The organism is Pseudoleptotrichia sp. (assembly GCF_057270515.1).
Genome location: NZ_DBHIXS010000010.1, coordinates 1 through 57,671, shown reverse-complemented (window position 1 = coordinate 57,671; position 57,671 = coordinate 1). Strand labels below are relative to the sequence as shown.

Here is a 57,671-nt window from a genome sequence, read left to right as displayed (position 1 = left end):
GGGAGTATCAAATAATTGGAAATATTTAATTATAAAAGATATGACAAAAAAGTGTAACAAAATATATGATGAGTAGATATAAAAAATTTATTAATGAAAAAATATTAATAGTGAGAATATCAATAATTGGAAATATTTAATTATAAAAAATATGACAAAAAAGTGTAACGAAATATATGATGAATAGATATAAAAAAAATTCATCGATGAAAAAATATTAATAGAAAATATTTTGAAAAGAATTTTTAATTTATTGGAAATATAGTAATGAGGAATATTATCAATAAAAAATATTATTTCTAAAAAGAAACAGCAGTAAAGTATAATTGAAAGGAAGGGAAGTTTTGAAACCGGTTTATTTGGACAATGCGGCATCAACGAAAGTAATGCCCGAAGTTATTAAAGGAATGACAGAATCTTATGAAGAAATTTACGCCAATCCGTCTTCAACTCACAGATTAGGGCAAAAAGCCAAAGGAATAATAGAAAGATACAGAAGTATAATAGCAGGCTGTCTTGGAGTTGAAACGAATGAAATAATATTTACATCGGGGGGAGCAGAAGGAAATAACCTTGTTTTAAGAGGGGCATTAAATGCTTACGAATATAAAGGAAAACATATTATAACTTCAAAGATAGAGCATTCTACCATATTGAAAACATGTCAGCAGCTTGAAAGGGAAGGATATGAAGTAACATACATAGATGTGGATGAAAATGGTGTCGTTGATATGGAGCAGCTAAAAAGATCTATAAGAAAAGATACTGTAATAGTATCGATAATGTATGTAAATAATGAAACGGGAGTAAAACAGCCGATAGAAGAAATAGGAAAATTACTCGAAGGGACGAGTATCCTTTTTCATACTGATGCGGTACAGGCGATAGGAAAAGAGATTATATTTCCTAAAAATACGAGGATAAGTGCTTTGACCGCCACTGCACATAAATTTTACGGTCCTAAAGGAGCAGGGTTTGTATTTCTTGATAAAAATTTTCTTGTGGAAAAAGAAATATGGGGAGGTTCTCAGGAGAGAAACAGAAGAGCGGGAACGGAAAATCTTCAGGGGATACTCGGTTTGGGAATTGCACTGGAAGAAACATATAAAATATTGCATGAAGAAAAAGGAAAAGAGGAAAAACTTCATAATTATATGGAGAGCCGACTGAAAAATGAAATAAAGGATATAAAAATAAATGGAGAAAAGGCTCCCCGCATAAAAACGATTACAAATGTCTGTATTAAGGGATGTGATGTGCAGACTTTACTGATTGCACTTGATTTAAGGGGTATATGTGTGAGCGGAGGTTCGGCATGTATGTCAGGGGCTCATGAAAATTCTCATGTGCTAAAAGAAATGGGGTTATCGGAAGAAGAATTGAAAAGTTCTTTCAGAATAAGCATCGGTAAATATACGACAATGGAGGAAATAGACTATTTCATAGATAACTTGAAAGAGATTGTGAAAATAGAAAGAGGAGAGTAATATTTATTATTATACTCTATTTAGTGATTAAGAATAAAATAAATAATCAGCTTAACATTGCTTAAAGTAAAAACAATAGAAATAAATAAATTCGTTATATAGAAAGGGGCGAAAACCCATTAAGAAAAAGTATAAGTTTTTATGTATAAGTGATATTGAAATACTGGGGAATATGGAGCCTGAATTTCTGAAACAGAGATTTAAAACAGTGGATTTTATAATGTCGGCAGGAGATGTTTCCAACAGATATTTAGACTATCTTGTATCAGTGCTGGATAAGGATATAATATGCGTAAACGGAAATCATATCTATCATAAAGACTACCCTATAACATTTGCCAAAGTTATAGACGGAAAATTTCTGAAATATAAGGGTCTCAGGATATTGGGACTGGACGGCTGTAAAGTTTATTCGTTTAAGGAGCATCAATATACCGAAAATCAGATGAAAATAAAAATATTCAGAAATCTATTTCATCTTATAAAGGGTGTGGATATTGTATTAAGTCATGCTTCACCTGAAGGTATTCATGATGTGGATGACGGTGTACATAACGGGTTTAAAGTATTTCATGATGTTATAAAATATTTCAGACCTAAACTTTGGATACATGGACATATACATCTGCCTAATTTTATGAATCATCAGGATACCCAAGTTCATGATACAATGGTTTCCAATACATTTGGATACAGGATATTTACTATTGAAAAATAATATAATTTATAAAGTGTTTTGATGATAATAAAGATGTTCATTGTTGAAAACACATTATTGAAGGAGTATGATATGGATAATTCCATTTACTTGTTTGATGAGGCTGAAGAAGCGTATAAAAAATTTTTGAAATCATCAAAAGGTTTTTTGGGTTTAAAAAAACGAAGTAATCTCAAATCTTTTATAGAAATACAGAAAAAGGAAAACGCTTATAACAGTGTTCATTTAGGTATAAAAGAAGTTCCTTTAGATAAAATCATAGGAAGTGTAGAAAAATATACCGATTTTGATAAAAATTTTGCTCCTAAAAATAATGTGGTCAAACAGCGATGGATAAATATATATGTAGGTTATATCGGGGAAAGTATGTTGCCTCCGGTTATTCTCTATAAAATAAAGGATAACTATTATGTCTATGACGGCAACCACAGAATATCGGTTGCAAAATTTTTAAATTTTGCTTCAATAGAAGCCGAAGTGGAGGAGTTTCTGCCTTCAAAAAATAATACTGATGAAATTATTTACAGGGAAAGTATGATTTTTGAAAAAGAAACAGGTATAGAAAATGTTGTTTTATCTAATCCTTTAAGATACAAACATTTAAAAAATGAAATAGAAAATTATATGAAATTTATTCATAAAAAAAGAAGAATAGAAGTCAATTATAGAAAAGCTGCGGAAGATTGGAATAAAAACATCTTTATTCCTGCTAAAATATTAATTGAAAAAAATGATATACTAAAAAATTTTCCTGATAATAACATTAATGATACAGTATTATTTGTTCTCGACCATAAATATTTTTTAAGCGAGAATAAGGGGAAGAATGTAGGATACCTTTTCAGTATTATTGACTATATAAACTTCATTAAGACAAATGAAAACGGAAATCTTATGAATAAGTTTGAAATTAACGGAAAAGAAGCGGAAAAGGTTTTATCAAGTCTGGAGAAAATCGACAATGAAATTATTCATTCTACTGAAGAAATAAGAATAGATAAGGAACTGTCTAAACTGACCGGAATAAATTTCGGATATAATAAAATTTTGTATAGAGAAACGGGAAAATATAAGAATATTCAGGAATGGCATAAAAAAGAGTATAAAAAAATAACTGACTGTTTTATTGAAAAATTGGATAAACTTCCTGAAAAATATAGCAGCTATAAAGAATATTTTGATGAAAACGAGATATTTAAATTTATATTTGAATATGGAAATCTCAAAAATATATATGAATATGAAAATAAGGAAACAGTAGTTTTAAATTATATTATAGAAGTGTTTCTGCCTGTTATTTCGATTTTGGATAAAGAAAACGATGAAGCTTACAGTAATAAAAAAGATTTTTTAAATAAATATATAAAAATACAGAACGGATATTTCTATTTATTTAAAATTGAGGAAAGACTTTCAGAAGAAGGAAAGACCGTAAAATATGAAAAAATAATATCCGACAGGTCATTAAATACAGTATTTTTTAGAGATGAAAGAGGTTATTACGATATAAAAGGAATTTTACTGAATCAGAAATATAATGAATTTCTGAATAATTTGAAAAGCTCTGAATCATTTTTGGAAATATATGAGAAATATGGTAAAATCGGAGAATATGAAACTTTCACAAAGTTATTTGAAATGCTTGATATTTTAGGAGAAGAAAAATTTATAAAAAAAATAAAGAATGATTTGAAAAAAATGTTTAAATCTGACATAATTCTGACAGATTATAAAACAAAATATGTGATGTATAATTATATATTAAATAAAAAGAAAAGTGCAGCTGAAAAGACTGAAGATGTTTTTTATGATTATAAAAAATATTCATTTATAGATTTTTATGCTGATATATTGTATTTTACAAAAGAAAATATAACGGTTGAAAATGATAGTGAAAACATAGATTTTGATAATGTAGACTTTGATATTGATATTCTTGATATGGAGCTGTATTATCGGGAAAAAGATTGGCAAGAATAATATATACTGATTTTAGAATAAGCATCTTATATTGTCGGTAAAAGAATAATGAATAGAGTAGTATTAAAGAGCAGTATTAATATGTATAAAAAGTGAAAAGAGCAAATTATTGGAAAAAATAAATCTGAAATAGAAAAAACAGGAGGATTAATGAAAATAAAAGCAGTGTTTATGGATTTGGACGGGACATTACTAAGAAATAACCATACAATATCTGAAAAAATAAAGAATAAATTAAAAGAACTGGAAGAAAAAGGGGTCAAAATATTTATTTCTACCGGAAGAAGTTTTAAGTCAGCAGTTCCTTTTGTCAGGGAGTTGGAGATAAAAACTCCTGTTATTACTTATAACGGGGGGAGAATTGCAGAGCCTGTTACTGAAAAAGTAATTTATGAAAAGCCTGTAGACAAGGAAAATGTAGAAAAAGTAATAGAAATATCAAGGGAAAAAGGAATACATCTAAATCTTTACAATGATGATAATTTATATATTGAAAGTAAAGATGACGAGGGGCTGGGTTATGCAAACCGTGTGAGTATTCCTTATTTTGTTGTAAATTTTGATGAATTTAAAGGAAAGACTTCGACAAAATGCCTTTTTGTAGCAGAAAATGAAAAACTTGTCGAGCTGAAAAAAGAGCTGGAGAATGTGCTGACAGATGTAAATATTGTATTTTCCCATGCTACATATCTCGAAGTTCTGAATAAGGAAGTGAATAAAGGGGCAGCAGTAAAAGAAATGCTTCAAAAATACGGGATTTCTCCTGATGAAACAATGGCATTCGGCGACCAGTGGAATGATTTGGAAATGCTTAAGCTGGTAAAACACGGTTATTTAATGGGAAATGCTTCCGATGACTTGAAAAGTAAGTTTTCGGAGGACAGAATAACTTTATCCAATGAGGAAGACGGAATTTATCATATATTGAAAGATATTAACTAAAATTTTTGAATATCAGGCAGTACAATAAGTTATATATACGGGTGATATTATGGAAAATGAAATGATACATTTAAAGCTGCATAGCGAATATTCTCTTCTCGAAGGAGTAGGTAAAATTGATGAATATATAGAAAAAGCTGTATCGGAGAATATAAAGACTTTGGCTATTACCGATACTTCGATGTTTGGGGTAATAGAATTTTACAAAAAATGTATAAAATCAGGGATAAAGCCTATAATTGCTCTTGAAGTCTTTTTGGACGGGATAGTATCGGAGGGGGAATATTCTTTGACATTGATTGCAAAAAATAAGAACGGATATAGAAACCTCTCAAAACTTTCTTCGCTTTCATATAGCAGGTTTAACAGACGAAGAAATAAGATAAAATATGAGGAGTTACTTGAATATTCTTCAGATTTATATATTTTATCAGGGGGAATATATGGCGAAATCATAAGAGGAATAGCCGAGTACAAATATCCTGAAGCAAAAAAAGCAGCAATAAAATTGGCAAAAGATTTTAAAGAAAATTTCTTTTTGGAAGTTCCCGCTGTAAAAAGACTGGAAAATGTTAGAAAAGCTCTTTGGGAAATAATAAAAGAAACAGAAATACCGTACACAATAACTAATGAAATTTATTATCCCAATAAAGGAGAAGCCGTACTTCAGAAAATTATGTCTTCGATAAAAGAGGGAAATAAGATAGAAACCGTTCAGGAAGATATATTTTATGATGATTTGTATCTGAAATCCTTTGAACAAATGAAAGAAAGTTTCAGTAATTTTGAAGATGAATTTTTTAATAACGGGATAAAAAACACTATAAATATTGCGAAAAATTGTAATGTAAATTTTGAATTTGATGTATTTAAATTTCCTGAATACGAATTACCCCAAGGAATAACTGAAAATTTTTATATCAGAAAGCTTGTTTACGAGGGAATAGCTAAAAAATATCTGGGAGAAAATGTTGTAATATCGGCATTGGAACAGGAAAATGAAATAAAAGACAGACTGATACAGAAAAAAATGGAAAATGTTTTTCAGAGGGCGGATTATGAGCTTGAAGTGATAAATAATATGGGATATAACGGATATTTCATAATAGTCTGGGATTTTATAAAATTTGCCAAAGAAGCGGGAGTATATGTCGGTCCCGGGAGAGGTTCCGCTGCGGGAAGTCTGGTTTCTTATGCTCTGAATATAACGGAAATAGACCCTCTGAAATATAATCTGATTTTTGAGAGATTTTTAAATCCTGAAAGGATTTCAATGCCTGACATTGATATAGATTTTGATCAGGAACAGAGGGAAATAGTAATAAACTATGTACTGAATAAATACGGAAATAAACATGTAGCCCATATAATAACATTTGGAACACTTAAGGCAAGGGCTGCCATAAGGGACGTAGGACGTGTGCTGAATATAAGTCTGAAAAAAGTTGACAGTGTTGCTAAACTTATCCCTTTTAATATGGATTTGAACAGGGCGTTGTATTCTATAGAAAGACTGAAAGAGATGTACTACAATGATACTGAAATAAAAACAATGATAGACTATTCTCTGAAAATAGAGGGAAGAGCAAGACACGCTTCGGTACATGCTGCGGGAGTAGTAATTTCCAAAGATGTGCTTGATGAAGAAATTCCAACTTATTCTGACGGGAAAACTCCTATACTTTCGACTCAATATCAGATGAAAGAGCTGGAAGAATTGGGGATTTTAAAAATGGATTTTTTGGGGTTGAAAAATCTGACGATTTTAAGAAAAACCGTAGAAAACATAGAAAAGACAAAGAAAGAGAATATAAAACTCGAAAATATAAACCTTGAAAACAAAAAAGCTTACAGTCTTATGACAAAAGCCAATACTTTGGGGATATTTCAGTGTGAATCGGCGGGGATAAGAAACTTGATGAAAAAAGTCAAAATTGAAAAATTTGATGATATAACGGCGTTACTCGCTTTGTATCGTCCCGGACCTCTTCAAAGTGGAATGGTAGATGATTTTATTGCTGCAAAGAATGCGAAAGCTGAAATAAAATATCCTGATGAGTCTTTAAAGGATATACTTGAGGAAACTTACGGTGTCATACTATATCAGGAGCAAGTAATGAAAATAGCCAGCGAAATGGCAAAATATTCCCTTGGAGAAGCAGACCAGTTGAGACGTGCTATAGGAAAGAAAATTCCTGAAATAATAAAGGAAAACAGGGAAAAATTTGTAAATAAAGCTGTGGAAAATAACGTTTCCCGTAAGAAAGCCGAAAAAATATACGATTTGATAGATAAATTCGGAGGATACGGATTTAATAAGTCCCACTCTGCCGCTTACGCCCTTATAGTTTACTGGACTGCATATTTCAAGGCAAACTATCCTGTAGAATTTTTTGCTGCAATAATGACCACTGAAATGTACAATATAGACAGACTGTCTTTATTTATAAATGAAGCAAAGGAAAGGAATATAGAAATATTTGTACCTGATGTAAATATGTCGGATTATGATTTTAAAGTGGAAGAAAGCGGCATAAGATTTGGACTGGTAGCTATAAAAGGAGTTGGCGGAAACTTTGTCAGGGAAATTATGGAAGAAAGAAAAAACGGTCTTTTTGTTTCCTATGATGATTTTGTCTACAGAATGAAACAGAGAGGGTTGAATAAAAAACAGCTGGAATCTCTTATCCTGTCAGGAAGCCTTGACAGTCTTAACGGAAACAGAAAAGAAAAATTTGACGCTATAAATAAGGTTCTTGACTGGAGCCAAAAAAAATATGAATCCGAAGAGGATTTGCAGATGATACTGTTTGGAGGAAAAAGCAGAAAAATCGGAGATTTTATTATGGAAAAAGATGAGGAGTATCCTCAGAATATACTCCTTAAAAATGAAAAAGAATATTTAGGAATATATGTTTCAAGTCATCCTTTAGACGAGAAAAAGGAGTTGTCCGAAATGATAGAACATATGAAAATTTCCGAGCTGGAGGATCCAAGAAACAAAAATAATTTTGGGAAGTTCAGTAAAATAAGAATAATAGGAATTATAAAAAATCTGAACAAGATTGTAACAAAATCTTCGAGAGAGCCTATGGCAAAATTTGAATTGGAAGATTTTACGGGAGCAATCGAAGCCATATGTTTTCCAAAAAATTTTATAGATATCGGATATAAACTGATAGAAGACACTGTCATCATGGCAGAGGGACATATAAATTATGACGGAAATAAAAAGTCATTTATAATAAATACGGTTAATGAACTTGACGCTTTGGAGGAAAACAAATCTTTGAATTTGTATATCCTGATTGATAATGAAAGTAAGGAAAAAGTTTCCGAACTAAAAAATCTTATAATAAAAAATAAGGGAAATAATCAGGTGTTTTTTGCAATGAATACAGAAAATAATAAAAAAGAAGTTGTAAAAATGAGCAGTAAATATAATGTCAATTTATCAGAAAATTTTATGACGGAACTTATAAAGCTTGTAGGAAGAAAAAAAATAAGAATACGTTAGATTGAAAAAAATACATCTATATGATAAAATTATAGAAAGATTTTGTAAATAAACTCATAGGAGGAGAGATGGAACTCAGAGATATAAAAGAGTTGATGAAGATACTGAAAGAAGAAGAAATGGCTGAAATAAAAGTTAAATATGGTAAAATAAAACTTGTTTTGACAAATTCAGAGACACTTTCAAAAGAAATACCGCAAAGTGAGAAAAAGAAAGTGGAAGTTATTGAAAAAATAGCTGATACACCAAAAGAAGAAGTTATAAAATCAAAAAATGTCGGAGAAATAATACTGGAAAGAATTGAAAAAGGAATGGAAGTACATAAAGGTATGAGACTTGCCAAAATTAGAACTATCGGTATAGATACTGATGTTAAGTCAAGTTTTGACGGCACATTAAAAGAAATACTGATTTCTGACCAGTCCAATGTAGATTTTGGAAAACCTCTATTCGTAATAGAACTGTTGTAGAAATTTTTAAAAAATTGCCTTAGAAAAAGAAATTGAAAATAAAATTATAGAAAATGGATTTAAAAATATAGTTTTTGGGCAAGACAAATTTTGGGAGGAGCAATGTTTAATAAAATATTAATAGCAAACAGAGGAGAAATTGCAGTAAGAATTATAAGAGCGGCAAGGGAGTTAGGAATAAAGACAGTTGCAGTATATTCGGAAGCTGATGTTGACTCGCTGCATGTAAAACTTGCAGATGAAGCCGTATGTATAGGGCCTGCGAGCAGTACGGATTCATATTTGAAAATACCGAATATAATATCTGCGGCTCAAATAACAGGAAGTGAAGCTATTCATCCGGGTTACGGATTTTTAGCTGAAAATGCTTCCTTTGCAAAAATATGTGCACAGAATAATATAGTATTTATAGGACCGAGACCCGAACTTATAAATATGATGGGAGACAAGGCGACAGCGAGAGAAACAGCCATAAAAAATAAAGTACCGATAACAAAAGGTTCCGACGGGATAGTGCCTGATGTGGAAGAAGCTAAGAAAGTTGCCGAATGGATAACTTATCCTGTTATGATAAAAGCTACGGCAGGAGGCGGCGGAAAAGGAATGAGAATTGCTCATGATGAAAAAGAGCTTGTAGAAAATTTTATCGCCGCACAGAATGAAGCCAAAGCTGCTTTTGGAAATCCTGATGTCTATATAGAAAAGTATGTCGAAGAACCGAGACACGTAGAAATACAGGTTATTGGAGATAAATTTGGAAATGTAGTTCACCTTGGAGAAAGAGACTGTTCTATACAGAGAAGACATCAAAAATTAATAGAAGAGGCTCCTTCGGCAGGGATAGATGCAAGAACAAGGGAAAAAATGGGAAAATTTGCAGCCAAACTTGCCAAAGGTATAGGTTATGACAGTGTAGGAACGTTGGAATTTCTTGTGGATAAAAATATGAATTTTTATTTTATGGAAATGAATACAAGAATCCAGGTAGAACATACAATAAGTGAGGAAATAACAGGGGTAGACCTGATAAAAGAACAAATTAAAGTGGCGGCAGGGGAAAAATTGGATTTTACCCAGAAAGATATTGAAATAACAGGACATGCTATAGAATGCAGAATAAATGCCGAGGACTCCGAAAACGGATTTTTACCGTCATCGGGAACTCTTGAAAAATACATTCCTTCGGGCGGAATAGGAGTGAGAATTGACTCACATTCGTATCAGAATTATGAAATTCCCCCTTATTATGACTCTATGATTGCCAAGTTGATAGTTAAAGGCAAAACGAGGGAAGAAGCTATAAGCAGAATGAAAAGGGCTTTAAAGGAATTTATCATTGAGGGAGTAGACACTACAATACCTTTTCATTTGAAAGTCCTTGATAATAAAGACTTTAACAAAGGAACTATATATACGAACTTTATAGAAACGCATTTTAAAGATGTATTGAACAAATAAGTAACATTAATTTATAAATATTAAGATAAAACAGGAGGTAAAAAAATGAATGAATTAGGAAATATAAGTATATCATCTGATGTAGTGGCAACTATCGCTGAATCTGTAATAACAGAAATAGAAGGGATATATAGCTTGGCAGGAAGTGCACCAAAAAATGAAATAACAAAATTTTTTCAAAGTGTTTCTTCCGGAGGAAATAAAGGGATAGATGTAGAAGTGGGAGAAACTGAATGTACTCTGGACTTGTACATTATTGCTAAGTTAGGTTATCAGTTGCCGGCACTGGCAGGAGAGATACAGACAAAAGTAGTAAAGGCGATAACAGAAATGACAGGGCTGAAAGTACAGGAAGTTAATGTCTATATACAAAAAGTAGTTAAAGACAATACTGATGAAAATGTTCCTAAAATACCGGGACCTGTAGAAGCTGTAGAGGAAGAATAATCAGTAAAGGAGTGAATTATGATAGCAATATTAGGATTTTTAGCGAGATTGTCAGTAATAGCCGGACTTTTAGGTGTGGCTTTTGCAAGTATATCTGATTTGATAATGAGAACGGACTATCTGATTACTTTGGATAATATGGTAGATTTAGGAAGCGTAAGGGTAAAAATAGTACTGGCATTGCTGTCCATACTTTATCTGCTTATATTTTTGCTGTCTTATATAAATAAAATGACAAAATATTCCCAAAACAGGAAAGTCAAGACGAAAACAGGAGAAATAGAAGTTACCATAAAAACTATAAATGAAGTGGCAAAAGATTTTTTGAGTTCTCAGGAGATTATAAAAAACTCAAAAGTGAAATCTCATCCAAGCGGCAGGGCAGTAGTGGTAGAAGCTGTTGTAGATACTTATAATGTAGATAATCTAAGTGATAAACTGCTCAAAATACAGGAAAAACTTTCTGAATATGTGTTCAATTCCACGGGGATTACAGTGAAAAAGAGTAAAGTAAAGCTGAAAAAAGTTTTAGGTGAAACGATAGTGGAAAAGAAAATAATAGAAGCACCTAAAGAAACAGAAATAAAAAATGTTAAAAGTAATATTGAAAAAAACGATGTTGAAAATTCTGTTGAGGAAATTAGTCAAGCAGCTGTTTCCGAAGTTTCCGAGATTGAAACTGATGATAAGGGAAAAAGTAATTAATCTAACATAAGTCTGATTTGGAAAGGGTAATTTAATGACACGTAGGGAAATTAGAGAAGAAATATTCAAGCTTCTTTTTGAAAAAGAATTGATTGATAATGATATTGATAAAAGAATTAGTGAAGTAATAGAAGAAAATAAAATAAAAAAAGAAGAAAAAATTGAGTTTTTAAAGTCTTATGTTACTGAAATAACTGAAAAAGAGGATATCCTCGTAGAAAAAATAAAAAATGTATTGGACGGTTGGACTTATGAGAGATTGGGAACTTTGGAAAAAGTATTGTTAAAAATAGCATTTTATGAAATTCTTATAAAAGATATCGGATATGAAATAGCAATAAATGAAGTCTTGGAAATTGCGAAAAAATATTCTTATGATGACACAAAAGAGTTTTTAAACGGGATACTGGCAAAATTAGTTAAAGAGAAAAATGAATGAATAAGAAGATAGATTAAACGAAAGGAAAAATGAGAAAATGAAAAAATATCGCATAGAATGGATTACTTTAGTTGTTGGATTAATATGGTTTTTTGGGGCAGGATATGTATTTATATCTTATCTGGGAGGAACTTTGGGAGATTTTGCAGTTCCGAGAATTGTAGGCTGGATATATGATTTGTTTGGAATTATACCGGGGACTATAGTTCAGTGGATTTTCAGTATAATCCTGATTGTGAGAAGTTTTAGAAAAAATCATTATACGGAAATACAGAATTATGATAATGAAGACGATGACGACGACGAAGAATAATAAAAAAGAATAGCAAAATAAAAGAGGCTGTTTCATAAAGTAAATAAAATTATTAAATCATAAATTTTATATGTTTTACTATTTGTATAAAACCAATAAAAATAACGTATTTTGATTTTTAAAAATATATAATATTTATATTAGTAAAATTATTTTTGACTTATGAAACACCCTCTTTTTAATTACTGTATTTTATTTTATAGTGTATTCTTTAAGAGAAAGTTATTATAAAAGTCAGAAAATTATAATAACTCAGAAAAATGTTTATTTATTTTGTAAGTAATTTTGGATAGAATAATATTATATTTAAAAATTAAGTTTTAAATCATTCAGGATTTTAAAAACTCAACGACATATTTGACAAACTCATCAGGACTGTCGAAATTTACTCCGTGTCCTGCATTTTTTATAATGACGGTTTTTGTGTTTGGTCTTTTCCGTTCGATTTCAAGAGCGTGTTCATAAGATAGAACCCATGAATTTTCTCCATTAAATAGAAGCATAGGGCAAGTGCTTTTTAAGAGAATATTCCAATGGTTGCCACTTAAGTCATTTTGAGATTTATTCATATTATTTTTGTCAAAACGAAATTTCCAGCCTTTTTCATCTTCTACGGCACTTTCAAGAAAATAGTCAGGTTCGTTTATACCTATTTTTCTTAAACTGTTTTCCAAGTCTCTTAGAGTCATAGTATAATCAGGGATTTTTTCAACAAAAGAATTGTCATCATTGATGACGGCTCCTATATCTTCTATAATTATTTTGGTAATATCGGAATGAACAGAAGCCGCATAGTAAGCAATAAGTCCTCCTAATGAATGCCCGATAATGGTTATTTTATTGTTTATTTTTTCGTTTTTAATTAAATTGTCCATAAATGCTGAAAAATCATTTACAAAGTCAATAATTCTGTAATTTCCTTCTTTTGAATGCTCGCTAAAACCGTGTCCTCTAAGGTCGAGGCTAAACACACGGTAATTTTTAGATTCAAGAATATTTGAATAATAACGGGCATTTCCAAAATGACCGTGTATACATATAATAACAGATTTTTCTGTCTGTTCATTATCAAGATATGACAGTTTGAGATTATCAGAAATAAAATATTTTCTTTTCATTATTTTTCTCCTTTAATGTTTGATTATAATATAGTATAATGGATAAAAGTATCAGATTATGAAACTTTTTATATAAATTTTGAAGAATTATTTTGATAATAAAATAACGAAATAATTATAAAAAATATATTTAAAATTCAAATTGTTTTTTAAAAATTCTGAAAAAAGGAAGAAAAATGACGAAATCGGAAAGAATAAATGATATGATGATTTATCTGAATAAGAAAAATTATTTTAATTTAAAAGATATAATGAACAAATACAGCATTTCAAGAAGTACGGCATTAAGAGATATTAATTCTCTTGAAAATATAGGGATGCCTATATATTCTGAAAAAGGGAGAAACGGGAAATACAGTATTTTAAATAATAGAATTTTATCTCCTATCATTTTTACTGTAGATGAGATAAATGCTCTCTATTTTTCCATGCTTACATTAAAGTCCTACCAGACGACACCTTTTCATTTGAGTTTGGAAAAATTGAAAGAAAAATTTGAAAATTGTTTATCCCGAGAACAGCTTAATGATATTCTGATTATGGAGAAAATACTGAAATTTGAAGTGTACGAGCATAATAACAGAAGTCCTTTTTTAAAAGAAATATTGGAGTCAATTATTGAAAATAAGATTTGTAATGTAAATTACAGAAAGAAAAGGACAATCAGGAAATATAGCATACAATTTTTTAGAATTTCTGCCAATTATGGACAGTGGTATACAGAGGGAATTAATCAGAAAACAGGTAAATTTCAAGTTTTCCGATGTGATAAAATAGTTTCTCTAAAGATAACGGAACAATCTACGAAAGAAAATATAATGGATATTCTAAAAAAAATTCCCAATATCTACAAAAATGAGCAGTCAATTGAATTTCGAGTAGAAATATCTCCATTTGGAAAAGATTTGTTTTATAAAGAGAATTATCCGTCTATGAAAATGAACGTTGACGGGGGAAAAATTTTTATAGAAGGTTTTTATAATAAAGGGGAAGAAAAATTTATAGCTGATTATTTTTTGAAATATGGAAAAAATCTGATTTCAGTGGAACCAATCGAACTGAAAAAACTTATAACTGATAGGGGGAGAGAAATATTTGAGTATTTTCATAAATTATAAATTTAAAATCTCCAAAACTGATATTAACTGAAATTATAACTGAAAAAAATGGTAAAAAACAGTAAAAATAAAAAATGCTGTAGCTTTTTTAAGTATAAAAAAATAGTTGAAAGAATGAAGCCTATAGAAAAGATTTTTTAAATATAAAAATAAACATTGCAAAAAAGCAAAAAAAATGATAAATTATATTTATTAAATTAAAATTAACGAAAAAAAGGGGGAAATGTGGCTATAAGTGTACTTAGTTGCAGTTATTTAGGGGTTGAAACATATATTGTAGAAGTTGAAGTGGATATATCCAACGGACTTCCTGTTTTTAATATAGTAGGAATGGGAGATTTGGCAATAACTGAAAGCAGGGAAAGGATTAGAAGCTGTTTTAAAAATATAGGACTTGATTTTCCTGTAAAAAGGGTACTTGTAAACTTATCTCCTGCAAATATAAGAAAAAAAGGAAGCCATTTTGATTTGCCGATGTTTTTGGGAATATTGGCAAATATTGGAGAAATAAAAAATATAGATACTTTAAAAGATTATCTTGTATTGGGAGAAATTTCCCTGAACGGAAATATAAAATCAATAAAAGGTGCCATAAATGCTGCAATCTTGGCAAAAGAGAAAGGAATAAAAGGCGTCATAGTTCCCGCGGAAAATTATAATGAGACATGTTTAATTTCAGGAGTGAAAATTATTCCCGTAACTCGGATAAAAGAAGCAGTGGACTTTATAGATGAAAAGATTGAATATGAAGAATTATTACAAAATATAGAAAATTTACATATTAAAAAGAAAAACAGCAAAAATAATTCAAAAATTGAGGAATTTGAATTTGATGAAAACGATTTAAACGAAAGTATTGATTTTTCAGAAGTTAAAGGTCAGTTTCTGGCAAAAAGAGCTTTGGAAATAGCGGCAGCGGGAGGACATAATATATTTCTTATGGGAGATCCCGGTTCAGGAAAATCAATGCTTGCTAAAAGATTTACTACTATTCTGCCCGAGATGACTGAAAAAGAAATAATAGAAACTACTAAAATATACAGTGTATCGGGAATGCTCTCTTCCGAAAATCCGATTATTACGGAAAGACCGTTTAGAGCTCCTCATCATTCCGCAACTCAGGCGGCATTGGTAGGAGGAGTAGCGAGGGCGGGAGAAATTACACTGGCATTAAATGGAGTATTATTTTTAGATGAGCTGGGGGAATTTAGCAAAGAAAATTTGGAAATGTTGAGACAACCCCTTGAAGACGGAAGTATTACTATATCGAGAGCAAATCTTATAATTACCTATCCGGTGAAAAGTATAATGATAGCAGCATCGAATCCTACGCCGTGCGGATTTTTCCCTGATGATATTTTATGTACGGATACTTTAAGAAATATAAAAAATTATCAGAAAAGATTTTCAGGACCTCTTCTAGACAGGATAGATTTATATGTGGAAATGAGAAGGCTGAAAAAAGAAGAAATATTCAATGATGAAGTATCGGAAACATCTGAAAAAGTAAGGGAAAGAGTAATAAAAGCAAGAAAAATACAGAAAAAGAGATATAATTCGGACTTGCTGAATGCAAAAATGAACAGAAGGCAAATTTCCAGATATTGTAAAATAAATGAAGATACAAAGAAAATATTTGAAAAAACCATTGACGAACTGAAACTTTCTGTAAGAATGTATGATAAAGTACTTAAAGTTTCAAGGACTATAGCTGACCTTGATAATTCGGAAAATATAGAAACTGTACATCTGCTGGAAGCATTGAATTACAGAAAAAAATATTAGAAATATTGAATTGAAGCTTTTAGTTAAAAATGATATAATACAAAACAGCATAATAACAAATAAAAAAATACAAAATATTGAAAGGAGAACAGTTACAAAGTTTAGTAATTGTGTAAATATGAGTTTGTTATCAGATATAGCAGTACCTGTAGCAAAACTGGTAAATGCAAAAAAAGGAAATGAAAAAGCTATGGAAAATCCAAGACGGGACACGGATTTTTTCAATAAAAAATATTTCAGCAAGGAATTTTTAACAGATGAGGAATTTATAGACGGATTTCAGATAATCACAGTGAAAACTGAGAAATCCTTAAATAAGCATATAATTTTCCTTCATGGAGGAGGTTATGTGCTAAGGGCGGTAAGAAGCCATAAAAATATCGTTGAAAGAATGGTAAAAAAGTATAACCTGAAAGTAACTTTTGTGGATTATCCTTTAGCTCCTGAATACACGATAGATAAAGCTCATGATGTTTTAATGAAAGCATATAAATCAGTATCCGAAAAAAATAAGGAAGATGATTTTTATTTTTTTGGGGACTCTGCAGGGGGAGGACTGGCACTGGCTTTTCTTCAGGAAGCGAGAGATAAAAATATAACTCCTTTTTCTAAAAAGACCGTACTGATGTCTCCGTGGCTTGATGTTTCCATGACAAATGAAGAAATAAAAGATTTTGAGGAAAAAGACCCTTTATTACCTGTTCACAGCCTTATTAAAGCAGGGAAGCAGTACGCGGGAAATATAGATGTAAAATCGAGCCTGATTTCTCCCATTTATGGAAATATGGATAATCTTGGTGAAATAATGCTTCTTTTTGGAACAAATGAAGTTCTTTATCCTGACTGTATGAAACTAAGTGATATGATTGATACGGCGGTGGGAACGACAGCAAAATTATATATAGGAGAAAATCTTTGTCACGACTGGATTTTAGCTCCTTTAAAAGAAACGGACGAAGCTCTGGATGCAATAGGAAAATTTTATTTGGAATAAAAATTGAAACATAAATATAATATCGGAGGAAAATATTTTGCCAAAGAAAAATAGTTTGGAAAAAAAATTGAATAAGGAACTTCATAATGAAATAATGGAAATACATAAAAAAATCAGAAAAGAAATGGAAAAGGCTATAAAAGGTTATAAGAAAGCATGGCAAGGCAATGAAAAGGAAGTATTTGCAGAAGTGGCATTTTGTATACTGACGCCCCAGTCCAAGGCTAAAAATGCGTGGCAGGCAATAACGACGTTAGTAAATAACGGTCTGCTGTTTAACGGACAGCCTGAAGAAATAGCCGAATATCTAAATATTGTCAGATTTAAAAATAATAAATCAAGGTATTTAGTGGAACTTAGAAAACTGATGACAGTAGACGGAAAACTCCAGCCAAAAAAAATTCTTTCGGAAAAGGGAGATACCTTGCAGAAGAGGGAATGGATATATAAGAATATAAAAGGAATGGGTTTGAAAGAAGCAAATCATGTATTGAGAAATCTGGGATTTGGAGAAAATATTGCCATACTGGACAGACATATTTTAAGAAATCTTGCATGGCTAAATGTGATTGATGAAATGCCAAAATCCATAACCGAAAAAAAATATTACGAAATAGAAGAAAAAATGAGGGAATATTCAAAATATTCAGGAATTAGAATGGATGAGCTGGATTTGGTGCTGTGGTATAAGGAAGCAGGAGAGGTTTTTAAATAATTATATTCCAATAGTCAAACTGATAATCAAAAGATAATCAAAAATTATGGAAAATTTTTAAAAATAAATTCAAAATAAAAATATGAAGAACTGGTAGAATAAAAAGTAATTAAAACAAAAGTAATTGAGATAAAAGTGATTAAGATAAGAATAATTAAAATAAAAAATATGTCTTATATTAGAATAGATATTTGAAAAAGTTTGCATATACACATAAAAAGTGATATAATACATTTAACAAAAAAATTTATAATTTATAGGAGGAAAATAAATATGAGTAAAGTAGTACATTATGCAGGAGAAAATTTTGAAAATGAAACATTAGTAAAAAGCGGAGTTACTTTAGTAGACTTTTTTGCAACATGGTGCGGACCTTGTCAAATGTTGGGACCGGTATTGGACGAGCTGTCAGATAATGTTGATTATAAAATTGTAAAAGTGGATGTAGATCAGGCAAGCGACCTTGCTGCACAATTTAGAGTGAGAAGTGTGCCTACAATGGTTATTTTCAAAGACGGACAACCTGTTGAAACTCTTGTAGGATTTATGACGCAGGATGAAATTAACAAAAAAGTTGAAGCTCATAAATAAATTTAATAAACGGATAAGGATAACCTGTTTTAATCTTGATTGGAGATTGAAACAGGTTTTTTGTCATAAAATGCAGTAAAATTACTTTTTAAAAAAATTCTTTGAAAAACTGGTTATTTTATGGAAATTATGCTAAAATATTTATTAGTTTAAAAAATAAAATAACAAAAGTGAAAAAATGTATATGGAGGAGAGTCTTGGATATAGTAAAAAGTGTGGCAACAGAACTGAATTTAAAAGTTTCTCAAATAGAAAATACGATAAATCTGTTTGATGAAGGAGCGACAGTTCCGTTTATAGCACGTTATAGAAAAGAAGTTACGGGAAATCTTGATGAAGAGCAGATAAGAGAAGTAATTGAAAAAGTTACTTATTATAGAAACCTTGAAAAAAGAAAAGAAGAAGTTATAAGACTGATAGAAGAGCAGGGCAAACTTACCGAAGAACTGAAAGCAAGTATAATAAACGCTGTTAAATTACAGGAAGTAGAAGATCTGTATTTGCCTTACAAGAAAAAGAAAAAAACAAAAGCCGATATTGCCAAGGACTATGGGCTGGAGCCTTTATCGATATTTGCTTTACTGCCTGATACTACGGCAGATTTACTGAGAGCTGAAGCTGAAAAATACATTACCGAAGAAGTTCATGACGTGGAAGCGGCTATTGAGGGAGTACACCTGATTATTGCCCAGAATATATCAGAAGATGCTAAAATAAGGGAATTTTTAAGGGAAAGAATAGCAAAATACGGAACTCTTACATCAAAAGTTATTGAAAAGAATAAAAATGAAGATACAAAAGGCGTGTATCAGGATTATTATGAATATTCGGAACCTATAGAAAAAGCTGCTTCAAATAGAATTTTGGCATTAAATAGGGGAGAAAAGGAAAAAATCCTGAAAGTTGATATAGATATTGATGAAAGAACTGAAGAATTTATAATGAATTTTATACTGAAATCATTCCCAAATAAAAATATGACAGATTTTTATAAAGAGATTATAAAAGATTCTTTGGACAGACTTGCTTATCCGTCAATAAAAAATGAAGTGAGAAATATATATACTGAAAAAGCCGAAGAAGAGGCGATAAATATATTTTCGGAAAATCTTGAAAAACTGTTGTTACAGCCTCCTTTATCCAAAAAAACACTTATGGGACTTGATCCGGGGTATAGAACAGGCTGTAAAATGGTCATAATAAATAAAGACGGATTTTACGAAACAAATGATGTACTTTATTTAGTTGAGGAGATGCACAATCAGAAGCAGCTTGACGAGGCTAAAAAGAAAATATTGAACTATATTGATAAATACGATGTGGATATAATAGCGATAGGAAACGGTACAGCTTCGAGAGAAACAGAAAGCTTTGTGGCAAAAATAATAAAAGAAGCTAAAAAGCAGGTGTCGTATCTCATAGTAAGCGAAGCGGGAGCTTCGGTATATTCTGCATCAAAACTTGCTATAGAAGAATTTCCTGACCTTGATGTAACGGCAAGGGGGGCGATATCCATAGCAAGAAGAATACAGGACCCTATGGCAGAACTTGTAAAAATAGACCCAAAGTCTATAGGTGTAGGGATGTATCAGCATGATGTGAATCAGAAAAAACTCAATGAAACACTGGAGCAGACAATAGAACATGTGGTAAATAATGTCGGTGTAAATATTAATACAGCTTCGTGGGCATTGTTGAGTTTTGTTTCGGGGATTAAGAAAAATGTCGCTAAAAATCTTGTGGATTATAGACATGAAAATGGAGATTTTAAAGACAGAAAGCAATTGAAAAAGGTAAAAGGTTTAGGCGACAAGGCTTTTGAGCAAATGGCGGGTTTTATAGTAGTACCGGGCAGTGAAAATCCCCTTGACAATACTATAATTCACCCAGAATCTTATCATATTGCTGAAACTATATTAAAAGAAGCAGGCTGTAAAGTTTCAGATTTAAAAGAAAATCTGGATGAAGTCAGACAAAAATTGAAAACAATCAATCTGGAAAAAATTATAAAAGAAAATGACTTCGGACCTCAGACCGCAAAGGATGTATACGGAGCATTGTTAAAAGACAGGAGAGATCCGAGAGATGAGTTTGAGAAGCCTCTATTAAGATCTGATATTCTCAATATGGACGATTTGAAAGAAGGAATGGTCTTGGAGGGAACAGTAAGAAATGTTGCCAAATTCGGAGTTTTTGTAGATATAGGACTAAAAAATGATGCGTTAATCCATATATCACAAATATCCGATAAATTTGTATCAGACCCTACGAAAGAATTATCCGTAGGACAGATAATAAAAGTTAAAATTTTGTCTCTGGATAAAGAAAGAGGAAGAGTAGGACTTACAAGAAAAGGAATATAATAAATAAAATAAATCAATAATATAATAGAAAAACATTATGAAATATTTGATAAGATTAACATAATTAGAGTGTCATTATAAAAATGATTAAGAAAAATAATTATAAATCAATGATTAGAAATTAGATATGTAGAGAAAGAAGGTAAAAAATGAGTTTATTTTTAATAGGACTGGTTCCGATAATATTGTTTTTGGTACTGCTGGCAGGTCTGAAAAAATCAGCAATGTTCAGTGCGTATATGAGTTTGTTTGTAGCAATTGTTCTGACTTTTGTTGTTCCTGCATGGAGAATGCCGGTACAGGGGATATTGGCTTCAGTAATAGAGGGATTTTCAGTGGCATGGATGCCGATTGGATTTGTAGTTATTGCGGCATTGTTTGCTTATGATTTGTCAGTAAAGACAGGAAAAATCGAAACAGTGAAAAAAATGTTGGGGAATATTACTACTGATAAAAGAGCTCAGGCTTTAGTGCTTGCATGGGGATTTGGAGGATTTATAGAGGGGATAGCAGGATACGGAACTGCTGTTGCAATTCCTGCGGCAATAATGGTATCTTTAGGGTTTAATCCTTTAAATGCGGCATTGATATGTCTTATAGCGAACTCTACTCCTACAGCTTTCGGTACAGTAGGATTGCCCGTTACAACAATGGTTTCAAAACTTGGGCTTGATAAAACAGGGAACTATACGCCTTTGTTTACGTCGTTGCTGTTACTGATTTTGACATGTATTATTCCGTTTATTATAGTAAAAATGGCAAATAAAGAAGTGGAAGGCGGTAAAGATTCTGCTTACGGTAGGGGAATTATTCCTATAATAGTAGCTTCAATACTGGGATATCTTATACAGCCTGTAATTGCTTTTACAATGGGAGCGGAATTGCCTACAATCCTGTCAAGTCTGTTTGCAATGATATTGATGATAGTATCTATAAAAATATTTATTAAAAATGAAGAAAATTTTGTAAAAGCACCTGTTACAGCAAAAGAGGCTTTACTTGCATGGCTTCCTTATATTCTTATGATAGTGCTTATAGTCGGCACAAGTCCTGTTGTAGAAAGTATTCATCAGTTACTTGAACCTACAACAACTAAATTTAATTTTGCCTTGGGAAATCAGGATATATGGTTTAGGGACGGAGGAGATCCGAGCGTAACATTTAAATGGCTTCTTGCTCCTGCGGCACCATTGTTTTTAGCTACTGTACTGGCAGGATTTGTTCAGAAAGCTAAAATTAAGGATATGGGAGAGGTATTATGGCATACTACAGTTCATAAAATACCTTCACTAACTGTTATTATGGGGATAGTCGCATTATCGGTAGTTATGAAACACAGTGGAATGATACAGAGTATAGCGGACGGTTTTGTAAGTCTTACAGGAAAAGGTTTTCCTATGATTTCCCCGTTTTTAGGAACAATAGGAACTTTCGTTACAGGAAGTGATTTGTCCTCAAATCTTTTATTTGGTGATTTGCAACACAGTGTGGCAGAGGGGCTGAAACCTGGCAGTGATATACTAAAATCTTTGCTTATAGCTTCCAATACAGCAGGGGCTACAGGAGGAAAAATGATTTCTCCGCAGAATATAGCAATAGCAGCTTCAACTGTAGGACTTGTAGGACAGGAAGGGGATATGCTGAAATTTACTATTAAATATTCAATAGTGTATGCAATAATTTTAGGAATATTGGTATTTATAGGTAGTGTGATGATAGCATAGTTACAGATTGATGAATTAATATCAGATATCAAAAGATAATGTAAGATAAATATATGAATTTAAAATAAGAAAATCAATGAATTTGGAGGAAAAATGTCGGAAGAACAGAATGTCGAAAAGGTGGATTATGCGGGGACGCTCAATTTGCCGAAAACAAGTTTTAAAATGAAAGCAAATCTTGCTCAGAAAGAGCCGTTAACATTAAGAGACTGGAAAAAATCTGAAATTTACAAAAAATCATTGAGAGAAGGAAATGAGTTTTTTGTGTTGCACGACGGACCGCCTTATGCTAATGGAAACATACATATAGGTCATGCCCTGAATAAGGTTTTGAAAGATATAATATTGAAATATAAGAGATTGAGAGGGTATAATGCTCCGTATATTCCCGGTTGGGATACTCACGGACTTCCTATTGAGTGGAAAATAATGGAAGAATACGGAGAAAAAGCGAGAAATATGACTCCTCTTGAAATAAGACAGGAATGTAAAAAATATGCATTGAAATGGGTAGAGAAACAAAAAGAAGAATTTATAAGACTGGGAATATTGGGAAACTGGGAAGACCCCTATATTACTTTAAGACCTGAATATGAAGCTGAACAACTGAAAGTCTTTAAGGAAATATACGAAAATGGATATATTTACAAAGGATTGAAACCTGTATACTGGTCGCCTACCACTGAAACGGCTCTTGCCGAAGCTGAAATCGAATATAAAGATGTAGAATCTCACTCTATCTATGTAAAGTTTGAAGCTTCACAGGATCTACTGGATAAATTAGGCGTAGATGAGGCAAATATCCTAATCTGGACAACAACGCCATGGACATTACCTGCGAACTTGGGAGTGTTCCTGCATCCTGAATTTGATTATGGACTGTATAAAACAGAAAAAGGAAACCTTATTTTAGCAAAAAGCCTTGCAGAAACAGTATTTGCAACACTTGGACTTTCTTATGAGCTAATAAGTGAGTTTAAAGGAACAGACCTTGAAAATACTCATTACAGACATCCTTTTATGGACAGAGAAGGGCTGGTAATGGTAGGAGATTATGTAACAGCAGATGCAGGTACGGGAGCGGTACATACGGCACCGGGACATGGAGTTGATGACTACAATTATTCCCTAAAATATGGAATCGGTATATTATCTCCTGTTGATGACAGAGGTCATATGACAAAAGAAGCCGGTAAATATGAGGGACTGTTTTATGCAAAAGCGAGTAATATAATTGTGGAAGATTTGACAAATAGTGGACATTTATTACATCACAGTAAATTTGTCCATTCCTATCCCCATGACTGGAGAAGTAAAAAGCCTGTAATATTCAGGGCTACAGAACAGTGGTTTATAAGTGTGGACGAAAGCGATGTCAGAAGAAATGCGTTGAAAGCTCTGGAAGATGTGGAGTTTGTACCTGAATGGGGTAAAAACAGGATTAATGCGATGCTTGAAACAAGACCTGACTGGACTATTTCAAGACAGAGAGTTTGGGGAGTGCCTATACCTTTGTTCTATAATGCCGAAACGAATGAAGTCATTTATGAGCCTGAAATAATGGATAAAGTAATCGAACTCGTCAAAAAGGAAGGAACTGACATTTGGTGGAAATATGAAGCTGAAGAAATAATTGGAGAAGAACTTCTTGAAAAATATAATCTGAAAAATACTAAATTGAGAAAAGAAAGAAGTATAATGGATGTCTGGTTTGATTCGGGAGCATCACATAGAGGTGTGCTTATTCCGAGAGGACTTCCAAGACCTGCTGATTTGTATCTTGAAGGAAGTGATCAGCACAGAGGTTGGTTCCAGTCATCACTTCTTACATCAATAGCAAGTACAAAAGACGCTCCTTATAAGAGGGTACTTACACACGGTTTTGTAATGGACGGGCAGGGCAGAAAAATGTCCAAATCTCTTGGAAATACAATACTCCCAAAAGATATAGTTGAAAAATACGGAGCAGATATATTGAGGCTCTGGGTGTCTTCAGTAGATTACAGGGAAGATGTAAGAATTTCTGAAAATATATTGCAGCAGATGTCGGACGCATATCGAAGAATTAGAAATACTGCAAGATTTTTAATGGGAAATCTGAATGATTTCGACTATGAAAATAAAAAAGTAAATTACAATGATATGTATGAAATAGATAAATGGGCATTGCATAAATTAGAAGAACTGAAAGAAAAAACTACACAATATTATGATAAATATGAGTTTTACAGCTTATTTCAGGAAATCAGCTATTTCTGTTCGATAGATATGTCATCATTTTATTTGGATATAGTGAAAGACAGACTGTACTGCGAAGAAAAGGATTCCCTTGAAAGAAGAAGTACCCAAACTGTACTGGCTGAAACTTTGAAAGTATTAGTAAGAATAATTTCTCCTGTTCTTTCATTTACAGCAGATGAGATTTGGGAGAGAATACCTGAAGCTCTGAAAGATGAGGAAAGTGTACATTTATCAAGCTGGATAGATTTAATTCCTGAATATAAAAACGATGAACTTGCAAAAAAATGGAGTAAAATTCAACATTTGAGAAAAGAAGTAAACAAAAAACTTGAAGCTGAAAGACAGAACGGTCTGATAGGACATTCCCTTGATGCGAGAGTTCTTTTAAAAGTTGATAATGCCGACTTTGATTTTCTGAAAGACTATACTGAAGATGAAGTATCTGATTTATTCATTGTTTCTCAGACAAAATTTGTAAATGATGAGCTTGAACAAAGTGAAATTTCGGGAATTTCCATAGGAGTAATAAAAGCATTAGGAAAAAAATGTGAAAGATGTTGGAAGTATCATGAAGAAGTAGGAAATGACCCTGAACATCCGGATGTTTGTCCAAGATGTGCTAAAGTTCTTGCTTCAGAAAAAAAATAGGAAGAAAAAGGGAAAAAATATGCTTTATATATTGATAATTATAATTCTTGGTTTAGTAGACCAGTTCACAAAATATGAAATAGTAAAATTATCTCAAGGACAGGTAGGCTACTCAATTCCCGTTCTAAAAAATTTTTTTCATATAACTTACGTGGAAAATCATGGAGGAATTTTTGGACTGTTTCAGGGAAAAATAAATGTTTTTACTGTTTTAAGTATAATTTTGATAGGATACATAGTGTTTTCCGAATTTAAGAATTTTAAGAATTATACCAAGTGGACGAAAATAGGAGTTTCCGTAATAGCGGCAGGAGCAGTGGGAAATATGGCTGACAGGATATTCAGAGGATTTGTCGTAGATATGATAGATTTTAGAGGTATCTGGAGTTTTGTATTCAATGTTGCCGATATGTACGTACATATAGGAATATATATTATTGTGATTGATTATTTTTTCAGAAAATATCGGCCAAAAAAAGGGTTACAAAAAATTAAATAAATTGGAAAGGAGATGTATTAATATGACTTTTCAGGAAATAATATTGACACTTCAGAAATTTTGGGGAGAAAAAGGTTGTGTAATCGGTAATCCCTATGATGTGGAAACAGGAGCGGGAACTTTCAATCCTGATACGTTTTTAATGTCTTTAGGTCCCGAACCTTGGAACATAGCTTATGTAGAACCTTCACGAAGACCGAAAGACGGAAGATATGGAGAAAATCCTAACAGAGTTTATCAACATCATCAGTTTCAGGTAATAATGAAACCTTCCCCTGAGAATATACAGGAACTTTATCTTGAAAGTATGATGGCTTTAGGGATAGACCCTAAGAAACATGATATAAGATTTGTTGAGGATAACTGGGAGAGTCCCACACTCGGAGCGTGGGGACTTGGTTGGGAAGTATGGCTTGACGGAATGGAAATAACGCAGTTTACTTATTTTCAGCAGGTTGGAGGAATTGAAGTTGAGATAACTCCGGCAGAACTGACATACGGACTTGAAAGAATAGCTCTTTATTTGCAGGATAAGGATAATGTCTATGATTTGGAATGGGCAAAAGGTGTAAAATACGGAGAAAGACGTTTTCAGTATGAATATGAAATGTCAAAATACAGTTTTGAGGTGGCTGATGTGCCTATGAATTTTCAATTGTTTGATATGTACGAAAAAGAGGCACTGAATTGTCTTGAGCATAAACTTGTATTACCTGCTTATGACTATGTTCTGAAATGCTCCCATACATTCAATAATCTTGATGCAAGGGGAGCGATAAGCACAACGGAGAGGATGTCCTACATACTGAGAGTAAGAGATTTGGCAAAAAAATGTGCGGAACAGTTTATAGAAGTAAGAAAAAATTTAGGATATCCGTTGTTGAAGAAATAATAAAATAACTTTGGTAAAAGGAGGAGATTATATGGATTTTCTTTTTGAAATAGGATTGGAAGAGCTTCCTTCAAGATATGTAGATAAGGCAGAAGCTGATTTGAAAAAAATAACCGAAGATGAGTTAAAAGTGGAGAGGATTTCTTTTTCAGAAATAGAGTCCTTCAGTACACCGAGAAGAGTTGCCGTAATAATAAAAAATATAGCTGAAAAACAGGAAGACCTTGATAAAAAAAGTATAGGACCGTCAATTGAAATAGCATATAAAGACGGAGAATTGACAAAAGCGGGAGAAGGATTTGTAAAATCTCAAGGTGCCGAAAAAGAAGATATTAAAATAGTTGAAAATGAAAAAGGAAAATATATCTCTGTTGAAAAATTTGTAAAAGGAAAAGAAACAAAGGAAATATTACCTGAGATATTGAGTAATATAATAAGAAAAATAGAATTTGAAAAATCAATGAAATGGGGAGATAAATCTTTCAGATTTGCAAGACCTATTAAGTGGTTTGTTACTCTGTTTGGAAATGAAGTTCTGAATTTTGAGTTTGAAGGAATAAAAGGCTCAAATAAAACGAGGGGAATGAGATATTTCGCTTCTCAGGATGTAGCGATCTCGAGTCCTTCAGAATATGAAAAAACGTTAAAAGAAAATTTTGTTATTCCCAAAAAAGATAAAAGACGTGAGGAAATTCTGAAAGGTATAAAAGAAAGTTGCGAAAAAGACGGAGACACAGCCATAATAAACGACTATTTAATGGAAGAAGTAGTAAATCTTATAGAATATCCATATGTCATAAAAGGAGAATATAACAAAGATTATTTACAACTTCCTGAAGATATTACGACAATTACAATGGAAACTCATCAGAGATATTTTCCTGTAAAAGATAAAAATGGAAAACTGACTAATAAATTTATACTTGTAAGAAATGCTCCCGAATATTCCGAAACTGTAAAAAAAGGTAATGAAAAAGTCATAGAACCAAGACTTGCCGATGCGAAGTTTTTCTTTGAAGAAGACCTGAAAAATAAATTTTCGGACAATGTTGAAAAATTAAAAGAAGTAACTTTTCAAAAAGATATGGGTACAATATATGATAAAATACGGAGAAGTAAAAAAATTGCCGAATATCTGATAGAAAAAACTGGAAAACAGTCAGATAAGGAAAATGTTCTTAGAACAGTCGAGCTTGCTAAAGCCGATTTAGTATCGAATGTAATTTCAGAGAAAGAATTTACTAAATTACAGGGCTTTATGGGTTCAATCTATGCTGAAAAACAGGGAGAAAATAAAAATGTAGCTTTGGGTATTTTTGAACATTATCTGCCAAGATATCAGGGAGATATTTTGCCTACAACGATAGAAGGAGCTCTGGCAGGAATTGCAGATAAAATGGATACCGTTATAGGTTGTTTTTCTGTGGGATTAAAGCCTACAAGCTCAAAAGACCCTTATGCTTTAAGACGTGCAGTTCAAGGTATAGTCTATGTTACATTAAGCTCGGTATTGGAATATGATTATAAAGAACTTATAAAAAAATCATATGAGATTTTTTCTGATGATAAAAAAGTAACTGAAAAAAATGTAATAGAAGACGTAACAGAGTTCTTTAAACAAAGAATAATAAATGTTTTATCAGAAAAATATAATAAAGACCTGATTAATTATGAAATTGATTTGGAAAGTAATATCGTAAAGCTTGATGAAAGACTGAAAGTATTGTCAAAATTATCAAAAACTGAGAAATTCGATAAGCTCATAAATCTGCTGAAAAGAGTAAAAAATATTTTAAAAGATGAAAAAGAAAATAATATAGCTGTCAATGAGAATTTATTTAATACTGAACAGGAAAAGAATTTGCTTTTATTTATAAATAAACTCGAAAAGATTGAAAACAGTGAATTTGAAACATATACATCTATATTGATTGATAATGAAGAGGTTATAAATGATTTTTTTGATAAAGTAATAATAAATGATGAAAATACAGAGATAAAAAATAATAGAATATCATTATTGAAAAAATTGGAAAAAAATACCGACAAAATATTAAATTTATAAAATTTAATCAAAAAATAATTTTTATTTTTTAAAATTTAATTTTTAAATACAGGTAGAAAATTTAAAAAAAGATGTTTTTAAAAAAAAGGCAATTACAAATGAAATCCAGTGTTTACAATGCTTAGAAAAAATTTATTTCTAAAAAGAAAAATTTCTAAAAATAAAAAATAAAAATAAAAACGGGAAAAAAATAAAAATAAAAAAATGGTTGATTTTTTTGACAACATATAGTATAATCTTAGAAGAAGATTAGGGAGACTATTTGAAAAATCAAATGTTTGAAATATTAAGGAGGAAATTAAATGAAAAAGTTAGTTATTTTAGGAACAGCTTTATTAGCATTAAATGCTGTAGCGTCAGAATTCCAATTAAAAGGTGGATATGATTTTAGTAGAAAATATAAAAATGGTGCATCTGCAGTAGGAGAAGATTTTAGACTTAAAGGAGGACCAACTTTAGGTTTAGAATACATTCTTGATAACCAAGGTGAATTTGAATGGGGATTAGGAGCTGAATACAAATTCTCTCCAAAATCTGGAAAATTAATTGATAAAAAAGATAAAGACGGTAAAATCGCAAGAGTAGCACCTGTCTATGCTTTAGGTAAATTCAATTTAATTACTACAAGTTCAGGAAATGATGTATTATATGTATTAGGAAGAGCAGGATATGCTTTTGCTAACGAAGATAAAAAATTAGGAAAAGCTGGAGTAGACGTTTCAGGTGGATTATATACAGCTGCAGGAATAGGAACTGAATTTGGACCTGTTTCATTGGAAGCTATATATGAAAGAACAAACTTGAAATATAAAGATAGAGACACAAAATCAAGAGATAGAGATAAAGTAGATTCATTTGGATTAAGATTAGGATACAGATTTGGAAAATTACAAAATGACAGATCACCAAAAGTAGTTACTCAAACTGTTGTTGAGCAAGTTGTTGAACCTGCAAAACCAGAACCAGTTGTAGTAAATACAAAAACTGCTGTATTCCCATTCAACTGTTCAGCTGATGAAAGAAAATGTGTAATTAAAGGATTTAAAGTTGACGGAAGAGTACCTAATCAAGCAGAAGCTAAAGATTTAGGAACTATCGCAAATGTAATTAACCAATTTGCTGATGGTGGAACAATTGATTTCATAGGACATACAGATTCTACAGGTTCAGATGCTTATAACCAAAAATTATCAGTAGCAAGAGCACAAAACGTTGCTAGATTGTTAAGAGAATATGGATTGAAAAACTCTATATCTTACGGTTCAATCACAGGTAAAGGAGAATCTCAACCAGCTGATACTAACAAAACTGTTCAAGGAAGATACAATAACAGAAGAGTTGAATTATTCTTCCAAAACGTTGACTTCAATAACGTAAAATTAATCAATCAATAATTTGTTAAAATTTAATATTCAAAATAAAAAAGAGCTATTAAATTAGCTCTTTTTCTTAAAACGAATTGGTCAAGAAAAATATTGACAAGGTAGTATAAATAATATATAATATACAAAAGATTTGTTTTGAAATATAATTAATTAAATATCTTTAGGAGGATGTTATGAAAAAATTAGGAATTTTATTTGTATTGTTAAGTGCAGTTTCATTTGCAGATTATCAAACATTAAATGCTAAATATAACAAATTGGAAAATGAATATAACCAACTTGTTAATATGGAAAATCAGCAATATTCAAAATTGAGAGGAAATGCTGAAAATGCTTCTCAACAGTTACAGGAAAAACAAGCCTTGAAAGCAGCTATTGAAGAAAAAATGGTTAAATTGGAACAAACAAGAAACACAAAATATTTCAAAGGTGAGTATGAAACTCTTGTAAAAGAATATAAAAATGTAGTAAAAGCATTAGATGTAGAAATAGCAAGATTATCTAAAGTAGTAGATAACTTTAATAAAGTAGAAGAATTAAAAGGAGGAAATTAAAAATGAAAAAAAAATTAGCAATTTTAGCAGGTGTATTAGTATTAAGTAGTATGGCTTATGCAGCACCAGCAAAAAAATCTTCTTTAGAAGACAGTTTAAACAATTTAGAAAAACAATTACAGAGATTAGACCAAATGGAGCAACAAAAATTCAATGAGCAAGCAGCTTTAGCTCAAGCAGCTCAACAAAGATTGGACAAATATGTAGCTATGCAAGCAAATATTGACCAAAGAATAGCTGATATTGAAGCAAATGCTAATACAAGTATCTTTGGAAAAGAATTCAAACAAAAAATGGCTGAATTCAAATCTTTAAGAGCTGAATTAGACAAAGAAATCAAAAAAGAACAAAAAATATTAGAAGATTTTGAATTGTTGAAATCTTTAAGATAATAACCTTAGTAAATAATATTGCTTACAAAAGATTATTTAATTAGTGAAAAATAGGTTTAAGATTTTATTGAACCTATTTTTTATTTATTTTGTTTCAAAAAATCACTTGAAAATATGATGAAAATATGATATTATTATTTGAAATAGCGAAAAAAATATCGTAAATTTAATAGATAGAAAGGAGTCAAATATGAAAAAAGATATACATCCTGACTACAGATTTGTTGTATTTGAAGATACAAGTAACGGAGATAGATTTTTAGGAAAATCTACAAAAGCTTCAAAAGAAACGACAACTTTTGAAGGACAAGAATATCCTGTAATTAAAGTTGCAACAAGTTCAACTTCGCATCCTTTTTATACAGGTAAATCTAAATTTGTCGATGAAACAGGAAGAGTTGATAAATTTAAGAAAAAATATAATTTATAATACGGGCAGAGTTACTATTTTTAATAGTAGTATTCTCTGTTTTTTTTTGAGAATTTATAGAAAATAAAGAATGGAGTGATTATCAATGGCGGTTTATGAATTAAAACATCCTCTAATTGAGCATAAACTTACAAATTTAAGAAATAAAAATACTGATACAAAGCTATTTAGAGAAAGTTTGAATGAAATAGCAGGACTTATGGTTTATGAAGCGACAAAACATTTACAATTAAAAGAAATTGAGATTGAAACACCTATTCAGAAAACAAAAACAAAAATTTTAGATGAGCCTGTAACATTAGTACCTATTTTGAGAGCGGGTCTGGGAATGGTAGAAGGTATCTTACAATTGCTTCCCAATGCCAAAGTCGGACATTTGGGAGTATATAGAAATGAAGAAACTTTGAAACCTGTTTACTACTATGCAAAAATGCCTATGAATGTGGCAGAAAGTCAAGTGTTTATAACAGATCCCATGCTTGCGACAGGGGGGTCCATGATTTATACTATTGATTATTTAAAGGAAAAAGGAGTAAAAAATATTACCATGTTGTGTATCATAGGTGCTCCTGAAGGCATAAAAAAGGTCATAGAGAAACATCCTGACGTTGACCTTTATATAGCTGCAATAGATGAGGGACTTAATTCTAAGGCATATATTTACCCTGGATTGGGAGATGCAGGAGATAGAATATTCGGAACGAAATAATGAGCAATTTAGATGATAGATTAACAGAATAAGTTATTCTGAAAAAATAATAATACAAATAACAATACAGATATAGTTTTAAAATTTTTTAGGATAACTCTTTGAAGTATCATAAAAATTTGGTAGATATAAAAATAAATCCAAAAATATTGAATTTAGTTCAAATCATTTTTGGATTTTTTGTATAAATACTTTTAGTAGTAAAAATAAGGGAAACTGAAATTATAATAAGGTCAAAAAAACTTTTTCTTAAGAGAATAAGATCGTTCATTTTTTTAAAATTTGTAAAAGTTTTTATTCCTCTTCTTATTATAAGTTCATCGTCGATAATCAGAATATTATACATTATTTTACGGCTTCTTTTATCTGTTCGGCATTCAGATGTCCCGGCAGAACTTTTATAATATTTGAATTTGAATCCAGTATAATATTTGAAGGATATCCTCTAATCTGGGCTTTTTTCAGGACTTCTCCTTTTTCATCTATTAATACTGTAATATTCTTATATTCCAATCCTTTATACCATTGTACAAATTTATCTTTAGATTTTTCTCCTCTATGTCCGGGAGAAGCTATTGCTATAATGTGAAAATTTTTGTTTTTATCTGCACTTAATGAATTTATTTCATGTAATCCTGCAAGACATGTAGGACACCATGAAGCCCACATTTTTATATAAACTTTTTTTCCTTTATATTTACCGAGTGTAACAGTTTTGTTGTTTAAGTCTTTTAACTGAATTCCGTCCAATGAAGTGCCTCCTGTCGCTAAAGAATTGAAACATAACATTATCATCAGAAATGTAATAATCTTTTTCATAATTTTTATCCTTTCTATTATTCTTTTATATTCAATTATATTTAAAAATGCAGTTTGTCTGCTATGAGTAAAATACCCATTAAAATTATAAGGACACCTCCTATGATTCTGAATTTATTTAAATGTTTATTTAAATTTTTTGCTTTTTCCAAGACTTTTTTTGAAAAAAGAGAAAATAGTATAAATGGCATAGAAAGACCTAAAACATAAATAAACATCATCATTCCTCCATATAGAGCCGAACCTTCGTTTCCTGAAATTGCAAGGATAGAACCTAAAACAGGACCGATACACGGAGTCCAACCTAAACTGAATGTCAGCCCTAATATCAATGCTTCCAATGATGAATTTTTACCATGAGTGTCTACCGTAAGTAATTTTGTTTTTTCCAGTTGTTTAAGTTTGATTATTCCTGTCTGATGTATTCCTAAGATAATAACGAGAATGCCTGCTCCAATCCTTATATAATCATTGAAAAATATATGACCTAAAAATCCTGCACTAAATCCTAAAGATACAAATGTGAAAGATAACCCGAGTATAAATAAAAATGTATTTATAACTGTTCTTTTTCCTTTACTCAAAATTCCCAAATATACAGGTACTATAGGGAAGATGCATGGAGAAAAAAAAGATACAAGCCCTGCTGTAAATATTCCTCCTATAAATAAATGCTGTTCAAACATATTTTTTTTACTCCTTAATTATTTTATTAGATTTACAAGGTATCCGTAACCTTCTTTTTCCATATTTTCTAATGGTATAAATTTTATAGATGCACTGTTTATACAGTATCTTAGTCCGCCTTTGTCTTTCGGACCGTCGTTAAATACATGTCCTAAATGTGCTTTTCCACTTCTGCTTAGGACTTCTGTTCTTATCATGTTAAAACTGGTGTCTTCCTGATAAGTAACAACTTCTTTTATAATAGGTTTTGTAAAACTTGGCCAGCCGCAGCCTGAGTCATACTTATCTTTTGATGAAAATAGGGGTTCGCCGGTAGTTATATCTACATATAACCCTGCTTCATGATTGTCCCAGTATTCGTTACTGAAAGAATGTTCGGTATTTTTTTTCTGAGTAACACTGTACTGTAAAGGAGTCAGTTTTGACTGAAGTTCCTTATCACTCGGTTTAGGGTAGTCATTAGGGTCTATAATAACATTATTTGCCTGTTCCAAATCTATATGGCAGTATCCGTTAGGATTTTTCTTCAGGTAATCCTGATGATATTCTTCAGCTAATATGTAATTTTTCAATGGCTCTACTTCAACCTGAATTTTGTCGTTATATTTTTTTTGCTGTTCTTCAATTTCTTTTAGAATAATATTTTTATCTTTTGAGTCTGTGTAATATATTCCCGTTCTATATTGTATTCCTCTGTCATTTCCCTGTTTATTTACACTTGTAGGGTCTATAACCTGAAAATAATATTTCAGTAATTTTTCAAGGGATATTTTATTGGTATCATATTTTACATGTACCGTTTCTGCATGGCCTGTACCGTGTATCAGCTGATAGTTTGTATCAGTTGTTTTTCCATTGGCATAGCCTACAGTAGCGTCCTTTACTCCATATATTCTTTCCATATAAGCTTCAATCCCCCAGAAACACCCTCCTGCGAGATATATTTCCCTAATGTTCTCTTTTGTATCGGATTTTGCGGTATTTTTGTCGTCCATTATCATTCCTTTCTTATCATTCATATTTTGCATTTTCATATCTTTTTTAGATTTTGACATATTGTCATTTTTCATAACCGTAACTGCTGAAAAAAGAACAGCAGATAGAGTAAATAAAATGAACACACTTTTGTATTTCATAATTTCATCAGATAAAAGATAAAGTTTTTTTATCTTTTTAGCACTCCTTTCGATAAGTTAAATATTGGTATCATTTTCAAATTTAGAAACTAAATTAAGTACGGATAATTTTATTTTCTATTTTCGGATATATATCTTTTTCCTCGAAAATATTTTTACATACAAATATAATACTATATTTATGTTATATTGTCAATGAATAAAATAAAATATTTAAAATCAAAATTTAACAATAAAAACAATGTAAAAAATAATATTTTATTATATGAATAAATATATTTTTTACATTGGAATTATAATTAATTATTATACAGAGTTTATTTTAAAAGTTTGTTTACAGCATTTTTCAGTTGTTCCATTGCCTTTTTTAGGACAGCTCTCGGACAGGCGGAATTGAGCCTCATAAATCCTTCCAAATCTTTCTGAAAGGCTCTTCCCGGATTAAGTCCGAGTTTTGCTTTTTTTAACATAAATTCTTCAAGCTCTTTTTGATTTAACCCTAATTCCCGACAATCAAGCCAGATTAAATAAGTAGCTTGAGGAATATTTGATTTTATCTTAGGAATGTTGTCTTTTAAATAATTATGAACAAACATAATATTATCTTCAAGATACTTTTTCAACTGGGAAAGATATTCATCTCCCTCATTGTAAGCAGCGATTGTAGCGACTAAATTGAAAGGATTGTTTCTATGTACTTCAAGGTCTTTCCAAAATTTGTCGAACTTCTGTTTTTCCTGTAAATTGTTGAATACTACAGTTGCACATTGTAATCCCGCAAGATTGAAGGCTTTTCCCGTAGATGTGCAAGTGATAGTATTTTTGGCGATTTCTTCTGAAACACTCGCAAAAGGGATATGCTTATTTCCCCATAAAGTGAGGTCTGCATGAATTTCATCCGATACTACGGGAACGTTATATTTGATACATAAATCTCCAATAGCTTTCAGTTCGTCATAAGTCCATACGTGTCCGATAGGATTCTGAGGGTTACAGAAAATAAATAATTTTGGCTGTTCTTTCAGCTTATTTTCAAGATCTTTCAAATCTAAGAAATATTCTCCGTCTTTCTCCGAAAATTTATTTTCAATAACAGTTCTCCCGTTATCATGATTAATATCATAAAATTCGGAATAAACAGGTGTCTGAATTAGTATTTTATCGCCTTTTTCTGAAAATTGCTTAACTAATGTAGCAAGGGCGGGAACAACACCTATGCTGAAACTTAACAGTTCCTTGTCCACATTCCAGTTATGCTGTCTTTTTTGCCAATTTATAAAAGACTGAAAATATTCATCAGGTCTGTAAACATAGCCGAAAATACCGTGTCTTGCTTTTTCTTCAACAGCTTTTATTATGGGTTCTGCCGTTTTGAAATCCATATCGGCAATCCAAAGGGGAATAACGTCATCCGTTCCGAATTTTTTCATAAGTTCGTTGTATTTCGTAGAATGGTTATTTTTTCTGTCAATTATTTCATCAAAATTATATTTCAATTTACTTCACCTCTTTCAATATTTTATTCAATAATCGTTCTTAATATTTCAAAATTTCCTTTTAAAGTAACATTTATATGAGGAGGAACTAATATAGACTCTCCCTTTTTTATATTAAGTGAACAGTTGTCTTGACTTTCAGTTTCCATATTACTATCTGATAAGTCTTTATCCTGTATAATTAAGCCTTCTCCGTCCAGTATGGAATAAATAATCATACTTTTGTCATTTGTGTCCGAAAAACTGTCGTTTATTTTTATTTTGTCAATGGAATAATATTTTTTTCTTATAATGTTTTTCCTTGTTTCATTTTTAGCAAAATCTGTATTTACAATGTCTACTTTTCTGTCAAAATCTATAACATTCGACGCTTCTTTAATGTGCAGTTTTCTCTTTACACCATTTTCCAATCTGTCAAAATCATAAATTCTGTAAGTAATGTCCGAATTTTCCTGTATCTCTGCAAAAAGAACACTGCCTTTCAGTGAAGCGTGTACCGTTCCCGGAACAATATCTATGAAATCACCTTTTTTTACGGATTTTTCCTCGAATAATCCTTTGAAATCATTATTTTCAGCTTTTTTTAAAAAATCGCCCTTTGTAATACCGGGTTTCATACCCATTATAAGGACAGCATCATCACTGGCTTCCATAATATACCATGACTCGCTTTTTCCAAGTTCATTATGATTTTTCATGGCAATCTCATCATTCGGATGTACCTGTATGGAAAGTCTATCATTTACATCAAGATACTTGATAAGCAGAGGAAATCTGTCTTTATACTCACTGTAAACTTTTTCTCCTACAAGTTTTCCTTTATATTCATTGTAAACTTCCTGTAAAGTTTTTCCTGCAAGAAAACCGTTTTCTATGATACTCATTCCGTTAGGATGAGCTGAAATTTCCCATGATTCTCCTATTTTTTTATCTTTTGGGAGAGTCATACCGAGTTTTGTTTCAAATTCTCGACCTCCCCAGACTTTTTCAATAAAAACTTTTTTAAATTTTAACGGATACAGCATAATTAAAATTCTCCTTTTGAGTTTATCTGTGTTCAATATTTATATTGAAATAATAACATTTTAAAGGGCAAAAAACAACATTAAAATGGGATATATTTGTTATAGCTGATATACCATTCAAATTTACTTAAAAATATGGTAAAATAAATAATAAATAAGAAATAAATACAGGGAAAGGAGTACACGAATTACTGTTATTGCTGATTTCGTGTGAAAAAACTATGAATATAATATTATTTGGAGCTCCGGGAGCAGGAAAAGGAACTCAGGCGAAAGAATTGACTAAAAAATATGAAATACCTCAAATTTCCACAGGAGATATATTGAGAGCTGCTATTGCCAATAAAACTCCATTGGGACTGGAAGCTAAAAAACTTATGGATGAGGGGAAACTCGTATCGGATGATATAGTAAACGGACTTGTGGAAGCAAGACTTCAGGAAGCCGATTGTGAAAAAGGATTTATTCTGGACGGATTTCCGAGAACAGTTGCCCAAGCTGAAGCACTTGACGGGATACTTGAAAAATTTAATAAAAAAATAGAAAAAGTTATTGCACTTGATGTAAGTGATGATGAAATTATAGAAAGAATTACGGGAAGAAGAGTATCGAAAAAAACAGGGAAAATTTACCATATCAAATATAATCCTCCTGTAGACGAAAATCCTGAGGACTTGGAACAGAGAGCTGATGACAACGAAGAAACAGTAGTGAAAAGACTTGAAGTATATAATAAACAGACTGCTCCTGTATTGGATTACTATAAAAAACAGGGAAAAGTCTATACCGTTGACGGAACTAAAAAATTGGAAGAAATTACAAAAGATATAATTGAGATATTGGAAAAATAAAATTACAATATGTTATCATAGTGCATTTTTAGATAAGTTCTTATTAGAAAATATTATTTTGAAATAAAATTATGGTAGGTTATTAAAACACGTGTCTAATTTTAGTAAGAATTTTCGTAGATAAAATATTATCTGAAAACAATGAGAAATAAAGAAAATGAAAATAATAAGAAATAAAGAAAATAAAAGAAAATAATGGAAAGAAGTAAAAAAATGATAGTTTATAAAACATTGGATGAAATAAAAAAAATAAAAAAAGCAAATGAAATTATAGCGAGATTATTTGAGGATATACTACCGAAACATATAAAAGCAGGGATAAGCACTTATGAATTGGATAAAATATCCGAAGATTATATAAGAACTCAGGGGGCAATCCCCGGGACAAAAGGCTATGATATAGGAAGACCTTATCCGCCTTATCCCGCTTCTACATGTATTTCTGTAAATGAAACAGTAGTACATGGTATTCCCGATAAAAAAATAGTTTTGAAAAATGGAGATATTGTAAGTATCGATACAGTTACGGTTCTTGACGGTTATTTTGGCGATGCAGCGATAACTTATGCTGTAGGAGAAATAGACGAAGAATCGAAAAAATTACTTGAAGTAACTGAAAAAGCCAGAGATTTGGGAATAACTTATGCTGTAAAAGGAAACAGAATAGGAGATATAAGCCATGCTATTCAGGAATATGTTGAGAGTTTCGGGTTTTCTTTAGTGAGGGATTTTGCAGGACACGGTGTAGGAAAAGAAATGCACGAAGACCCTATGGTTCCTAATTACGGGAAAGCAGGAACAGGTGCAAAAATAGAGGACGGAATGGTTATAGCTATAGAGCCTATGGTAAATGTAGGAAAATATCCAATCAAAATAATGAAAGATATGTGGACTGTAAAAACTAAAGATAATTCCCGTTCGGCACATTTTGAGCATAGTGTAGCCATAGTAGACGGAAGACCTTTAATATTGAGCGTAAAAGAATAGATTTGAATTTTAGAATTATTGGAGATTGGAATATTGAGTATCATAGCTAAGTTGTTAGTATTTCTTGTAGCATTGGAATATATTTATATTTTAATAATAGAAATGTTTTTTAATGAAAGTGAAGTTGCACAGAAAGATTAATTTGGAGCGTATTTGAAACAGGAATGTTTCAGATTCAACTTGCTTTGTTTTTTTAGCTTTATGACAATAATAAAATACACAAAATTTGTGATTCGGTTATTTTTTTATTTTAAGAGACAGCCTCATTATTTTTTAAATTTTTCTTTTGAGGCAGTCTCTTTTTAATTGATAATTTGATTGATAATTTTTACAATAATTGTTTGGCTAATGTTACAGTTATTTCAAAAACTCTTGTTAGAAAAGGAAACTTTTCTATCATAAAATCAAAATCTTCTCCCGAAGTCAGAAATTTCCCTATCCCTTCGATTAAAAAGCCGGTTCCCTGATAATTGTTATTTCCCATAACTTGTCTGCTGCCCAAAGCGATTTTTACTTTATCGTTTACATTTATATCTTTTTCGGCACGACTAAATCCTGCGGCAGGAATAAGTATTCTGTTTCCATCTTTTATTTGCAGATAGGAATTCCAAGTATTAGTAATATTCGGTTCTCCATTTCCCCAAGTTACAACTGAAACAACACCTTCATGTTTTAATACCTCAAAAAATTTATCATTTAACATATTTGCCTCCTATTTTCAATATAAATATTAACGTTTCGATCTTTTCTATAATTTATATGATTTAAAAAATTATAGAAATAAAAAAATTACACAAATAATATAATATAATTATAGCAAATATGATAAATTAAAACAACTAAATATAGACAAAAAGAGAAAAATAGCGTATAATACTTTAGTTATGCTAAACAATTAAAAAATAAGTCCAAAATATGAAAAAATACTGGACATATTTTTGATTTTTTGATATACTTGAAAGGATCCGAGGTGATTTTTATGGCAAAACAGGATGTTCTGGAATTGGAAGGTGAAATTTTAGAAGCCTTACCTAATGCCATGTTTCAAGTTAGACTTGAAAATGGACATGAAGTTTTAGGGCATATCTCAGGAAAAATGAGAATGAACTATATAAAAATTTTGCCAGGCGATAAAGTAACGGTTGAAGTATCTCCGTATGACTTGTCAAGAGGCAGAATTGTATATAGAAAAAAATAACATTTTTGGAAGGAGGGTTTTTAATGAAAGTGAAAGCTTCAATAAAACCGATATGTGACAAATGTAAAATAATCAAACGTCACGGAAAAGTAAGAATAATATGCGAAAACCCTAAACATAAGCAGATACAAGGATAAGAAAACAAATAAGCAGTCTTGAAAAAATTTTTATTTAATTATATATAGATATAACTGATAAAAATTGTAAAGATATGTTTGGCTGTAGGGCTTATTCCTTATGTTTTTTTATGTAAGGGCATATTGAAGAAGATTTAAAAATATCAAAAACAAGGAGGAAAAGAATTTGGCTAGAATAGCGGGAGTTGATATTCCAAGAAATAAAAGAGTAGAAATTTCACTTACTTATATTTTCGGAATAGGTAGAAGCACTTCAAACGAGATTTTAGAAAAAGCAGGTGTTGACAAAGACATCAAAGTAAAAGATTTAACTGAAGAACAAGTAGGAAAAATCAGAACAATAGTTGAAGAGTACAAAATCGAAGGGGAACTTAGAAAAGAAATCAGACTTAATATTAAAAGATTACTTGATATTAAGAGTTACAGAGGATTAAGACACAGAAACGGGTTGCCTGTAAGAGGACAAAAAACTAAAACAAACGCAAGAACAAGAAAAGGGCCTGTAAAAATGGCGATAGCTAAGAAAAAATAAGAAAATTTAAGTTAAGGAGGAAACCATAAGTGGCTAAAAAACCAGCAGTTTCAAAAAAGAAAAAATTAAAAAATATTCCTAACGGGATAGCATATATACATTCTACTTTTAATAATACTGTTGTAACTATAACAGATTCTGAAGGTAAAGTTGTAATCTGGAAATCAGGAGGAACTTCAGGGTTCAAGGGGACTAAAAAAGGAACTCCGTTTGCAGCTCAGATAGCAGCAGAACAGGCGGCACAAGTAGCAATAGAAAACGGAATGAAACAAATAGAAATAAAAATAAAAGGACCGGGTTCAGGAAGAGAAGCTTCCATAAGATCTATACAGGCTACAGGCCTTGAAGTAACAAGAATAGTTGATATAACTCCGGTACCTCATAATGGTGCTAGACCGCCTAAAAAGAGAAGACCGTAAATTTATTAAATAAGGAGGAAATAGATAAATGGCAAGAGATAGACAGCCGGTGTTAAAAAAATGTAGAAATCTTGGCTTAGATCCAAGCATTTTAGGAGTTAATAAAAAATCAAACAGAAATATAAGACCGAATGCAAATAGAAAATTAACTGAATATGGAACACAGTTAAGAGAAAAACAGAAAGCAAAATTTGTTTATGGAGTAATGGAAAAACAATTCTATAAATTATATGAAGAAGCTACAAGAAAAGAAGGAGTAACAGGGGAATTATTACTTCAATACTTAGAAAGAAGATTAGATAATGTTATTTACAGATTAGGTTTTGGTACAACAAGAAGACAGGCAAGACAAATTGTCAGTCATGGGCATGTGCTTATAAACGGTAAAAGAGTTAATATAGCATCTTACAGAGTAAAACAGGGAGATGTAATTTCTTTAAAAGAAAATTCAAGAGAATTAGCTATAATCAAAGAAGCAGTGGGACAAAAAGCTGTTCCGGGATGGTTGTCATTGGATGAAGGAACATTAACTGCAAAAGTATTGGAAAATCCGGGAAGAGATTCAGTTGACTTTGAAATTGATGAAGCAATGATTATCGAGTTTTACTCTAGATAATAATAATCTAATAATCCAAGGAGTTGATTTAGCTTGTTAAATATTGAAAAAATAGCTAAAAATATAAAATTGACAGAAGAAAAGGAAAACAGATATACAGCTAAATATACGTTAGAGCCTTTATACAGAGGATACGGAAACACTATTGGAAATGCGTTGAGAAGAATATTGTTATCATCAATACCGGGGTCAGCTATAAAAGGTCTTAGAATAGACGGTGTATTGAATGAATTTTCGACAATACCCGGAGTAAAAGAAGCTGTTACTGATATAATACTGAATGTCAAGGAAATAGTTGTAGAGCTTGATGAGCCGGGTGAGAAAAAAATGGTTTTATCCGTTAAAGGGCCTAAAGTAATAACTGCAGCTGATATTAAGCCTGATGCAGGTATAAAGATTATAAATCCTGAACAGGTTATTGCAACTGTAACAACTGACAAAGAGATTAATATGGAATTTTTAGTTGACTCGGGAGAAGGGTTTGTAGTTTCCGATGAAATAGATACTGAAGGTTGGCCTATTGGATATTTAGCAGTTGACGCAATTTATACACCTATAAAAAAAGTTAATTATACTGTTGAAGATACTATGGTTGGTAGGGTTACAAACTATGATAAATTAGTATTGGAAATTTCTACAGACGGAAGTATCGAAATACACGATGCATTGTCATATGCTGTGGAATTGTTGATATTACATGTAAAACCGTTTACAAATATCGGTAACAGTATGAGCAAATTCAGAGGTAATGAAGATGAAGTATCATCAGTAAGTGCTGAAGCTGAAAGCAACATAGAAGATATGAAAATAGAAGAACTTGATTTCACAGTAAGGTCTTATAATTGCTTGAAAAAAGCAGGTGTAAATACAATATCCGATTTGACATCAATGACATATGTCGAATTACTTAAAATTAAGAATTTAGGAAGAAAATCCCTAAATGAAATCATTGATAAAATGAAAGAACTTGGCTACGATTTAAGTGAAGAAGCCGCAAATCAATAAAAACTGTATCAAGGAGGGAAGTAGTAAATGAATCATAATAAATCATATAGAAAATTAGGTAGAAGAAGCGACCATAGATTAGCTATGCTTAAAAATATGACTATTTCTTTGGTAAAAGCTGAAAGAATAGAAACAACTGTTACAAGAGCAAAAGAATTAAGAAAATTTACTGAAAAAGTTATAACATTAGGAAAAAAATATAATAATCTTAATCAGGAAAATAATGAGGAAAGAGCTAAAGCAATCCATTTAAGAAGACAAGCTTTCGCATTTTTAAGAAATGAAGAAGCAGTTGCTAAAATTTTTAAAGAAATAGCACCTAAGTATATGGATAGAAATGGTGGTTATACAAGAATTATCAAGACTGATGTAAGAAGAGGAGATTCTGCTGAATTGGCGATAATCGAATTAGTATAATTAAATAAAAATTTTTTTGAGAAGTCGGTATCTGGTGGTATCGGCTTTTTTAAAAATAAAAATTCAGTAAATATTATTTTAGTTATTTTGTTTTTAAAAAACTGCTATTATAATATCAGATAATGAAAGGATATGAATCAAAATAGAAATGAAGAAAAAAGAATTAATAATGATAGGACTGATGACTTTTTCCCTATTTTTTGGAGCAGGAAATCTTATATTTCCTCCAATGTTAGGAAAGCAGGCAGGGACAAATCTTTTTACAACTATGATTTTTTTTAGCATTACGGCTATAATTTTTCCTATTCTTGCGATAGTTGCCGTAGCAAAATCTGACGGACTCAAAAAGCTTGCAAATAAGGTAGACCCCGTGTTTTCAATAATTTTTACAGTGGCTACTTATCTTGCAATAGGACCTGCACTGGCAATTCCTAGAGCAGGAACTTTACCTTTTGAGATAGCAATATCTCCTTATTTACCTGCCGAAACATCAAAAAGCCTTGCATTATTCATATATACGACAGTATTTTTCGGAATAGTATACTGGATAAGTCTAAGTCCGAATAAACTTTTGGACAGAATAAGTAAAATAACTTCACCAATATTTCTGATAATGATATTTTTATTATTTATAGGGACTTTCATAAAACCTATGGGAGAGTATTTGTTGCCTGAAACTTTGTATTCCCGAAACGGAGGATTACAGGGATTTCTCGACGGATATATGACATTGGATGCGTTAGCCGGACTGAATTATGGACTGGTTGTAGTATATGTTATTAAACAGAAAAATATTTTTGAAGAAAACAGAATAACAAAAATCGTAATTACAACGGGAATTTTTGCAGGTATTATACTCTTTACAGTTTATATGATGCTGGCTCATGTAGGAGCTTCCAGTGCTGCAATATTTCCTCAGACAAAAAACGGTGCTGAAATATTGGCAGTTGTCGTAAAATATTCTTATGGAGAATTCGGTACAATATTACTGGCAGGAATATTTACAATAGCATGTCTGAATATAGGTGTAGGTCTGATTACATCAATAAGTCAGTATTTTAATTCGCTGTTGAAAAAAGTATCTTATAAAATATGGGTTACGATTTGGGTTATATGGAGTTATATGCTGGCAAATTTAGGCTTAAATAAAATAATGGAATACAGCATTCCTATATTACTTGCAATTTATCCTGTTTCATTAGTACTGATTATACTTGCATTAATTGATAAATATATTGAAAGTAGCTCAATAGTGTATAAAATAACAGTATACCCCACTATTGCAATAAGTATAATACATACTTTAAATAAAATGGGGATAAAAGTACCCGTAATAACCTCATTAATGGAAAAATTACCGTTAAATAATGCTGATTTGGGATGGCTGTCAGTTTCATTTATATGTTTTGTAATCAGTTTGTTCATCATAAAGTTTACAAAAAATAAAAAAAATTGTCTTGATATATCCGATAAATTTTAAAAGAGGCGTTAGCCTCTTTTATTTTTTATTATATAAATTTAAATTAATTACCATGCAGAGTTGATTAGCACTTCTTCTCCATATCCGCCATTAAGTTTTTGAGGATTAGTGGAGTTATATGCTCTTTGAACACGTATTCCTCTAATTCCTAATTCTCTTGCAGCCAAAATATCATCATCACTATCTCCGTAATGAATGGATACATTATGTTTTTTAATATAGAATGACTTATCATATTTATAGCCGCCTGTAGGAGTATCGGCAGTGTATTCTACATAAACCTCTTTTGGTAATGCAAAGTATCTTTGCAATGTTTTTGAAAGTTTTGTAGATGTGTAATTTTTATCTTTGGAATGTTTTGTTCTTCCTGTTATAAAGAATATATGGTCTCCTCTTTCCAGATGCATTTTTATGAGATCTTTTGCAGACTGTTTTGGTATCGAATGCTCATCTCCGTTTTCAGCTACATAATCCCAAAATTTCTGGTTATATAAATAACTTATTGCTCCTCTTTTATCTCCCGGAATTTGGAAATAATGTTGCCCATAGATAAAGTATCCGCTTGAATGCAATAATGTGTCATCAATGTCAAAGCTTACATTGATAGGTCCTTTTCCTTCCAGACTTTTTTTAATATCGTCTACTGATACAAAGTGTACGGCTTTCTGAACTTTGTCAGTTGAATAAAATCCTTCGTGAGTATAAGGAACTTTTGGTCCGGCAGCAAAGACTGAACTTGCTGACAGTACTGCCAAAACTAATAATAATTTTTTCATAAATCCTCCTAAATATTTGATATAATATATTATATCCTTATTTTCAAACTTTATCATTAAAATAGAGTTATTTTTTTGTTGAAATTAATTGTAAGATTTACAGGACACCAGAATTAGTATATAAAATTATAATTAAAAAATAAAAAAGACTTCCTTAAATAAAAAATCAGGTTATAATTTAGTGAAATAAAAAATTTAAGGAGAGTGCATAATATGAAAAAAATTTCAGTATTATTATTTATTTTTAGTCTGTTTCTTATATTTTCCTGCGGAAATTCAGGACAGAAAGACGGTAAGCAGGAGAAGACGGGAGAAAAGAAAATAGCTATTAATATAGATGCTGAACCGAAAACTATTGATCCGCAATTGGCTACGGAGTCATTCGGTATCGTCGTAGATACATTATTGTTTGAAGGTTTGACAAGGATAGATTTGAAAGGGGAAATCGTAGGAGCTGCTGCCGAAAAATGGGAAATAAGTTCTGACGGACTGACATGGAAGTTTAACCTTAGAAAAAATGCTAAGTGGCCAAATGGAGACCCTGTTACTGCACATGACTTTGTATTTGCATGGTTAAGAGCCTTAGATCCTGCTACAGCTTCTGAATATGCTTATGAGTTATATTATATAAACGGTGCAAAAGAATTTAATGAAGGAAAAGGTAAAAAAGAAGATGTCCAGTTAAAAGCTCTTGATGACTATACATTGGAATTTAAAATAAAAGAACCTACCCCTTATTTATTGTCTTTACTTTCATTTCCGACTTATTATCCTGCAAATGAGAAATTTATAAAAAGTATCGGTGAAGGATATATGACAAATATTGAAAAATCAATGGGAAATGGTCCTTATACTATAAAAGAATGGGTGCCTGAATCAAAAATGATTTTAGCTAAAAATCAGAATTATTGGAATAAAGATAATATTCATATAGATATATTGGAAGCAAAAATGATTTCCGACCCTGTGGCAGTAAAAAATGCTTTTAAAAATAAAGAAATTGATGTTACAAATATTTCAGGAAGCTTAGTACAGGATTTTAAAGGAAGCAAGGAACTGACATCTTATGTCAAAGGTTCTATAAGATTTATAAGATTTAATGTAAAAACGAAACTTCCTTCAAATCAGAAAATCAGAGAAGCTATGTCTTTAGCTATAGATAGGGAAGAACTGGCTAAAAATGTTGCCACAGGAAGTTTTGAACCGGCAAAAGGATTTGTTCCTGAAGGTTATGGAAAAATTGACGGCAAAGATTTCAGGGAAATAAATGGAGATTTATATGAAAAATACAATCCTGAAAAAGCTAAGAAGCTGTTTGATGAAGGAATGAAAGAGTTGGGTAATCCTGAACCGAAAATAACATTACAAATTTTGGAGGGTGATAAAGAACTCGCTGAATATGTTCAGGAAAGCTGGAAAAAAGTGTTGGGTCTTGAAACTGAAATTATTACAAATACCAATAAAATTTATTTCCAGAATGAAGATAGCGGAAATTATGAAGCAGCAATCGGAATGTGGGGTCCTGACTATCTTGATCCTATGACATATATGGACATGTGGGTAACTAACGGTGGAAACAATAAAACAAACTGGTCTAATGTAAAGTATGATTCATTGCTGGAAGAAGTAAAAAATTCTGCTGACAATAATATAAGAATTCGGAAAATGATGGAAGCTGAAAAAATATTGGGAGTGGAATTTCCTATTGCGGTATTGACAAAAAATGTAAAAAATATACTTGTAAGCGACAAGATAAAAGATATGAACCTCACAAAAATCGCCGCAGGGAATGACTATTATTATATAGATTTAAAATAACAAAAATTAAGAAAATTTTATTTTGAGATAGAAAAATAATAGTAAAATTTATTGAAAATACTTATTTTAAGTTACAAAAAAGCATAATTATAAGTTTGAAAAACTACTTTAATTTAAAGAAAAATTTCTTTTTTAAAGTAGTTTTTTTGTAAATGAAAATATAAAAAAATGTTTAGGAGGGTTGACAAAATATATTTTATATGGTAATAATTTAATATAAAGTATAATGAAATTAAAAGATTTAATAAAATTAAAGGAAAGGGGGATAAAATATTAAGTAACAGAAAACGGAAAAGAATTCAAAAATAAAAAAACTTAATAGAGGAGAGAGATTTATGGAAGAAGATATGGAAAAATTGATGAACCTTAATGATTTTAAGGAAAAACCTAAAAAAACCGATAAACAAATGGAAGAAATAAGAGAAAGAGTTGTAAAACGTGCTCTCGAAATGTATAATAAAAAATATTCTTATAAATGGGGAGGAACTGGACCAAAAAGCTATGACTGTTCTGGATTTACCCAGAAAGTGCTAATAGATGAGGGATTTAAAGAGTTTCCTAAACATTCAAGTCATCAGGCAGAATATACAGGAAAACTGAATAAAGATAAATCTCAATTAAAGAAAGGTGATTTAGTGTTTTTCTTCAATAAAAACAAAAAACGTATATCACATGTAGGAATGTATATTGGAATAGATGAAAAAACGGGAAAACAGCAATTTGTCCATTCCAGCGGAAAAGGAGAGGTATGTAAAGGTGAAAAAGTAGGAGACAAAGACTGTGAAGGTATGAAAATCAGTAATTTAGATGACGGTGATTATGCAAAACGTTGGGCAGGATTTGAATCTTTGGAAAAAATAGCAATAAAAGAAAAACTGCTTCAAAAAGAAGAACCTAAGAAAGAAATTAACAGAAAAATTATGAAAAATGATTTCGAACCCTCGGAAAATACCCTTGGTGCTATCAAAGATAAAGAAGAAAAGAAAAAACCTGTAATAACAAATATGAGAAAAAATATTACTGAAATAAAAGCAGAAATGTCATCAAAAATGAAAGAAGCTCAACAGAATAAAGAAGAAAACAAAAAAGAAAATAATGTAAAAGTCAAAGTAAGATAAAAAATATAGATGTAGAATTTTAAATAAAAAATTATATTATATTCTAAAAAGGAGTGGAAAAAAGAATGAACACAAAAATATTTAGAAGTAGGTTTTTTATTTTAATAATATTGGCAGTAATAATATCTAATATAACCATTCCAGCTGTAAATCGGATAAATAAATCGGAAGCAGTTACAAAAAATAAAAAATTTAGTGGTACATATTTTGATTATTATACAGAAAAAGAAATAAGAGAAGAATTAAAGAAAGCGGGAGTAAACAATAAATCAATAGAAACATTTATAATTACTAATAATAATGTAAAAAAAGATGAACTTGATTTTGATGAATTGGAAAAAGGATTTTTAAAAGCATTAAAATATGACAAAAAGAATTATCTTGCATCAGACGCTATAGGACAGCTTTATTATAATGACATTACAGATGATGAAAACAGTCATCTTAAAGCATTAAGATATTCTGAACAGACAGTAAAGATAAATCCTAAATTTCAAAGAGGATATGAGCATTTAGCATGGGTAAGTAGAAGTTCCAAAAATAAAATGGAAGCTGAGAAATCAAAAAATATAGCAGAAAAAGTTATAGAATTATCTCCTGAAAGCCCTGTAGGTTATTTTGTCCTTTCAGAATACTATGAATACTATAAGAAAGATTATGATAAATCCATTCCTTTGGCAAAAAAAGCAAAAGATTTAGCTTATAACGGAAAAGAGCCAAAACGTTATTATTATGAAACAGCATTGGCAGCTGATGTTTATGGAATGGTTTTGTTGGATGAGGCTGCCCCGGGAGAAAGGGTAGAAGATTTTGGAGAGTACTCCCATTCAAATAAGGATATAGGAGATACACTTTTATATTCTTTATTTGATACTTATATGAAAAAAGGCAATGATGTAGAAACGTTTAATTATTTTTTCAGTTCATATAAAGATATGAAAGAATATAGAGAATTTTTGGCTAAAAGAAAAGTTACTTATGACAGATTAGATAAAATTGTAAAAGAAATAAAAGATTTAAATGAAAAATATAAAAACAAAAATAGAAAATTATATGAAGAAAATTTGAGAAAATTTAAGGAATTAGGATTTTAATTCAAAGTAATAAAATAATAAATTATCTAAATTTTATTTAGCAAAAAAGTTTAATAAAAAAGAGACTGTTTTCAAATTGTACTGAACTGTATCCAAAGTTTTAAACACAGGATTGGAGATAGGGCGTAAGCTTTTAAATCAGTCTCTTTTTATAATTATGGTTGTATTATATTATTTTGTCTCATTTTTTGTTTCAATCTGGTGGTCATTTATAAGCTGTTCGGCAATCCATTCTGCTACTTTTCCTGTAATTTTTATACAATGTTCCTTTCTTTCAGGGCTTTTAAAATCATCGCCTCGCCACTTTCTTGTCATTACACGGCAACAGCAGGATCCATATTCACTTATAATATGGTCATGTAAACCTTTTGCAATTTCAAGCATTTTTTCTTGCATTGCTTCACCTTGAGTTCTTCCGTATACAATACCTAAAGCCATTTGTCCGCCTGACACTGCTCCACATAGGCAGCCTGCTTTTCCCATTCCCATAGGAAATCCGCTTGCAAGTTTTACAACATCGGGGGCATAAGGTTGTCCTAAATAATTATTTAGCACAGTAACTACAGCTTCACTACAGAAAAATGTTCCTGAACGGTAAAGAGCTTCTGCATCTTCTCTTATTTTTGCTATAAGTTCCTCTTTTGTGAACTTTTTTGTATCAATTTCACTCATCGTTTTCCCTCCTGTTTAAATAAATTTTCTTTCCAAAAAATTATGGATCTGTTCTAATAAAATTTTACCTCGATTTTTGAAAAATTCAATATAGGAAAAAAGAATACAATATTTAAAAATACAATATTCTAAAAATATTAAAAATAATGTATAAATAAATGTATAAGTATAAGAATTATCAAAAATATAATTTAAAGGAGAATTAGCATGAAAAAATTTTTGGAGAAATTTCCTTTTCCTATATCAGGTCTTGCATTGGGAATGGCAGCTTTAGGAAATTTAGTGAAAAGTTATGGAGAAATATACAGAAGCATATTTGGAGTTCTGTCATTTATCATAATTGTATTACTGACTATAAAAATATTAATGAATTTCGGAGATTTTAGAAAAAATATGGAAAATCCTGTTATATCAGGAAGTTTTGCAACATATTCAATGGCAATAATTATTTTATCGTCATATATTAACAATAAATCCGTAGGAATAATTTTTTGGTACATTGGAATTGCAATACATATATTGCTGATTATATGGTTCAGTTTAAAATATATTCCTAAACGTAATATAGAAACAGTTTTTACAACATGGTTTATCGTTTATGTAGGAATTATAACCGTGAGCGTGACGGCACCGTGGTTTAAAATGCTTATGTTGGGAAAAATTGCTTTCTGGTTTGGATTTGTTATGTATCTCATTTTGATACCTGTAGTATGTTATAGAGTATTTAAAGTGAAAAAGATACCTGAACCTGCATTGCCTGTTTTCGCAGTTTTTGCAGCACCGGCAGCACTTTCATTGGCAGGATATATAAACAGCTTTCCTGAAAAAAATATTGTAATATTTAATTTACTTATTTTTCTGACAGTATTTTTCTATGCATTGGTGCTGTTTTCCATGCCAAAATTACTGAAAATCAGATTTTATCCAAGTTATGCAGCATTTACTTTCCCAATGGTTATAAGCAGTTTGGCATTGAAACTTGCGACGGGAGTTTTGAAAAAATCCGGAACAAATGTGGCTTTATTAGTAAAAATAGTTAATGTTACAGAAATAATAGCATTAGTTGCTGTAATTTATGTATTTATAAGATATTTACAGTTTATATTTAAAAATGAGAATGATGCAAAATAAAAAATATTTTTTATTATTGACATAGATTTGATTTAACAGTAAATGATTTTATAATTGATAAATAATTGATAAAAAAATGGTAATTATAAGATAAAAGCATTGTGAATTATAAGAATACAGTAATATAATTTAAAAAAAATTATATAGGAGATTAAACTATGAAAAAAAATTTGAAATCAGTATTGTTTTTATTTGGAATTACTTCTTTGTCAATAAATGCAAATACAGTTAAAAACATAAAAAATATAAATGAGGATAAAAATAGCTCAAATAAAAATATTCAAGCAATTTCATCAGTAAAGAAAGAACAAAAGCAGCTACAACCAAGTAATAAAACTGCTGAAGGCTATAATCTGAATTTTGATGTAAATAACAATTATAAAACAGAAACAGTAAAAGTGAACGGGAAAAACATAACTTACAGAGCTTATGAAAATATAGTCTACATTAAAAATCCCGTGGATATAAATTATCAGACGATTAATATTTATATCCCTGAAGAATATTTTAATGGAAAAACGGTAGGAAAATATAATGAAAAGACGGCACCGATATTCTTTCCGAACAGTGTCGGAGGATATATGCCCGGAGCAGCGGGAAAACCCGAAATTGATAAAAGAAAAGGGAAAGAAAATGCGTCATTAGTGGCACTGTCCAGAGGATACATAGTTGCAGCAGCGGGAGCAAGAGGAAGAACATTGAAAAATGAACAGGGAAATTATACAGGAAAAGCTCCTGCAGCTATTGTAGATTTAAAGGCGGCAATACGTTATTTACACTATAATGATAAAGCAATGCCTGGAAATGCGGAAAGAATTGTATCAAACGGAACGAGTGCGGGAGGAGCGTTGTCTGCATTATTGGGAGCTACGGGAAATAGTAAGGATTATGAGTCGTATTTAAAAGAATTGGGAGCTATTGACGGAAGGGACGATATTTTTGCGGTGTCTGCCTACTGTCCAATAACTAATCTGGATAATGCCAATACTGCTTATGAGTGGATGTTCAATAAGATAAAAACATACAAAAAAATAAATATTTCCATGCTTGATTATAATGTAGAAAGAAAGTATACTGAAGGAACTTTGACGGCTGATGAGATATCCCGTTCAGATGATTTGAAAGAAATGTTTCCTGCTTATCTGAATAGTCTGAAATTAAAAGATAAAAATGGAAAAACTCTGACACTTGATAAAAATGGAAATGGAAGTTTTAAAGAACAAATAAAAAAATATTATATTGATTCTGCAAATACTGCATTAGCTAAGGGAACGGATTTATCAGAGTTTGAATTTCTGACAATTAAAAACGGGAAAGTTACAGATTTGGACTATGATAAATATATAGCTCATATGGGTAGACAAAAAACGCCCGGAGCATTTGACAATGTTGATTTATCTACAGGAGAAAATAATCTTTTCGGAGATAAGGCAGTGGGTAATAAGCACTTTACAAAATATATGTTTGAACATAGTACTGTAAATGGACAAATAGCTGACAGCAAAATAGTAAAAATGATGAACCCAATGTATTATATCGGAACAAAGGGAGTAACAACTTCTAAGTATTGGAGAATAAGACACGGAGCAGTGGACAAGGATACATCTCTTGCAATACCTGCAATACTGGCGTTAAAGCTTGAAAATTTAGGAAAAAATGTAGATTTTGCATCACCGTGGGCTACGCCTCATTCAGGAGATTATGATTTGGATGAGCTGTTTACATGGATAGACGGAATTGTTCAATAAATTTTTTAAAATCATAAGATTTATTAAAGTAAAAAAAGATAACAAAAAGATAACAATAAGCAAAGATACCAGCAGAAAAAATATCAATGGAATAATTAAAAAAGTTTATCTCTGAATAAGGAATATAAATTTAGAGATAAATTTTTTTGTTTATTTATAAGTAAAATAAATCTATTTTTAAAAATTTTTAGTGTTATGAACTAATTAAATACTATTTGTATATGAATTTATAAAGTCTAAAAAACAGGATATTTTTTCATATTTTTAAATTTAAATAATTTTTTATTTAATATTTTTGAGTATTATTATATATGATATGCCATTTGATAAATAATAATTAAATTTAGAAAAAATTTTCAAAAACTCTTTTTTTTAATAATTAGGCTTTTTTTAATAAATGAGTAGACAAAAAGGAAAATCTAAGGTATATTATATGATATATATCCGTTAAGTAAATTTATATATAAAATTAATGTAACGGGTGTTTTTAATAAAAAATAAAAATGATTAGGAGGAGATGTAGAAAAAAGTATATTTTTTGATGATTATGATCGTAGTATCATCAGCGAATTATTCAGCACTAAAATAGAGTAATAAAGAGCTAAAAAAAAGAAAAAAAGGAGTGAAAAATGAGTAACACATTAAAGAAAATGGAAAAAGAGTTAAGAGCTTTTGTTAAAAGAAGTAAAGATGTAAAGTATACAAAAGGTCTGTTATTAGGGTTCTTATTAATGGGAGCATTAGCATTTACTGATACATTGACATCACCACAAGTAAAAAGTACAGAAAATGCGATAAATCAAACTAAGAGAGATTTAAACACATCAATAAGTGATATGCACAAGACATTTAAACAGGCAAAAAGACAAAATAACAAATTATTGAAAAAAGCAAACTTGGAATTAATCCAGTTAATGGAACAGGGAGACCAAGTAATAAAAATGCCTTGGAACACATGGCAATGGGGAACGATATATTCCTATAATGGGTGGAAAGGCAGCTATAAAGGAAAAGGGGATAAAAAAGAAAAATATCCATTTTATGGAGTACTGGTAAGAGACGCAAATGAGCTGAACAGATATATGCTGAAAAGTGACGAAAATTATGCTAACTTACCTCAAGGAGTAAACCCTTATTCAGCATCATCAAATTTAAGAACAGGGATAATTACAAATTATGGACTGACAAATACAGGGCCGGTAAATGAAGAGCCAAGAGATGTGGCACTAAGTGCAGGAATAAAAATAAAAGAAGTAAATAAGAATTCCCCTGCAAGTACACCAAGTGCACCGACAATAGTATTACCTGCATTTGAGCCGAGATACGTAACTCCTCCTAGCACGCCAACTGCAATTACAATTTCTGCTATAATACCGAATACACCTCCAGATTTAGCATTTATAGGGAGAGGATTTTGGCAAAGTCCTGCTGTAGGATATTTATCAAATTCAGGAAAAGTTTCAAGACTGTCAACTGTAGATGATTCTATAATAATTGAAAACTATCAAAATTATACTACTCCAGGGCATAGTGAAACTAACCCTTATTTGATAGAACATGGAGATAGTGTGGGAGGTATAAAATGGACAGGAAATCTACAAGGTAATAATACTATACTTTCATTTAATGATACTTTACCAAATGGGAGTTCATCTCCAAAAGAGGCATTTATAAATGAAATACGTAATCATGATGCAAGAGTGTCAGGTAATTATAAGATGATATATCATGGCGGAGCAGGAGTTACTAGAGCACCTGCATCTCCGAGTGATCCTAATTATGTAAAAATATTTTTAAGTTATAATTCGGGAGATCCTGCTACTTCAGGAACTACTGTAACTAGAACTTTAACTTTTGATGGAACATTGGAATTGGTAGGTTCTAATGTTACTACACCACATGGAGTAAGTTATGAAACTACTGTAGGGATTGAGCATCAGTTATGGAATCAACAGACTTCTCAAAATGGAAATTGGGTATTTAAAAATGACGGTACAATTACAGCTTCTTCAGGGAATCAGGTAGTTGCTATTATGATTGATATAGAAATGCAAGATACGACAGGGAAAACTATACATGAAAATAATAAAACTATAAATAATGGAAAAATAATTATAAATAGTAAAAATAGTATAGGAATAGATTTTGGAAAATATAATTATTATGATATTCCTGTAGATGTAAGTCTAGGAAACATTTATGTCAATGGTAGTAATAATTATGGTTTCCGTATGAAAAATATTTTTGCTAATACTTATTATGATGATACAACAGTAAGTAGTGGTGGTACAGATAAAAAGATACTTGTCAGTGGTCGGGAAAATGTAGGAATTGCTATAGGAAAATCGCTTTCTTCAGCTGCCAATCCTTATGTAGAACCAGGGAATTTAAATGCTGATGTACACTCGGAACTTACAAATACAACAGGAGCAAATTATCAAAATCCTATTGCTAACTATTTTGGATTAAATGTAACACTAGGTGGAATTGAAAGCAGTTATGCCGATAAGGCTACAGGTTTTTTAAGACTTTCAGATTATTCGACAAATAATACAAATGATTTCAGACTTAACAATCGTACAATGGGAGTATTTACTATTGCAGATTATGTTAATAACAGTACACTTATTAGAACAGATAAACATGGTATTCAGGTAAGTAAAGATATTACAACGACTTCGAATATGACAGATGATACAATAACAGGGAATAATAATATAATGATGCTATCTAATGGACAAACACAGCATATATATAATTCGGGAACAGTTACAGCAGGAAAAAATTTATCCGGAACAAAAGGAATGGTTGCAATAGGAAGTTCAGCAACAACTAAATTGAATATAAAAAATACCGGTTCATTGATTCTTAAAGGAAAAGAAAGTATCGGTATGTATACTGACCAATTTACAAAAGGTGAAAATAAAGGAACGATATCAGTAGAAGGAGTAAGTACATCTACTGGATCTATAGGCATAGGGAAAAATGTGGGAATATATAATGAAGGAACTTTTGAAACCACAGGTACAATAAATATAACTGGTGGAAGCTCATCAGGAATATATAATAAAGGTACAATTACAATTACTAATGAAAATCTTATAATTAATGCAAAAAAAGGAGCTACAGGTATATTTAGTGCAGGAAATGGTAAAAATATAACATTTTCTTCAACAAACCCTAATCATAAAGTAACAATTAATCTGAATGACGCAGATATTCCGGAAGGAATAAATAAAGGAGTAGCTGTGTATGCAAAAGACGGTTCAAAAATAGATATCCAAAAAGCTTCTATTACCGTTAAAAATGGAGCCTCAGGATTAGTTTCTGACGGTGGAACGGCGTCAGTTCCAAGTTTTATAGATGTAAAAAATGGAAGTATAGAATATGAAGGAGAAGGATTTGCAATTTATACAAAGGGTCAAGGGAAAGTGGATTTATCAAATGGAACTCTGACATTGAGAGGAAAAGCGGTAGGATTTGAAAAAGACCTCAGTTTAGCACCGGGAAACCAGTCTGTAAGAACAACAGGAATGGGTATCAATGTTTACTCAAATGACGTTACTGTCGTAAGATTGAAAAATGCGCCCGGAACTTTGGCACTGAACGGGTTACATGGCAATCTTACAACTATGGCAGATATTGGAACTATTAATAATGTTGAATCAGGTGTAACTTATGATAAATATAAGTTAGCAGTAATAGACGGACTGGCAGACTATAGAATAGATAAGCCGATTGACAAATCTATAGCAGCTGTTGCAGGAACAGATCCTGATTTGGATATGTTTACTAAGAACCTTATTGTTC

At 30.9% G+C, this 57,671-nt stretch carries 52 protein-coding genes; 43 read left to right on the top strand and 9 right to left on the bottom strand.

The features are described 5' to 3' along the window. Positions 1-344 precede the first annotated feature (344 nt). From ACO5J6_RS07990 to ACO5J6_RS07940, 11 genes are all read left to right on the top strand, one after another. Complete coding sequence (locus ACO5J6_RS07990; protein ID WP_485643277.1) at positions 345-1,487, top strand: cysteine desulfurase family protein; 1,143 nt, start codon at positions 345-347, stop codon at positions 1,485-1,487. Between the two features lie 85 nt (positions 1,488-1,572). Further along, positions 1,573-2,205 carry a metallophosphoesterase family protein gene (locus ACO5J6_RS07985; RefSeq protein WP_485643290.1) on the top strand — a complete coding sequence of 211 codons (633 nt, stop codon included), beginning with the start codon at positions 1,573-1,575 and terminating at the stop codon, positions 2,203-2,205. A gap of 72 nt (positions 2,206-2,277) precedes the next feature. Further along, on the top strand, positions 2,278-4,185 hold the full coding sequence (locus tag ACO5J6_RS07980; protein ID WP_485643275.1) for a hypothetical protein: 1,908 nt from the start codon (positions 2,278-2,280) through the stop codon (positions 4,183-4,185). A gap of 150 nt (positions 4,186-4,335) precedes the next feature. After that, positions 4,336-5,127 carry a Cof-type HAD-IIB family hydrolase gene (locus tag ACO5J6_RS07975; RefSeq protein WP_485643273.1) on the top strand — a complete coding sequence of 264 codons (792 nt, stop codon included), beginning with the start codon at positions 4,336-4,338 and terminating at the stop codon, positions 5,125-5,127. 49 nt (positions 5,128-5,176) lie between these two features. Continuing rightward, on the top strand, positions 5,177-8,644 hold the full coding sequence (gene dnaE, locus ACO5J6_RS07970; RefSeq protein WP_485643271.1) for a DNA polymerase III subunit alpha: 3,468 nt from the start codon (positions 5,177-5,179) through the stop codon (positions 8,642-8,644). A gap of 68 nt (positions 8,645-8,712) precedes the next feature. Continuing rightward, on the top strand, positions 8,713-9,114 hold the full coding sequence (locus ACO5J6_RS07965; protein WP_485643269.1) for a biotin/lipoyl-containing protein: 402 nt from the start codon (positions 8,713-8,715) through the stop codon (positions 9,112-9,114). Positions 9,115-9,216: 102 nt separating this feature from the next. Continuing rightward, entirely contained in the window at positions 9,217-10,572 is a 1,356-nt protein-coding gene (accC, locus tag ACO5J6_RS07960) for an acetyl-CoA carboxylase biotin carboxylase subunit (RefSeq protein WP_485643267.1), read from the top strand. Positions 10,573-10,617: 45 nt separating this feature from the next. Further along, positions 10,618-11,019 carry an Asp23/Gls24 family envelope stress response protein gene (locus ACO5J6_RS07955; protein WP_485643265.1) on the top strand — a complete coding sequence of 134 codons (402 nt, stop codon included), beginning with the start codon at positions 10,618-10,620 and terminating at the stop codon, positions 11,017-11,019. An 18-nt stretch (positions 11,020-11,037) separates the two neighbouring features. Further along, entirely contained in the window at positions 11,038-11,724 is a 687-nt protein-coding gene (gene amaP / locus ACO5J6_RS07950; RefSeq protein ID WP_485643263.1) for an alkaline shock response membrane anchor protein AmaP, read from the top strand. A 34-nt stretch (positions 11,725-11,758) separates the two neighbouring features. Next, the gene (nusB, locus tag ACO5J6_RS07945; RefSeq protein ID WP_485643261.1) at positions 11,759-12,163 is read left to right on the top strand and encodes a transcription antitermination factor NusB; all 405 of its coding nucleotides are present in this window, start codon (positions 11,759-11,761) and stop codon (positions 12,161-12,163) included. Between the two features lie 37 nt (positions 12,164-12,200). Then, on the top strand, positions 12,201-12,476 hold the full coding sequence (locus ACO5J6_RS07940) for a hypothetical protein (RefSeq protein WP_485643260.1): 276 nt from the start codon (positions 12,201-12,203) through the stop codon (positions 12,474-12,476). Positions 12,477-12,805: 329 nt separating this feature from the next. Here the strand turns inward: ACO5J6_RS07940 and ACO5J6_RS07935 are convergent, their stop codons facing one another. Continuing rightward, positions 12,806-13,594, bottom strand: a complete 789-nt coding sequence (locus tag ACO5J6_RS07935; RefSeq protein WP_485643259.1) for an alpha/beta fold hydrolase — start codon at positions 13,592-13,594, stop codon at positions 12,806-12,808. Positions 13,595-13,770: 176 nt separating this feature from the next. Between ACO5J6_RS07935 and ACO5J6_RS07930 the strand changes: the two genes are divergently transcribed. From ACO5J6_RS07930 to upp, 16 genes are all read left to right on the top strand, one after another. Continuing rightward, a complete protein-coding gene (locus tag ACO5J6_RS07930) occupies positions 13,771-14,712 on the top strand; it encodes a helix-turn-helix transcriptional regulator (RefSeq protein WP_485643257.1) in 942 nt (313 codons plus the stop codon). A gap of 225 nt (positions 14,713-14,937) precedes the next feature. Beyond that, positions 14,938-16,497, top strand: coding sequence for a YifB family Mg chelatase-like AAA ATPase (locus ACO5J6_RS07925; RefSeq protein WP_485643255.1), 1,560 nt, complete (start codon positions 14,938-14,940; stop codon positions 16,495-16,497). 10 nt (positions 16,498-16,507) lie between these two features. Next, complete coding sequence (locus ACO5J6_RS07920) at positions 16,508-17,491, top strand: alpha/beta hydrolase fold domain-containing protein (RefSeq protein WP_485643254.1); 984 nt, start codon at positions 16,508-16,510, stop codon at positions 17,489-17,491. A gap of 37 nt (positions 17,492-17,528) precedes the next feature. Beyond that, entirely contained in the window at positions 17,529-18,206 is a 678-nt protein-coding gene (locus ACO5J6_RS07915; protein ID WP_485643252.1) for an N-glycosylase/DNA lyase, read from the top strand. A 273-nt stretch (positions 18,207-18,479) separates the two neighbouring features. Further along, a complete protein-coding gene (trxA, locus tag ACO5J6_RS07910) occupies positions 18,480-18,797 on the top strand; it encodes a thioredoxin (RefSeq protein ID WP_485643251.1) in 318 nt (105 codons plus the stop codon). Positions 18,798-18,994: 197 nt separating this feature from the next. After that, positions 18,995-21,160, top strand: a complete 2,166-nt coding sequence (locus tag ACO5J6_RS07905) for a Tex family protein (RefSeq protein WP_485643250.1) — start codon at positions 18,995-18,997, stop codon at positions 21,158-21,160. A 149-nt stretch (positions 21,161-21,309) separates the two neighbouring features. Beyond that, a complete protein-coding gene (locus ACO5J6_RS07900; protein WP_485643249.1) occupies positions 21,310-22,884 on the top strand; it encodes an L-lactate permease in 1,575 nt (524 codons plus the stop codon). 93 nt (positions 22,885-22,977) lie between these two features. Next, the gene (ileS, locus tag ACO5J6_RS07895; protein ID WP_485643248.1) at positions 22,978-25,773 is read left to right on the top strand and encodes an isoleucine--tRNA ligase; all 2,796 of its coding nucleotides are present in this window, start codon (positions 22,978-22,980) and stop codon (positions 25,771-25,773) included. 19 nt (positions 25,774-25,792) lie between these two features. After that, positions 25,793-26,272, top strand: coding sequence for a signal peptidase II (gene lspA / locus ACO5J6_RS07890; RefSeq protein WP_485643247.1), 480 nt, complete (start codon positions 25,793-25,795; stop codon positions 26,270-26,272). Between the two features lie 22 nt (positions 26,273-26,294). Beyond that, on the top strand, positions 26,295-27,164 hold the full coding sequence (gene glyQ / locus ACO5J6_RS07885; protein ID WP_485643246.1) for a glycine--tRNA ligase subunit alpha: 870 nt from the start codon (positions 26,295-26,297) through the stop codon (positions 27,162-27,164). Between the two features lie 31 nt (positions 27,165-27,195). Further along, positions 27,196-29,229, top strand: a complete 2,034-nt coding sequence (gene glyS, locus ACO5J6_RS07880; RefSeq protein ID WP_485643245.1) for a glycine--tRNA ligase subunit beta — start codon at positions 27,196-27,198, stop codon at positions 29,227-29,229. Positions 29,230-29,531: 302 nt separating this feature from the next. Then, entirely contained in the window at positions 29,532-30,623 is a 1,092-nt protein-coding gene (locus tag ACO5J6_RS07875; RefSeq protein ID WP_485643244.1) for an OmpA family protein, read from the top strand. 164 nt (positions 30,624-30,787) lie between these two features. Next, positions 30,788-31,168: an adhesion protein FadA gene (locus ACO5J6_RS07870; protein ID WP_485643243.1), complete on the top strand. Its 381-nt coding sequence runs from the start codon at positions 30,788-30,790 to the stop codon at positions 31,166-31,168. A 2-nt stretch (positions 31,169-31,170) separates the two neighbouring features. Further along, positions 31,171-31,560: an adhesion protein FadA gene (locus tag ACO5J6_RS07865; RefSeq protein WP_485643242.1), complete on the top strand. Its 390-nt coding sequence runs from the start codon at positions 31,171-31,173 to the stop codon at positions 31,558-31,560. 190 nt (positions 31,561-31,750) lie between these two features. Then, entirely contained in the window at positions 31,751-31,990 is a 240-nt protein-coding gene (locus tag ACO5J6_RS07860; protein ID WP_485643241.1) for a type B 50S ribosomal protein L31, read from the top strand. Positions 31,991-32,075: 85 nt separating this feature from the next. Continuing rightward, a complete protein-coding gene (gene upp, locus ACO5J6_RS07855; RefSeq protein ID WP_485643240.1) occupies positions 32,076-32,699 on the top strand; it encodes a uracil phosphoribosyltransferase in 624 nt (207 codons plus the stop codon). 345 nt (positions 32,700-33,044) lie between these two features. On the opposite strand, the gene ACO5J6_RS07850 is transcribed toward upp, so the two are convergent. The 5 genes from ACO5J6_RS07850 to ACO5J6_RS07830 form a co-directional block, all read right to left on the bottom strand. Continuing rightward, complete coding sequence (locus ACO5J6_RS07850) at positions 33,045-33,518, bottom strand: redoxin family protein (protein ID WP_485643239.1); 474 nt, start codon at positions 33,516-33,518, stop codon at positions 33,045-33,047. A 41-nt stretch (positions 33,519-33,559) separates the two neighbouring features. Next, positions 33,560-34,204 (bottom strand): cytochrome c biogenesis CcdA family protein, encoded by a 645-nt coding sequence (locus ACO5J6_RS07845; RefSeq protein ID WP_485643238.1) that lies wholly within the window; start codon positions 34,202-34,204, stop codon positions 33,560-33,562. An 18-nt stretch (positions 34,205-34,222) separates the two neighbouring features. Next, positions 34,223-35,341 (bottom strand): peptide-methionine (R)-S-oxide reductase MsrB, encoded by a 1,119-nt coding sequence (gene msrB, locus ACO5J6_RS07840; protein WP_485643237.1) that lies wholly within the window; start codon positions 35,339-35,341, stop codon positions 34,223-34,225. Between the two features lie 317 nt (positions 35,342-35,658). Further along, on the bottom strand, positions 35,659-36,837 hold the full coding sequence (locus tag ACO5J6_RS07835; RefSeq protein ID WP_485643236.1) for a MalY/PatB family protein: 1,179 nt from the start codon (positions 36,835-36,837) through the stop codon (positions 35,659-35,661). Between the two features lie 23 nt (positions 36,838-36,860). Next, entirely contained in the window at positions 36,861-37,862 is a 1,002-nt protein-coding gene (locus ACO5J6_RS07830) for a type I phosphomannose isomerase catalytic subunit (RefSeq protein ID WP_485643235.1), read from the bottom strand. 221 nt (positions 37,863-38,083) lie between these two features. Here ACO5J6_RS07830 and ACO5J6_RS07825 point away from each other — a divergent pair, with 221 nt between their 5' ends. Both ACO5J6_RS07825 and map read left to right on the top strand, forming a co-directional pair. Then, positions 38,084-38,713 (top strand): adenylate kinase, encoded by a 630-nt coding sequence (locus ACO5J6_RS07825; protein WP_485643234.1) that lies wholly within the window; start codon positions 38,084-38,086, stop codon positions 38,711-38,713. A 213-nt stretch (positions 38,714-38,926) separates the two neighbouring features. After that, positions 38,927-39,700 (top strand): type I methionyl aminopeptidase, encoded by a 774-nt coding sequence (gene map / locus ACO5J6_RS07820; RefSeq protein ID WP_485643233.1) that lies wholly within the window; start codon positions 38,927-38,929, stop codon positions 39,698-39,700. Between the two features lie 328 nt (positions 39,701-40,028). On the opposite strand, the gene ACO5J6_RS07815 is transcribed toward map, so the two are convergent. Beyond that, a complete protein-coding gene (locus ACO5J6_RS07815; RefSeq protein ID WP_485643232.1) occupies positions 40,029-40,403 on the bottom strand; it encodes a pyridoxamine 5'-phosphate oxidase family protein in 375 nt (124 codons plus the stop codon). Between the two features lie 276 nt (positions 40,404-40,679). Here ACO5J6_RS07815 and infA point away from each other — a divergent pair, with 276 nt between their 5' ends. The 8 genes from infA (at position 40,680) to brnQ (ending at position 45,504) form a co-directional block, all read left to right on the top strand. Further along, entirely contained in the window at positions 40,680-40,898 is a 219-nt protein-coding gene (gene infA / locus ACO5J6_RS07810; protein WP_006807623.1) for a translation initiation factor IF-1, read from the top strand. A 23-nt stretch (positions 40,899-40,921) separates the two neighbouring features. Continuing rightward, positions 40,922-41,035, top strand: a complete 114-nt coding sequence (rpmJ, locus tag ACO5J6_RS07805; RefSeq protein WP_125237381.1) for a 50S ribosomal protein L36 — start codon at positions 40,922-40,924, stop codon at positions 41,033-41,035. 166 nt (positions 41,036-41,201) lie between these two features. Then, the gene (rpsM, locus tag ACO5J6_RS07800; RefSeq protein WP_006807645.1) at positions 41,202-41,567 is read left to right on the top strand and encodes a 30S ribosomal protein S13; all 366 of its coding nucleotides are present in this window, start codon (positions 41,202-41,204) and stop codon (positions 41,565-41,567) included. Positions 41,568-41,596: 29 nt separating this feature from the next. Next, positions 41,597-41,986 carry a 30S ribosomal protein S11 gene (rpsK, locus tag ACO5J6_RS07795; protein ID WP_006807672.1) on the top strand — a complete coding sequence of 130 codons (390 nt, stop codon included), beginning with the start codon at positions 41,597-41,599 and terminating at the stop codon, positions 41,984-41,986. Between the two features lie 28 nt (positions 41,987-42,014). Further along, complete coding sequence (gene rpsD / locus ACO5J6_RS07790) at positions 42,015-42,602, top strand: 30S ribosomal protein S4 (protein WP_485643228.1); 588 nt, start codon at positions 42,015-42,017, stop codon at positions 42,600-42,602. Positions 42,603-42,635: 33 nt separating this feature from the next. After that, positions 42,636-43,607, top strand: coding sequence for a DNA-directed RNA polymerase subunit alpha (locus ACO5J6_RS07785; protein WP_485643226.1), 972 nt, complete (start codon positions 42,636-42,638; stop codon positions 43,605-43,607). Between the two features lie 27 nt (positions 43,608-43,634). Continuing rightward, positions 43,635-44,024 carry a 50S ribosomal protein L17 gene (rplQ, locus tag ACO5J6_RS07780; RefSeq protein ID WP_485643225.1) on the top strand — a complete coding sequence of 130 codons (390 nt, stop codon included), beginning with the start codon at positions 43,635-43,637 and terminating at the stop codon, positions 44,022-44,024. Between the two features lie 148 nt (positions 44,025-44,172). Next, complete coding sequence (brnQ, locus tag ACO5J6_RS07775) at positions 44,173-45,504, top strand: branched-chain amino acid transport system II carrier protein (RefSeq protein ID WP_485643224.1); 1,332 nt, start codon at positions 44,173-44,175, stop codon at positions 45,502-45,504. A gap of 47 nt (positions 45,505-45,551) precedes the next feature. On the opposite strand, the gene aphA is transcribed toward brnQ, so the two are convergent. Then, positions 45,552-46,280, bottom strand: coding sequence for an acid phosphatase AphA (aphA, locus tag ACO5J6_RS07770; protein WP_485643222.1), 729 nt, complete (start codon positions 46,278-46,280; stop codon positions 45,552-45,554). Positions 46,281-46,493: 213 nt separating this feature from the next. On the opposite strand from aphA, the gene ACO5J6_RS07765 reads away from it, so the two are divergent. The 3 genes from ACO5J6_RS07765 (at position 46,494) to ACO5J6_RS07755 (ending at position 50,310) form a co-directional block, all read left to right on the top strand. Beyond that, positions 46,494-48,098 (top strand): peptide ABC transporter substrate-binding protein, encoded by a 1,605-nt coding sequence (locus tag ACO5J6_RS07765; protein WP_485643220.1) that lies wholly within the window; start codon positions 46,494-46,496, stop codon positions 48,096-48,098. 335 nt (positions 48,099-48,433) lie between these two features. After that, positions 48,434-49,216, top strand: a complete 783-nt coding sequence (locus tag ACO5J6_RS07760) for a C40 family peptidase (RefSeq protein ID WP_485643219.1) — start codon at positions 48,434-48,436, stop codon at positions 49,214-49,216. A 65-nt stretch (positions 49,217-49,281) separates the two neighbouring features. After that, entirely contained in the window at positions 49,282-50,310 is a 1,029-nt protein-coding gene (locus ACO5J6_RS07755) for a tetratricopeptide repeat protein (RefSeq protein ID WP_485643218.1), read from the top strand. A 171-nt stretch (positions 50,311-50,481) separates the two neighbouring features. On the opposite strand, the gene ACO5J6_RS07750 is transcribed toward ACO5J6_RS07755, so the two are convergent. Next, positions 50,482-50,982 (bottom strand): C-GCAxxG-C-C family protein, encoded by a 501-nt coding sequence (locus tag ACO5J6_RS07750; RefSeq protein WP_485643216.1) that lies wholly within the window; start codon positions 50,980-50,982, stop codon positions 50,482-50,484. 207 nt (positions 50,983-51,189) lie between these two features. On the opposite strand from ACO5J6_RS07750, the gene ACO5J6_RS07745 reads away from it, so the two are divergent. From ACO5J6_RS07745 to ACO5J6_RS07735, 3 genes are all read left to right on the top strand, one after another. Beyond that, positions 51,190-52,113: a TDT family transporter gene (locus ACO5J6_RS07745; RefSeq protein ID WP_485643214.1), complete on the top strand. Its 924-nt coding sequence runs from the start codon at positions 51,190-51,192 to the stop codon at positions 52,111-52,113. A 158-nt stretch (positions 52,114-52,271) separates the two neighbouring features. After that, entirely contained in the window at positions 52,272-53,861 is a 1,590-nt protein-coding gene (locus tag ACO5J6_RS07740; protein WP_485643212.1) for a subtype B tannase, read from the top strand. Positions 53,862-54,490: 629 nt separating this feature from the next. Continuing rightward, a partial coding sequence (locus ACO5J6_RS07735) for an autotransporter-associated N-terminal domain-containing protein (protein ID WP_485643210.1) occupies positions 54,491-57,671 on the top strand: 3,181 nt, incomplete at its 3' end.

Bases quoted from the DNA above. Each gene is read 5' to 3' on its own strand.
- trxA (WP_485643251.1), top strand. From the start codon at position 18,480: ATGAGTAAAGTAGTACATTATGCAGGAGAAAATTTTGAAAATGAAACA.
- ACO5J6_RS07825 (WP_485643234.1), top strand. From the start codon at position 38,084: ATGAATATAATATTATTTGGAGCTCCGGGAGCAGGAAAAGGAACTCAG.
- accC (WP_485643267.1), top strand. From the start codon at position 9,217: ATGTTTAATAAAATATTAATAGCAAACAGAGGAGAAATTGCAGTAAGA.
- msrB (WP_485643237.1), bottom strand. From the start codon at position 35,341: ATGAAATACAAAAGTGTGTTCATTTTATTTACTCTATCTGCTGTTCTT.
- ACO5J6_RS07900 (WP_485643249.1), top strand. From the start codon at position 21,310: ATGAGTTTATTTTTAATAGGACTGGTTCCGATAATATTGTTTTTGGTA.
- ACO5J6_RS07845 (WP_485643238.1), bottom strand. From the start codon at position 34,204: ATGTTTGAACAGCATTTATTTATAGGAGGAATATTTACAGCAGGGCTT.
- ACO5J6_RS07830 (WP_485643235.1), bottom strand. From the start codon at position 37,862: ATGCTGTATCCGTTAAAATTTAAAAAAGTTTTTATTGAAAAAGTCTGG.
- ACO5J6_RS07755 (WP_485643218.1), top strand. From the start codon at position 49,282: ATGAACACAAAAATATTTAGAAGTAGGTTTTTTATTTTAATAATATTG.
- ACO5J6_RS07870 (WP_485643243.1), top strand. From the start codon at position 30,788: ATGAAAAAATTAGGAATTTTATTTGTATTGTTAAGTGCAGTTTCATTT.
- ACO5J6_RS07740 (WP_485643212.1), top strand. From the start codon at position 52,272: ATGAAAAAAAATTTGAAATCAGTATTGTTTTTATTTGGAATTACTTCT.
- rpsD (WP_485643228.1), top strand. From the start codon at position 42,015: ATGGCAAGAGATAGACAGCCGGTGTTAAAAAAATGTAGAAATCTTGGC.
- brnQ (WP_485643224.1), top strand. From the start codon at position 44,173: ATGAAGAAAAAAGAATTAATAATGATAGGACTGATGACTTTTTCCCTA.
- ACO5J6_RS07980 (WP_485643275.1), top strand. From the start codon at position 2,278: ATGGATAATTCCATTTACTTGTTTGATGAGGCTGAAGAAGCGTATAAA.
- infA (WP_006807623.1), top strand. From the start codon at position 40,680: ATGGCAAAACAGGATGTTCTGGAATTGGAAGGTGAAATTTTAGAAGCC.
- rpmJ (WP_125237381.1), top strand. From the start codon at position 40,922: ATGAAAGTGAAAGCTTCAATAAAACCGATATGTGACAAATGTAAAATA.
- ACO5J6_RS07745 (WP_485643214.1), top strand. From the start codon at position 51,190: ATGAAAAAATTTTTGGAGAAATTTCCTTTTCCTATATCAGGTCTTGCA.
- glyS (WP_485643245.1), top strand. From the start codon at position 27,196: ATGGATTTTCTTTTTGAAATAGGATTGGAAGAGCTTCCTTCAAGATAT.
- dnaE (WP_485643271.1), top strand. From the start codon at position 5,177: ATGGAAAATGAAATGATACATTTAAAGCTGCATAGCGAATATTCTCTT.
- nusB (WP_485643261.1), top strand. From the start codon at position 11,759: ATGACACGTAGGGAAATTAGAGAAGAAATATTCAAGCTTCTTTTTGAA.
- upp (WP_485643240.1), top strand. From the start codon at position 32,076: ATGGCGGTTTATGAATTAAAACATCCTCTAATTGAGCATAAACTTACA.
- ACO5J6_RS07935 (WP_485643259.1), bottom strand. From the start codon at position 13,594: ATGAAAAGAAAATATTTTATTTCTGATAATCTCAAACTGTCATATCTT.
- ACO5J6_RS07875 (WP_485643244.1), top strand. From the start codon at position 29,532: ATGAAAAAGTTAGTTATTTTAGGAACAGCTTTATTAGCATTAAATGCT.
- ACO5J6_RS07930 (WP_485643257.1), top strand. From the start codon at position 13,771: ATGACGAAATCGGAAAGAATAAATGATATGATGATTTATCTGAATAAG.
- aphA (WP_485643222.1), bottom strand. From the start codon at position 46,280: ATGAAAAAATTATTATTAGTTTTGGCAGTACTGTCAGCAAGTTCAGTC.
- ACO5J6_RS07850 (WP_485643239.1), bottom strand. From the start codon at position 33,518: ATGAAAAAGATTATTACATTTCTGATGATAATGTTATGTTTCAATTCT.
- ACO5J6_RS07760 (WP_485643219.1), top strand. From the start codon at position 48,434: ATGGAAGAAGATATGGAAAAATTGATGAACCTTAATGATTTTAAGGAA.
- ACO5J6_RS07955 (WP_485643265.1), top strand. From the start codon at position 10,618: ATGAATGAATTAGGAAATATAAGTATATCATCTGATGTAGTGGCAACT.
- amaP (WP_485643263.1), top strand. From the start codon at position 11,038: ATGATAGCAATATTAGGATTTTTAGCGAGATTGTCAGTAATAGCCGGA.
- ileS (WP_485643248.1), top strand. From the start codon at position 22,978: ATGTCGGAAGAACAGAATGTCGAAAAGGTGGATTATGCGGGGACGCTC.
- ACO5J6_RS07965 (WP_485643269.1), top strand. From the start codon at position 8,713: ATGGAACTCAGAGATATAAAAGAGTTGATGAAGATACTGAAAGAAGAA.
- ACO5J6_RS07860 (WP_485643241.1), top strand. From the start codon at position 31,751: ATGAAAAAAGATATACATCCTGACTACAGATTTGTTGTATTTGAAGAT.
- ACO5J6_RS07815 (WP_485643232.1), bottom strand. From the start codon at position 40,403: ATGTTAAATGATAAATTTTTTGAGGTATTAAAACATGAAGGTGTTGTT.
- ACO5J6_RS07940 (WP_485643260.1), top strand. From the start codon at position 12,201: ATGAAAAAATATCGCATAGAATGGATTACTTTAGTTGTTGGATTAATA.
- map (WP_485643233.1), top strand. From the start codon at position 38,927: ATGATAGTTTATAAAACATTGGATGAAATAAAAAAAATAAAAAAAGCA.
- glyQ (WP_485643246.1), top strand. From the start codon at position 26,295: ATGACTTTTCAGGAAATAATATTGACACTTCAGAAATTTTGGGGAGAA.
- ACO5J6_RS07750 (WP_485643216.1), bottom strand. From the start codon at position 50,982: ATGAGTGAAATTGATACAAAAAAGTTCACAAAAGAGGAACTTATAGCA.
- rplQ (WP_485643225.1), top strand. From the start codon at position 43,635: ATGAATCATAATAAATCATATAGAAAATTAGGTAGAAGAAGCGACCAT.
- ACO5J6_RS07975 (WP_485643273.1), top strand. From the start codon at position 4,336: ATGAAAATAAAAGCAGTGTTTATGGATTTGGACGGGACATTACTAAGA.
- ACO5J6_RS07765 (WP_485643220.1), top strand. From the start codon at position 46,494: ATGAAAAAAATTTCAGTATTATTATTTATTTTTAGTCTGTTTCTTATA.
- ACO5J6_RS07865 (WP_485643242.1), top strand. From the start codon at position 31,171: ATGAAAAAAAAATTAGCAATTTTAGCAGGTGTATTAGTATTAAGTAGT.
- lspA (WP_485643247.1), top strand. From the start codon at position 25,793: ATGCTTTATATATTGATAATTATAATTCTTGGTTTAGTAGACCAGTTC.